Genomic DNA, 56,756 nt, shown 5'->3' on the forward strand with positions numbered 1-56,756 from the left:
GCATGGCGGCAGCGTAACGGTCACAGCTTGCGCAGGCTCAGGCGCTGCACCTTGTGATCGGGGCCCTTGCGCACGACGAGCGTGGCGCGGCCGCGGGTGGGGGCGATGTTCTCCACCAGGTTCGGCCGGTTGATCGTGCGCCACATCGTGCGGGCGTAGTCGAGGGCCTCCTCCTCGGAGACCTGGGTGTACTTGCGGAAGTACGAGGACGGGTTCTGGAAGGCGGTCGCGCGCAGTTTGCGGAAGCGGCTGAGGTACCAGTGCTCGATGTCCTCGACGCGGGCGTCGACGTAGACGCTGAAGTCGAAGTAGTCGGCGAGGCCGACGCGGGTGCGGCCGTCCTTGCCGGGCAGGGCGGGCTGCAGGACGTTCAGGCCCTCGACGATCAGGATGTCGGGCCGGCGGACCGTGAGGCGCTCGTCCGGGACGATGTCGTAGATCAGGTGGGAGTAGACCGGGGCCGTGACCTCGTCCTTGCCGGCCTTGATGTCGGCGACGAACCGGGTCAGGGCGCGGCGGTCGTAGGACTCCGGGAAGCCCTTGCGGGACATCAGGCCGCGGGCCTGGAGCTCCCGGGTGGGCAGCAGGAAGCCGTCGGTGGTGACCAGCTCGACGCGCGGGTGCTCGGGCCAGCGGGAGAGCAGGGCCTGCAGCAGGCGGGCGACCGTCGACTTGCCGACGGCGACCGACCCGGCGACCCCTATGACGAACGGGGTGCCGGACTGGGAGCCCTGCTCGCCGAGGAACGTGTTGAGCGCCCCCCTGAGGCCGTCCGTGGCGCCGACGTAGAGGTTGAGGAGCCGGGAGAGCGGGAGGTAGATGTCCCGCACCTCGTCCAGGTCGATCACGTCGCCGAGACCGCGCAGCTTCTCGACCTCCTCGGCCGTCAGGGGCAGCGGCGTCTTGTCACGCAGCGCGCTCCATTCGGCTCGGGTGAGGTCGACGTAGGGAGTCGCCTCCGGGCGGGGCCGGTGGGCGCTCCGGGGCATCGAGGAGGCCGGAGAGATCACGGTCCATTGTTACGGGCGTACGAACGGACGGTGAGGTGGGATCCGTCACGCGGGTCTTTCGGGCCGCTTCCAGGGGAGAAATCCGGCCAACGGGAGGAATGTCAGTGGCGTGCGTCACAGTTGTGGGAAGGGTGGGCCCGGCCCCGGGTCCACGGACCCCGAGGGGTGACCCATGACATATGCGATAGAGGCGGAAGGTCTGGTCAAACGGTTCCGGGAGACCGAGGCGCTGGCGGGGGTCGACCTCGCGGCCCGCAAGGGCACGGTCCTCGGGCTGCTGGGTCCCAACGGCGCCGGGAAGACGACCGCGGTGCGGATCTTCGCCACGCTGCTGCGGCCCGACGGGGGCCGGGCCCGGGTGGCCGGGCACGACGTGGTGCGCGAGGCCGGGGTGGTGCGCTCCCTGGTCGGCCTGACCGGGCAGTACGCGGCGGTCGACGAGAACCTCACCGGCACGGAGAACCTGCTGCTCATCGGCCGGCTGCTCGGGCTGCCGCGGCGGGAGGCGAAGGCGCGGGCGGGTGAGCTGCTGGAGCGCTTCCAGCTGACGCACGCGGCGGGCCGGGCCGCGAAGACGTACTCGGGCGGTATGCGCCGGCGGCTGGACCTCGCGGCCAGCCTGGTCGGCCGGCCCAGCATCCTCTTCCTGGACGAGCCCACCACCGGCCTGGACCCGCACAGCCGCGGCGAGTTGTGGGACCTGCTGCGCGGCCTGGTCGCGGACGGGGCGACCGCCCTGCTGACCACGCAGTACCTGAACGAGGCCGATGTGCTCGCCGACGAGATCGTGGTGATCGACCAGGGCCGGGTGATCGCCGAGGGCACGCCTGACCGGCTGAAGGCGCAGGTCGGCGGGCAGGTGCTGGAGCTGCGGCCGATCCTCGGGCAGGACCTCGCACGGGCGCACGCGCTGGTGGCCGGGGCCGCCGGGCCCGAGGCGCGGATCGAGGGCGAGACGGTCACCGCGCCCGTGAAGGACCCCGAGCTGATGCCGGCCGTGGTGCGCGCGCTCGACCGGGAGGGCATCGCGGTGGGGGAGCTGGCCCTGCGCCGCTCCTCGCTCGACGAGGTGTTCCTCTCCCTGACCGGGCACCGCGCGGAACCGGGCGGGTCCCGGCAGGACGGCGACGCGGACGCCCGGGGCGAGGACGAGCTGGAGAAGGCGGTGAGCCGGTCATGACGGCCACCACCGTCACCGCGCCGCTCACCTCGTCGGGCCGGGTGCCGCCCCTCGCCGGGGTGCGGCAGACCTTCACGATGGCCTGGCGGAGCCTGGTCGCCGTCAAGCACAACCCGCTCGAACTGGTCGACTACAGCATCACGCCGATCATGTTCGTGTTCCTGTTCACCTATGTGCTGGGCGGGCAGATGGCCGGGTCGCCGGAGGCGTACCTGAAGTACGCGCTGCCCGGGATCATCGTGCAGAACACCCTGTTCATGACGATGTACACGGCGATGGCCCTCAACACCGACCTCACCAAGGGCGTCTTCGACCGGCTGCGCAGCCTGCCCATCGCCCGCTCGGCCCCGCTCGTCGGGCGCATCACCGCCGACCTCGCCAAGCACGTGTGGGCGATGGTGCTGATGATCGTCCTCGGGCTGGCGCTCGGCTTCCGGGTCACCGGCGGCTTCGGCGGGTTCCTGCTCGGGGTGCTGCTGGTGGTGGTGTTCGCGGCGGCCGTCTCCTGGAGCGCGGTGCTGATCGGGATGCTGGCCGGTGACGCCGAGAAGGTGCAGGCGTTCGCCTTCACCCTGATCTTCCCGATCACGTTCACCAGCAGCGCGTTCGTCGTCGTCGACACCATGCCGGGCTGGCTCCAGGCGTGGAGCGACGTCAATCCGGTCACACACCTGTCCGACGCGTTCCGCGGGCTGCTGCTGGGCGGGCCGGTGGCGGAGCCGGTGCTGTGGTCGCTGGTGTGGGCGGCGGGGATCGCCCTCGTCTTCTATCCGCTGGCCATGAGGGCGTACCGCGCCAAGGTCTGACAGCAGGGGGAGGCAAGCGGTTCGTACCCCGGTGGGAATTTCCGATTTCGGGCACGCAACGGCCGGTTCGGCGCGGGAATCGACCCTAAGCTGCCGCCCATGTGTGGAATCGTGGGATACGTGGGGCCGCAGTCGGCGCTCGAGGTCGTGATGGCCGGGCTGAAGCGGCTGGAGTACCGGGGCTACGACTCGGCGGGTGTCGCCGTCCTGGCGGACGGCGGGCTCGCGACGGCCAAGAAGGCCGGCAAGCTCCTCAACCTGGAGAAGGAACTGGACGGCAGGCCGCTGCCGACGGGCGCCACGGGCATCGGCCACACCCGGTGGGCCACCCACGGCGGACCGACCGACGCCAACGCCCACCCGCACATCGACAACGCGGGCCGGGTCGCGGTCGTCCACAACGGCATCATCGAGAACTTCGCCGCGCTGCGGGACGAACTCCAGGAGCGCGGCCACGAGCTGTCCTCCGAGACCGACACCGAGGTCGTCGCGCATCTGCTCGCCGAGGAGTTCTCCTCCTGCGCGGACCTGGCCGAGGCGATGCGGCTGGTGTGCCGGCGGCTGGAGGGGGCCTTCACCCTGGTCGCGGTGCACGCCGACGAGCCCGACGTGGTGGTGGGCGCCCGGCGGAACTCGCCGCTGGTGGTGGGCGTCGGCGAGGGCGAGGCGTTCCTGGCCTCGGACGTCGCCGCGTTCATCGAGCACACCCGGTCCGCGATCGAGCTGGGCCAGGACCAGGTGGTGGAGCTGCGCCGCGACGGTGTGACGGTGACGGGCTTCGACGGCCGCCCGGCCGAGGTGCGCTCCTACCACGTGGACTGGGACGCCTCCGCCGCAGAGAAGGGCGGTTACGACTACTTCATGCTCAAGGAGATCGCCGAGCAGCCCAAGGCGGTCGCCGACACCCTGCTGGGCCGGATCGACGGCTCGGGGTCGCTGACCCTGGACGAGGTGCGGATCCCGCCGCGGGTGCTGCGCGAGGTCGACAAGGTCGTCATCGTCGCCTGCGGCACGGCCTTCCACGCCGGGATGATCGCCAAGTACGCCATCGAGCACTGGACGCGCGTGCCGTGCGAGGTGGAGTTGGCCAGCGAGTTCCGCTACCGGGACCCGATCCTGGACGCGCAGACGCTGGTCATCGCCATCTCCCAGTCCGGCGAGACCATGGACACGCTGATGGCGCTGCGGCACGCCCGCGAGCAGGGCTCCAAGGTGCTGGCGATCTGCAACACCAACGGCTCGACGATTCCGCGCGAGTCCGACGCCGTGCTGTACACGCACGCCGGGCCGGAGGTCGCCGTGGCCTCAACGAAGGCGTTCCTGACGCAGCTCGTCGCCTGTTACCTGGTCGCCCTGTACCTCGGTCAGGTCCGGGGCACCAAGTGGGGCGACGAGATCCGGGCGGTGATCCGCGACCTGTCGTCCATCTCCGGCGCGGTGGAGCGGGTGCTGGGGACGATGGAGCCGGTGCGGGAGCTGGCGCGCACGCTGGCCTCGAAGGACACGGTGCTGTTCCTCGGCCGGCACGTGGGCTACCCGGTGGCGCTGGAGGGCGCGCTGAAGCTGAAGGAACTCGCCTACATGCACGCCGAGGGGTTCGCGGCGGGCGAGCTGAAGCACGGCCCGATCGCGCTGATCGAGGAGGACCTGCCGGTCGTGGTGGTCGTGCCGTCGCCGCGCGGGCGGTCGGTGCTGCACGACAAGATCGTGTCCAACATCCAGGAGATCAGGGCGCGGGGCGCGCGGACGATCGTCATCGCCGAGGAGGGCGACGAGGCGGTCGTGCCCTACGCGGACCATCTGATCCGGGTCCCGGTCACGCCGACCCTGCTGCAGCCGCTGGTGACCACGGTGCCGCTGCAGGTGTTCGCCTGTGAGCTGGCGACGGCCCGCGGCAACGAGGTGGACCAGCCGCGCAACCTCGCGAAGTCGGTGACCGTGGAGTGAGCAGCGGGGGCGGCCGGCCGCTGCCGTCCGCCCCCGCCGCGGCCGGCCGGGCCGGTGACTACCAGTTGATGCAGGTCTTGGGGACCCAGCCGTTGACCTTGTCGCCGCCGTAGTACCACAGGTTGCTCTTCTTGCCGCAGGCCTTGTACGAGCCGCCCTTGTAGGCCTTGCCGTCGTTGCAGATGCCGCCGCGCTTGCCCTTGCCCCAGATGCCGAGGGCCGTGGCGGAGGTCTTCGGCGCGGTGCGGACCTTGACGGTCTCGTTGGCCTTGACGTTCACGATCGCCTTGCTGCAGTCCTTCGGCGGCGCCGCGGCAGCGGTGCCGGCGGTGGCCACGGTGCCCGTCAGGGCGGTGGCGAAGAGAGCTATCGAAGTGGCCGCGGTCCCCAGCGACTTGACCTTCATGGTGGTGCGTTCCTCCCGTTGTGCGCGATGCCGTGTGCACATCGCGGTCATCGCGAACTGTACAAGGGGCAGGGGGAGTTCGAGGTCGGGAGTGCGGCGCGGGCCGGGGCTGCGGGGGAGCGGTGCGGCCGTCCCGTCGCGTGCCGACCGGGTCGGGTGGCCGGGGTGGCGCCGGTGCCGGCGGGGAACGGCCCGGCAGGACCGTAGGGTGCTGGGCATGAGCATCATCGGGGTCGGGATCGACGTCGCCGAGATCGATCGGTTCGCGGCGTCACTGGAACGCACGCCCGCGCTGGCCGAGCGGCTGTTCGTGGAGCGGGAGTTGCTGCTGCCCAGCGGGGAACGCCGGGGTGTCGCCTCCCTGGCCGCCCGGTTCGCCGCCAAGGAGGCCCTGGCCAAGGCGCTCGGGGCCCCGGCGGGGCTGCTGTGGACCGACGCCGAGGTGTACGTCGAGGACGGCGGGCGGCCCCGGCTGCGGGTGACCGGGACGGTGGCCGCGCGGGCCGCCGAACTGGGCGTGCGGTCCTGGCACGTGTCCCTGAGCCATGACGCCGGGGTGGCCTCGGCCGTCGTCATCGCCGAGGCGTGAGGCGTGAGCCGGTCCGGCGGCTGAGAAGCCCATAGGGCCGAAGGTGACGGACCGTGCCTCGTACGGGCGAGTGCCGTCCTGTCCGGCCTCGCGCGCATCGAACACGCGGGTCCTGGAGGCGTCGCGCCGCCCGGGCGCGTGAAGCCCCCGCCCGGTGCGGGGCGAGGGCTCCGGGGCGCGCCGGGGCGTCAGCAGATCGTCTGACTGCTGTTCACCCGCGTGATGTTGCGGAACGTGGTGTTCTCGCCGCACGGGCTCTCCCTGATGGCCGCGTTGGTGACCGTCAGGTTCTGGATGGTGATGTCCTTGTTGTTGGGGAACTCCGAGCGCGCTGCCAGGCGCAGCTCGCCGCCACCGGTGATCGTGCCGCTCTGGGCGGCCAGGCTGACGTTGTAGCAGTTCTCGATCAGGACCGAGTTGTTGCCGGTGCCGGAGAGCGTCACCCGGTCGATGACGGCCCCGCCGCTCTCCGAGACGCAGAACACGCCGCGCCCGCCGCCGCGCGCGACCACCTCGCCGACGCGGATGTTGGTGGGGTAGCCGCTGCCGATCCGGCCGTTGCGGTTGGCCATGCGGAAGGCGGCGTAGCCGGTGCCCGTGCCCGCGTTCTCCGCGTCCACCTTGCCGACGGTGGCGTTGACGGTCTGGTTGAGCAGCAGGCCCGACTCGCCGACGTTGCGGGCCGTCACCGTGCCGACGGTGAGGCCGTCCACGCCGTAGGTCTCGACCGCGTGGCTGGAGGCGCCGGAGACGTAGACGTTGTCGATGCGGACGTTGCGGGTCCACTGGCTGGTGTCGCCGCGGTTGTCGATGCGCACGCCCAGCCCGGCGGACAGGCGCATGTCGATCTGGCCGAGCACGACGTTCTGCACGTTGCGCAGGAAGATGCCGTACAGCGGGGTGCCGGTGAGCTTGAGGTTCTGCACCTCCACGTCCCGTGTGCCGCGCGAGTAGACCGGCGCCTGGTCGCCGGAGCCGCTGCCGGTGACGTTGATGGTGCCGCAGACGTCGAGGACGGTGTAGCTCGGCAGCGAGATGCGGGAGCCCGCCGGGACGGAGCCCGAGCCGCGGACCACGACCCGCTCCTTCGCGGTGCGGCCCGGGGTGAGGCTGTTGACGGCCGCCTGCACGGCGGCGCGCATGTCGGTGCCGGTGTGGACCGTGCTGCCGCCGCGCCGGGCGGTCCAGGTGCTGCCGCTCTGCACGGCCTCGGCCTGGAAGGAGCCGTCTCCGCAGGCCAGGGCGCGGGTGGGGGCGGCGTTGGCGGGGGCGTTCAGGGTGCCGGCGGCGGTGAGGAGGGCGGTGGCGCCGGCGGCGGCCAGTAAGGCGGCTCTGCGTCGCATGGGGGGCCTCGGTTTCGTCGAACGTGGGGGGTGTGCAAGCGCTTTCTGTGCGGCCGGGAGTCTGGCAAAGCCGCGGCGGAGCGTCAATGGATGCGACACGGGAAGGAGGTGCGCCCGGGGCGCGTGAGTGGCCCGGCGGTCGTACGGGAAACTCGACCTCCATGCGGAATGCGTACAGCGTGGACACGGTCAGGACCGCCGAACGGGAGCTGATGGCCCGGCTGCCGGAGGGGGCGCTGATGCAACGCGCCGCCGCCGGGCTCGCCGCGGCCTGCGCCGACCTGCTCGGGCGGGTGTACGGCAGGCGGGTGGTGCTGCTGGTCGGCAGCGGGGACAACGGCGGTGACGCGCTGTACGCCGGGGCGCGGCTGGCCCGGCGCGGGGCCGGGGTCACGGCGGTGCTGCTCGCGCCGGAGCGGGTGCACACGGCGGGGCTGGCGGCGCTGCGGCGGGCCGGGGGGCGGGCGGTCGGTGCCGGTGGGGCCGCCGGGGGCGCCGGAGGTGCCGAGGAACTGGTCGAGCGGGCCGATCTCGTCGTCGACGGCATCGTCGGGATCGGCGGGCAGGGCGGGTTGCGGCCGGAGGCGGTGCCGCTGGCCGCCGCAGCCGGGCGGTCGCGGGGAGCTGTGGTCGCCGTCGACCTGCCGAGCGGGGTGGACGCCGGCACCGGGGAGGTGCGCGGCGTCGCGATCCGGGCCGATCTGACGGTGACGTTCGGGACGCACAAGCCGGGCCTGCTGATCGACCCGGCGCGGGAGTACGCCGGGTCGGTGCGGCTGGTCGACATCGGCCTGGAGCTGCCGGCGGAACCGGAGCTGGAGGCGCTGCAGCACGTGGACGTGGCCCGGCTGCTGCCGGTGCCGGGGGCGGAGAGCGACAAGTACCGGCGGGGCGTGGTCGGGATCGCCGCCGGGTCGGCCCGGTACCCCGGGGCCGCGGTGCTCGCGGTCGCGGGGGCGCTGCGGGGCGGGGCCGGAGCCGTGCGGTACGTCGGGCCGGCCGCTGACGCGGTGCTCGCGCGGTTCCCCGAGACGCTCGTGTCGGACCAGGGGCCGAAGCACGCGGGGCGGGTGCAGGCGTGGGTCGTCGGGCCGGGGGCGGGCGACGACGCGGCGACGGTGGGGGAGGTGCTGGCGGCGGACGTGCCCGTGCTCGTCGACGCGGACGGACTGCGGCTGGCGGACGTGGAGGTCGTGCGGGGGCGCCGGGCGCCGACGCTGCTGACACCGCACGCCGGGGAGGCCGCGGCGCTGCTCGGGGTGGACCGCCGGGAGGTCGAGGAGGGGCGGCTGGCCGCGGTGCGGGAGCTGGCGGCGCGGTACGGGGCGACCGTGCTGCTGAAGGGCTCGACGACGGTGGTGGCCGACGCGGGGGGCGGAGCGGTGCGGGTGAACGCGACGGGCACGTCGTGGCTGGCCACGGCGGGCAGCGGGGACGTGCTGTCGGGCCTGGCGGGGTCGCTGCTGGCGGCGGGGCTGCGCGCGGTGGACGCGGGCAGCGTGGGCGCGTATCTGCACGGGCTGGCCGGACGGCTGGCGGCGGAGGGGGCGCCGGTGGGGGCGCACGACGTGGCGGCGGCGATTCCCGCGGCCTGGCGGAACGTCCTGGGGTGAGCGCCGCGGGGCGGCCGTCCCCGCGTCGCCGGGCGAGGCGGGGACGGGCTGATGCCTCCGGGTGAGCGGTTGCGCGCGGCGTTGCCCCGGGGCTCGGTTCCCGCGTTTCCCTGAGGCCATGAACCGCAGACGTACCGCCGGCCGTGCCCTCGCCGTGCTGTTCGCCGTGGCCGCCGTGCTGCCCGGTGAGGTGGCGGCGGCCGCTCCCGCGCCGCCCCGCCCCGGGCCCCTCGGGGAGCTCGTTTCGGGGGTGGCGCCGGCGGCCGCGCGGTCCTGGGCGCTCGACACGCCCGGCCGGGCGCTGCCGCCCGCGGGGTACGCGCCGTCCGCCGAGGAGGACGCCGCCGAGCCGCGCGGCGCCGCGGCCGGGACGTACGCGCTCGTCGAGTACGCGCCGTCGGGGGAGGCGGGCGCGCGGGCCGGCTGTACACGGAAGGCGGGGCCCCACCAGCGGCAGGTCGAGCGGTGGCTGGGGCTGCCGGTGGACGGGAGGCAGTCGGCGGCCGACTGCCGGGCCGTCCGGGCGTTCCAGGTGCGCCAGGGGATCGAGCCGGCCATCGGGTTCGCCGGGCCGGTGACCTGGGCGCGGATGCGGTACCTGTCGGCGCGCGCGAACCCGAATGCCGCCGGCAGATGCCCGGTGCGCGGCCACCCCGTGGCGTGCGTGGACCTCGACCGGCAGCTGATGTGGGTGCAGAAGGGCCGGACGGTCGTCTTCGGAGTGGTGCCCATCCGCAGCGGCCGGGCCGGCTACCGGACGCGGGCCGGCTGGCACACCGTCTACTGGCGGCACAGGAACCACTGGTCGACGCTGTACGACACCCCGATGCCCTACTCCCAGTTCTTCAGCGGCGGGCAGGCCTTCCACGGCGTCCACGGCAGTCTGCACACCCCCGTCGGCTCGATGGGCTGCGTGAACCTCACCGCGGGCGACGCGCGGCGGCTGTGGGGCGTGCTGCGGAAGGGCGACCGGGTGTACGTGTGGGGGCGGCGGCCCGGGACGTAGCAGGCTGCCGCCGGGGCCGGTGCCCCGGGCGGGTCGGGGCCCTCTGAGACACTGGGCGCGATGAGCGAGAGAACAGCCCCGCGGACCGCGCCCCTGCGGGCCCGCGCCGAGATCGACCTGGCCGCCCTGCGGGCCAACGTGCGGGCCCTGCGTGCCCATGCCCCGGGCGCGGCCGTGATGGCCGTGGTGAAGTCCGAGGCGTACGGTCACGGGGCTGTGCCGTGTGCCCGTGCCGCCGTCGAGGCGGGCGCGAGCTGGCTGGGCACGGCCACCCCCGAGGAGGCCCTCGCCCTGCGGGCCGCCGGCCTGCCGGGCCGCATCATGTGCTGGCTGTGGACGCCCGGCGGGCCCTGGCGCGAGGCGATCGAGGCCGACCTGGACGTCTCCGTCAGCGGCCTGTGGGCCCTGCGGGAGGTCACCGAGGCGGCCCGGGCGGCCGGCCGGCCCGCGCGCGTGCAGCTCAAGGCCGACACCGGGCTCGGGCGCAACGGCTGCCAGCCGGGCGAGGACTGGGCCGCCCTGGTCGGCGAGGCCCGGCGCGCCGAGGCCGAGGGACTGCTGCGCGTCACCGGCCTGTGGTCGCACTTCGCCTGCGCCGACGAGCCCGGGCATCCCTCCATCGCCGCCCAGCTCGGCCTGTTCCGGGAGATGGTCGCGTACGCCGAGGGGCAGGGCGTCCGGCCCGAGGTCCGGCACATCGCCAACTCGCCGGCCACGCTCACGGTGCCCGAGAGCCACTTCGACCTGGTCCGCACCGGCATCGCCACCTACGGCATCTCGCCCAGCCCCGAGCTGGGCACCCCGGCCGACTTCGGACTGCGCCCGGTGATGACGCTGGCCGCCTCCCTCGCCCTGGTCAAGCAGGTCCCGGGCGGGCACGGCGTCAGCTACGGCCACCGGTACGTGACGCCCGGCGAGACCACCCTCGGCCTCGTCCCGCTCGGCTACGCGGACGGCATTCCGCGGCACGCCTCGTCGGCCGGCCCGGTGCTGGTCGAGGGCAAGTGGCGGACGATCGCCGGACGGGTCGCGATGGACCAGTTCGTCGTCGACCTGGGCGGCGACACGCCCGCACCGGGCGCCGAGGCCGTCCTCTTCGGGCCCGGGGACCGCGGCGAGCCCACCGCCGAGGACTGGGCGCAGGCGGCCGGAACCATCGCCTACGAGATCGTGACCCGGATCGGAACGCGCGTTCCCCGCGTCTATGTGAATGAGGAACAGGACGGGTAACTCGCACCCGTAGGACTGTCACGCGAGGCACGAAAGGCACCCTGGTCACACGGGCAACACCAGGCACAGGGCATCATCCGGCCCGGAGGGTCACCCGACCGGCAGCCCGGCGAAGAGGAGCGGTACGTGAGCGAGAGCAGTGCGGAGGTCGTCGCGGACGTCGCCTCCGCGGCCGTCGCGGCCTCCACCGCGGGGGCGGCGGGAGGCTGGCGCCGGGCGACGGGTCTCGCCGGCGTCGCGATAGGCGTGGTGGCCGCGGGCGCGGCCGCCGGGGTCGCGCTGGAGCGGATGACGGTCGGCCGCGGCATGCGCCAGAAGGCCCGGCTCGCCCTCGACTCGGCGGGCCCGTACGGCTCGCTGCGCGGCATGCCAGGCAAGGCGTTCGCCGACGACGGCACCGAGCTGTACTACGAGGTCGACGACCTCGACCCGGACGCCGCCCCGGCCATGGGGCCGCGCCGCCGCAGGCTCTTCGGCCGCAAGGCGCCCGCACCGGTCACCGTCGTCTTCAGCCACGGCTACTGCCTCAGCCAGGACTCCTGGCACTTCCAGCGGGCGGCCCTGCGCGGGGTCGTCCGGACCGTGCACTGGGACCAGCGCAGCCACGGCCGCTCCGGGCGGGGCGCCGCGCAGGCGCGGGGCGAGGCGGTCACCATCGAGCAGCTGGGCCGCGACCTCAGGGCCGTCATCGACGCGGCCGTGCCCGAAGGGCCGATCGTGCTGGTCGGGCACTCCATGGGCGGCATGACGGTGATGGCCCTGGCCGACCAGTACCCCGAGCTGATCCGCGAGCGGGTCGTCGGGGTCGCGTTCGTGGGCACGTCCTCGGGCCGTCTCGGCGAGGTCAACTACGGGCTGCCCGTCGCGGGCGTCAACGCGGTGCGGCGGGTGCTGCCGGGGGTGCTGAAGGCGCTGGGGCAGCGGGCCGAGCTGGTGGAGAAGGGACGCCGGGCCACGGCGGAGCTGTTCGCCGGGGTCATCAAGCGGTACTCGTTCGCCTCCCGGGACGTCGACCCGGCCGTGGCGCGGTTCGCCGAGCGGATGATCGAGAGCACGCCGATCGACGTGGTCGCCGAGTTCTACCCGGCGTTCAACGACCACGACAAGACCGAGGCCCTCGCGTACTTCGCCGACCTGCCGGTCCTGGTCCTGGCCGGGGTGCAGGACCTGGTCACTCCCAGTGAGCACAGCGAGGCCATCGCGGATCTGCTGCCGGACGCCGAGCTGGTGCTGGTGCCGGACGCGGGGCACCTGGTGATGCTGGAACACCCGGAAGTGGTCACCGACCGCCTCGCCGACCTGCTCACCCGCACGGGTGCCGTGCCCACAGGGGCTACCGTGAAGGGCTATGGAAGCACCAGCAGCACCGCACAACCCGGCTGAGTCCGGATCCGTCCAGATCGTCGTCACGTCCCCCGAGCAGATGCGGGAGCTGGGCCGCCGGCTCGCGAAACTGCTGCGCGCGGGCGACCTGGTGATGCTGAGCGGGGAGCTCGGCGCGGGCAAGACGACGCTGACCCGTGGGCTGGGCGAGGGGCTCGGCGTGCGCGGGGCCGTCACCTCGCCGACGTTCGTCATCGCCCGGGTGCACCCCTCCCTGGGCGACGGGCCGTCCCTGGTCCACGTCGACGCCTACCGCCTCTCCGGCGGTCTGGACGAGATGGAGGACCTCGACCTCGACGTCTCCCTGCCGGAGTCCGTGGTCGTCGTGGAGTGGGGCGAGGGCAAGGTCGAGGACCTCACCGAGGACCGGCTGCAGGTCGTCATCCACCGGGCCGTGGGCGACACGACCGACGAGGTCCGCCACATGACCCTCACCGGCCTGGGCGAACGCTGGACCTCGGCGGACCTGAGCGTGCTGACGGCCTGAGGTTGCGGGCGTTCGGTGCACGTTCCGACAAGGCGTCGGCAAGATGTTGCATTCGGCGTCTTGTCCGTGGTCACATGGTATCCAGTCCGTGGTTAGGTCTACCTAACCACGTCCGCCCCCGGCCTTCAGGAGGCGTCCATGCCGGCTACAGAGAGCAAGGGGCAGTCGCTGCCGTTCGCGGTCGCCGGGGTGTCCATGCGCGATCTGCTGGCGGCGGGCGAGGCCGCGGCGCTGATCTCCACACCCCCGCGCGCCCCCGAGCCGGAGCTGTCCGGCCCCGTGGAGGAGCACCGCGAGGCGGCCTGAGCGGGGGCGGAAGGCCTAGCGGACCACGACCACCGGGCGGCCGATCGTCGCGAACGTCCACATCGCGTTGCCGTCCGCCCGCGACTCGCGGATGCCGCCGGTGCGGACCCTCGGATCGGGCGCGGCCTCCGCCGCGTCCACGGCCGAGCTGAAACCGACCACGACACCGTCCACGCTGGTGAAGCGCACGACGTGCTCGACGGGCACGCCGTCGGAGCCGGTCACCGAGTTCGAGCGGGACGTGACCGCGTACCTGCCCGGCGCCGGATCCACCGCGCTCGGGTCGACCTCGAACGTACGCGCCACCCTGCCGTTCGCGCCGACCAGCCACACCCGGTCCCGCCGCAGCGAGTACACCACCCGCGCGCCCTCGCCCGACCCGTCGGGCAGCGCGGCCGGGTCCTTTCCGGCCCGCGGTGCCTGGGAGGTGCCGGGCGCCGCGGTGGCGCCCGCCTGCACCCGGCCGGCTCCCGCGGGGAGGCTCGTGGACGCCTGGTGGGCGAGGTAGCCGACCGTCGCGAGGGCCGCGGCGGTGAGCCCGGCCACGATGGATGAGCTGCTGAGTGCCACCGGCGGCCACCTCCGGGTCGTACGCCTCTGTGTACATGTCTCGTGACGGAAGGTGACGGTAGCAGCAGGCGGTGACCCGGCGGGCGCGGCCGTGCCGGGCCCCGGGGAGCCGTAGGCTGTTTGCGTGCTCTTGCTCGCTCTGGATACCGCCACACCCGCCGTCACCGTCGCGCTGCACGACGGACGCGACGTCATCGCCTCGTCGAGCCAGGTGGACGCCCGGCGGCACGGGGAACTGCTGCTGCCGGCGATCGACCGGGTGCTCGCCGAGGCCGGTCTGCGGCTCGACGCCGTCACGGGCATCGTCGCCGGGATCGGCCCGGGCCCGTACACCGGGCTGCGCGTCGGACTGATGACCGCGGACACCTTCGGGCTCGCGCTCGGCGTCCCCGTGCACGGCGTGTGCACGCTGGACGGCCTCGCCTACGCCGCCGACCTGGAGGGCCCGTTCGTCGTCGCGACCGACGCCCGCCGCAAGGAGGTCTACTGGGCGCGCTACGCCGACTCCCGCACCCGCCTCACCGATCCGGCCGTCGACCGGCCCGCCGACATCGCCGAGCAGGTCGCGGGCCTGCCCGCGGTGGGCGCCGGCGCGCTGCTCTACCCGGACACCTTCCCCAAGGCGCACGAGCCGGAGCACGTGTCCGCCGCCGCCCTGGCCGGGCTCGCCGCCGAGAGACTGGCGGCCGGCCAGGAGCTGCCCGCACCGCGGCCGCTCTACCTGCGCCGCCCCGACGCCCAGGTCCCCAAGAACTACAAGGTGGTCACCCCGAAGTGACCGATGCCGTGACGTGTGCGCTGCGCGAGATGCGCTGGTGGGACATCGACCCCGTGCTGGAGCTGGAGCGGGATCTGTTCCCCGACGACGCCTGGTCGCGGGGCATGTTCTGGTCCGAGCTGGCCCACGCCCGCGGGCCCGAGGCCAACCGGCGGTACGTGGTCGCCGAGGCCGGCACCCGGATCGTCGGGTACGCCGGTCTGGTCTCCTCCGGTGAGCAGGCCGATGTCCAGACCATCGCCGTCGCCCGCGACCTGTGGGGCACCGGCCTCGGCGGCCGGCTGCTGGCCGAACTGCTGCGCGCGGCCACCGCCTTCGAGTGCGCCGAGGTGATGCTGGAGTGCCGCGTGGACAACGTGCGCGCGCAGAAGCTGTACGAGCGGTTCGGCTTCCAGCCCATCGGTGTCCGGCGCGGTTACTACCAGCCGGGCAACGTGGACGCCCTGGTCATGCGCCTGACCGCCCCCGAGAACTCCGTACAAGGAACCGAGATCCATGGCTGACGAACCCCTCGTTCTGGGGATCGAGACCTCCTGCGACGAGACCGGCGTCGGCATCGTCCGGGGCACCACCCTGCTGGCCGACGCCGTCGCCTCCAGCGTCGACGAGCACGCCCGCTTCGGCGGCGTCGTCCCGGAGGTCGCGAGCCGCGCCCACCTGGAGGCGATGGTCCCCACCATCGACCGCGCGCTGAAGGAGGCGGGCGTCAGCGCCCGCGACCTCGACGGCGTCGCCGTCACGGCCGGTCCCGGCCTCGCCGGCGCCCTGCTGGTCGGCGTCTCCGCGGCGAAGGCGTACGCGTACGCGCTGGGCAAGCCCCTCTACGGCGTGAACCACCTCGCCTCGCACATCTGCGTGGACCAGCTGGAGCACGGCCCGCTGCCCGAGCCGACGATGGCGCTGCTGGTCTCCGGCGGCCACTCCTCGCTGCTGCTGTCCTCCGACATCACCTCCGACGTCCGCCCGATGGGCGCCACCATCGACGACGCGGCCGGCGAGGCCTTCGACAAGATCGCCCGGGTGCTGAACCTCGGCTTCCCCGGCGGCCCGGTCATCGACCGGTACGCCAGGGAGGGCGACCCGGACGCGATCGCGTTCCCGCGCGGCCTGACCGGCCCGCGCGACCCGGCCTACGACTTCTCCTTCTCCGGGCTGAAGACGGCCGTGGCCCGCTGGATCGAGGCCAGGCGGGCGGCGGGCGAGGAGGTGCCGGTGCGGGACGTGGCGGCCTCCTTCCAGGAGGCGGTCGTGGACGTGCTGACCCGCAAGGCCGTCCGGGCCTGCAAGGACGAGGGCGTCGACCACCTGATGATCGGCGGCGGCGTGGCCGCCAACTCCCGGCTGCGGGCCCTGGCCCAGGAGCGCTGCGAGGCCGCCGGGATCCGGCTGCGGGTGCCGCGGCCCAAGCTGTGCACGGACAACGGCGCGATGGTCGCCGCGCTCGGCGCCGAGATGGTCGCGCGCAACCGCGTCGCCTCGGACTGGGACCTGTCCGCGGACTCCTCGCTGCCGGTGACGGAGCCGCACGTGCCGGGCCAGGGCCACGACCACGTGCACGCGGCCGGCGAGGAGAACCTCTACTCGTGACGGTCGCCCTGATGTGGGAGGCGCGGGCCGTGCCCGGGCGGGGCGAGGACCTGCTCGCCTGGGCCCGCGCCCAGCAGCTGTCCCGCGAGCCGCTGCGCCGCGAGATCCTGCGCGCCCCGCAGGACCGCGTCCTCGTCATCACCTGGTGGGAGGCGCCCTACGACGCCGAGCTGCCGGAACTGCCCGAGCCGGACTCCGGGCTGGTCACCCGGGCCGTGCACCGCTGGCGGTTCGAGTCGCTGGGCGACGGCTGACCGGGAGCGCCCCGGGCGGCCCGCCACGGCAGCGCCCACGGCTCCCGGAGCCCGGGGCCGTCCCGTGCCCCCGGGCGCTCATCCCACCTGCGCCACCTCCGTCTCGCACCGCAGCCGCCGCCCGGTCCCGGTGACCCGGACCGGCCCGGTGAGCGTGAGGTGCGCCGTGTGCCGTACGTCCGCGCTGGACGCCGCCAGCCGCAGTTCCAGGGCGCCGGGTTCGACCACCCTGCGGCCCGTGCGGTCGGTGAACGCGGAGAGGTCGGTGTGGAAGCGGAAGGTCACCCGGGCCGCTTCCCCCGGGGCCAGGGCCACCCGCTGGTAGCCGATGAGACGGACGTCGGGGCGGGTCACCGAGGCCACCGGGTCGTGCAGGTACAGCTGGACCACCTCCGCACCCGCCCGGTCGCCCGTGTTGCGGACCGTCACGGCGACGTCGTACGCCCCGTCCGTGCCGATCTCCGCGCGCTCCCCACCGGTGACGTCCTCCCAGGTGAACGCCGTGTACGAGCGGCCGTGGCCGAAGGCGTACAGGGGCGTCGGGTCGAGGTTGCTGACCTCGCCCGCGAGGCCGAGGGGCGGCTGCAGATAGGTCCAGGGCTGGCCGCCGGGATCCCGCGGGACACTCACCGGCAGGCGGCCCGAGGGGTTCACACGGCCCGACAGCACTCCCGCCACCGCCGGGCCGCCCTCCTCCCCCGGGAAGAAGGCCTGGACGACCGCGCCCAGGCGCCCGCGCCAGCGGCCGAGGGCGTAGGGGCGGCCGGTCAGCAGGACCAGCACCACCGGCACGCCCGTGGCGACCAGCGCGTCCAGCAGGTCGCCCTGGACGCCCGGCAGGCCGAGGTCGCTGGCGTCGCAGCCCTCGCCCGAGGTGCCGCGGCCGAACAGGCCGGCCCGGTCGCCGAGCACGGCCACGCACACGTCCGCCTCGGCGGTGCGGGCGATGGCCTCCTCGAAGCCCGCGGTGTCCGGGTCCGACACGTCGCAGCCCTGCGCGAACGTCACCTTCGCGTCGGGCAGTTCGGTGCGCAGCGCGTCCAGCACGGTCGGGATCTCGATGCCGGCCGGCACCCCGGGGTGGTGGGTGAGGACGTGGGACGGGAAGGAGTAGCAGCCCAGCATGGCCAGGGCGTCGGCGGCCCGGGGGCCGACCACCGCGATCCGGGTGTCGGGCGCCAGCGGGAGCAGGCCGTCGGGGTTGTCCAGCAGGACCACCGACTCCTCGGCCAGGCGGCGGGCCAGGATCCGGTTGCCCGTCGAGTCCAGGGCGACCGGGGCGGCGGGCTCGGGGGTCCAGTCCTCGTCGAGCAGGCCCAGTTCGCACTTCTGGAGCAGCACGCGGCGGGCCGCGCGGTCCACCAGTTCCTCGGGGACCTGCCCGGCGCGGACCCCGTCCAGCAGCGGCTGCCCGTAGCACTTGACGCTGGGCAGTTCGACGTCGATGCCGGCGGCCAGGGCCGCGTGGGCCGCCTCGGCCGGGGTGCCGGCGACACGGTGCAGGGTCTCCAGGAAGCCGATGCCGAAGTAGTCGGCGACGACCGTGCCGGTGAAGCCCCACTCCTCGCGCAGCAGCCGGGTCAGCAGCTCGGGGTCGGCGGAGGCCGGGACACCGTCGGTCTCGTTGTAGGCGGCCATCACCGAACGGGCGCCGCCCTCGCGCACCGCCATCTCGAACGGCGGCAGGGTGACGTCCGCGAACTCGCGGATCCCCGCCCGCACGGGGGCGAGGTTGCGGGCACCGGCCGAGGAGGCGTACCCGGCGAAGTGCTTGAGCGTGGCGATCACCCCGGCCGCCTCCAGGCCCCGCACATAGGCCGTGCCGATCGTGCCGACCAGGTACGGGTCCTCGCCGATCGTCTCCTCCACCCGGCCCCAGCGCGGATCGCGCACGACGTCCAGGACGGGCGCGAGACCCTGGTGGACGCCGACCGAGCGCAGGTCCTCGCCGATGCGCCGGGCCATCTCCTCCACCAACGGGGGGTCCCAGGCCGCTCCCCAGGCCAGCGGGACCGGGTAGGCCGTGGCCTGCCAGGCGGTGAATCCGGCCAGGCACTCCTCGTGGGCCACCGCCGGGATGCCGAAGCGGCCGGCCGCGGCGATGCGGCGCTGGGCCCGGGCCAGGGCCTGCGCGCCGACGGCCGGGTCCACGGGGGCGGTGCCGAAGGAGCGGGTGAGCTGGCCCAGACCGCGGGTGATCAGCTCGGCCCACTCCTCGTAGGAGTAGTCGACGCTCATGTCGTGCTGGTGCGGGGCCACCCCCTCGCCGTCCGTCGCGGCGCCCACCCACACGCCGTACAACTGGGCGGTCTTCTCCTCCAGGGTCATCCGGGAGAGCAGGTCGTCGACGCGGGCGGCGGCGGGCAGGGCGGGGTCACGCCAGGGCGCGGTGGTCATGAAGCTCCTGTCGGGTGGACGGGACGGCCCTCACGAATGGTGCCGACGAGCGCGTGAACAACGGTGTCCCGCGCCCCCTACTACGAATGTTTCGATAGAGATGTCGAATGTTCCGGGAACCTATGGCGCCCGGGGGACTTCGTCAAGGGGGCCCGCAGGGATACGATCGCCGCCATGACATCCCCGGAGCCCGTTGAAAGCCGGACGCAAATCCGGACGCAGGGGCGCACCGCGCAGACCGCCACGCTCGCCGAGATCGCCCGCGAGGCCGGCGTGTCGGCACCGACTGTTTCGAAGGTGCTCAACGGCCGCGCCGACGTCGCCCCCGCCACCCGGGCCCGCGTCGAGGGCCTGCTGCGCGCCCACGGCTACCGGCGCCGGCGGGCCGAGGCGACCCGCTCGCCCCTGATCGACCTGGTCTTCCACGAGCTGGAGAGCGCCTGGGCGATGGAGGTCATCCGGGGCGTGGAGAACGTGGCCCGGGACGCGGGGCTCAGTGTGGTGCTGTCGGAGAGCGCGGGGCGGCTCACCCCCGGGCGGACCTGGGCCGACCAGGTCGCCGCGCGCCGCCCGCACGGCGTCGTGCTCGTGCTGTCGGGACTGGACCAGTCGCAGCGGGCGCTGCTCACCAGCCGCTCCATCCCGTTCGTGGTGATGGACCCGGCCGGCGACCCCGGTGCCGATGTGCCCTCGATCGGCGCGACCAACTGGCAGGGCGGGCTCGCGGCCACCCGGCACCTGGTCGAGCTGGGGCACCGCCGGATCGGCGCGATCAGCGGGCCCACGCAGATGATGTGCAGCCGCGCCCGCGTCGACGGCTACCGGGCCGCGCTGGAGACCGCCGGGCTGCCGGTGGATCCCTCGCTGATCGTGACCGGCGACTTCCACCACGAGGCCGGCTACCGGCGGGGCCTGGAACTGCTGCGCCGCCCGGACCGGCCCACCGCCGTCTTCGCCGGCAACGACCTCCAGGCGCTCGGGCTGTACGAGGCGGCGCGCGAGCTGGGGCTGCGCATCCCCGAGGGCCTGAGCGTGGTCGGCTTCGACGACCTGCCGGTGGCCCCCCTGGTCGGGCCGCCGCTGACGACCGTGCGGCAGCCGCTCACGGAGATGGCCGAGGCGGCGGCGAAGCTGGTCCTCGACCTCGGGCGGGACGAGGACACCCCGGCGGCGACCCGGGTGGAACTGGCCACCAGCCTGGTGGTGCGCAGCAGCACGGCCTCTCCCGCGTGAGACGCCGAAGCCAGTCGGTTGCCGTATCGAAACTTTCGAACGGTCGTGGTCGGGCCTGCGGGTGACCCGCCGCCGACCCCCGCGTGCGGTCCAACACCTCGGGGAGCGGGAGCACTTCGGTGCCCGAGGTGCTCCTGAGGCGAGTCCAGGCCGCGAAGTCTGAGAATTTCCGAAGAAAACGCGTCCTGAATCCCCTGCCCGTAATAATTCGGACTTATGTTCCTGTCTGTGACGGGAGACGACGCGAACGGGGACGATGGCACACGGACGGGCCGGCGGTCGATCGCCCTGCGGACCGCCGGCCTCACTCTGGCGGGACTGCTGGTGCTCGCCGCCGGAGCCGCGGGCTGGGCCTACTGGCATCTCGACAGCAACATCACCAGTGTCGACATCGACCACGCCCTGGGCGACAACCGCCCGCCGAAGCCGGTGACCACGCCGGCGTCCGCCGCGCCGGTGCTGCCCGGCGAGGCGCTCAACATCCTGGTGCTGGGCTCGGACACGCGCAGCGGCGAGGAGAACCGCAGGCTCGGCGGCGGCGACAGTGGCGGTGCCCGTTCCGACACGGCGATGGTCGTCCACCTCGACGCCGGGCGGACCAGCGCGACGGTGGTCAGCATCCCGCGCGACACCCTGGTCACCCGCCCGTCCTGCCCGCGCCCCGACGGCGACGGTTCGACGGCGGCCGCCTCCTTCTCCATGTTCAACAACGCCTACGCGGTCGGTGGTCCGGTCTGCGCGGTGAAGACGGTCGAGTCGATGACCGGCGTGCGGATGGACCACTACATCGAGATCGACTTCTCCGGCTTCGCCAGGCTCGTCGACGCGCTCGGCGGCGTCACCGTCACCACGGAGGAGGACATAGCCGACGACGACAGCCATCTGCACCTGGAGGCCGGCACCCACCACCTGGACGGCACGCAGGCCCTCGGCCTGGCCCGCACCCGGCACGGGATCGGCGACGGCAGCGACCTCGGCCGCATCGGCCTGCAGCAGAAACTCGTGAAGGCCCTGCTGGACCGCATCGCCGCCCAGAACCTGCTCACCGACCCGGCCAAGCTGTACCGGGTCGCGGACGCGGTGACGGCCGGCCTCACCACCGACACCGGCCTGGACTCCCTGAGCGAGCTGACCCGCCTCGGCCAGAGCCTGCAGGGCCTGTCGTCGAGCCGGGTCCGGACGCTGACGATGCCGGTGGTGCGAGCGCCGTCCGACCCCAACCGGGTGGTGGCCGACGAGCCCGAGGCGCGCGAGCTGTGGGAGTCGCTGCGCTGACCCGGGACGATGCCCCCGCGAAGAGCCTCGGGAAAAAACCGTCGAGAAAAATCCGCGCGGGTGTCGATCCGGCGGTCTCCCGTTCGACGCAGGGGTGAGAGCGGGCCGAGGTCCCGCTCCGCAGACCGAGGAGTCACCATGCCGCGCTTTCTCACCCTGATCCGCATCGACGAGAAGAACGCCCCCGCCGACGGCCCGAGCCCCGAGCTCCAGGAGCGGATGGGCAAGCTCCTGGAGGAGATCACCAAGGCCGGGGTCATGCTCGACACGGCCGGGCTCACCCCCACCTCCGACGGCGCCCGGGTGACCTGGGAAGGCGGGCGGCTGTCCGTCACCGACGGGCCGTTCACCGAGTCCAAGGAGGTCATCGGGGGCTACTCGCTGAGCCAGTGCAAGGACAGGGCCGAGGCGATCGAGTGGACCAAGCGGTTCCTGTCGCTGCACGAGGACTACTGGACGATCACCGCGGAGGTCCGGCAGATCGACGAGGGCTGACCGGCCCGCCTTGGCGGGGAGGTGCCCCGGGTGTCTGATGGTGGGTTGTGACACCGCAGCCCACCGCCGGACCCGGCACCTCCCGGACCGCCCAGGCGATCGAGACCGTCTTCCGCATGGAGTCGCCCCGGATCATCGCCGGCGTCACCCGGGTCGTCCGGGACGTCGGCATCGCCGAGGAGCTCGCGCAGGACGCCCTCGTCGCCGCGCTGGAGCAGTGGCCGCGCGACGGCGTGCCCGACAACCCGGGCGCCTGGCTCATGGCCACCGCCCGCCACCGCGCCGTCGACCTGGTCCGCCGCCGGGAGAACTACGCCCGCAAGCTCGCCGAGATCGGCCGCGAGCTGCCGGCCGCGGCCGCCCCGCAGGAGCCCGCCGACCCCGACGACATCGACGACGACCTGCTCCGCCTGGTCTTCACCGCCTGCCACCCGGTGCTGTCCACCGAGGCCCGCACCGCCCTCACCCTGCGCCTGCTCGGCGGTCTGACCACGGCCGAGATCGCCCGCGCCTTCCTCGTCCCGGAGGCGACGGTGGCGCAGCGCATCGTGCGCGCCAAACGCACCCTGGCGACACGGAACGTCGCCTTCGAGGTGCCCGGCGGCCCCGACCGCGAGGCCCGCCTCGGCTCGGTCCTCGACGTCATCTACCTCATCTTCAACGAGGGATACGCCGCCACGGCCGGCGACGACTGGCTCCGCCCGGCCCTGTGCGAGGACGCCCTGCGCCTGGCGCGGGTGCTCGGCGCGCTCATGCCGAAGGAGCCCGAGGTCCACGGCCTGACCGCGCTCCTGGAGTTCCAGGCGTCCCGTACGGCGGCCCGCACCGGGCCCTCCGGCGAGCCGGTCCTCCTCAAGGACCAGCAGCGCGCCCGCTGGAACCGCATGCTCATCGCCCGCGGCATCGACGCGCTGGGCAGGGCCGAGGCGGCCTCCTCGGGCGGCCCGGGCCCGTACGTCCTCCAGGCCGCCATCGCCGCCTGCCACGCGCACGCGCACACCTACGAGGACACCGACTGGTCCCGCATCGCCACCCTCTACGGCCTGCTGGCCGCCCGCTCCCCGTCCCCGGTCGTGGAGCTGAACCGCGCGGTGGCGGTCTCCATGGCCACCGGCCCGCAGGCCGCCCTGCCGCTCGTGGAGGCCCTGGCCGGCGACCCGGCCCTGCGCGACTACCACCTGCTGCCCAGCGTCCGCGGCGACCTCCTCGCCCGGCTCGGCCGTCACGCGGAGGCCCGGGCGGAGTTCGAGCGGGCGGCCTCCCTGACCCGCAACGAACGGGAACGGACCCTGTTGCTGCGCCGGGCGGCGGAGCAGCTCTGAGCGTCAGGCGGGGTGCCCGATCAGCATCGCCGGCGCTCCCGCGACCCGGGTCAGGAACACCGTCGCCGCGTGCGGCCCCTGCGGCTTGACCTTCCGGCGCAGTTCCTCCGGCTCGACCGCCGAGCCCCGCTTCTTCACCGTCAGCGTGCCGACCCCGCGCTCCCGCAGCAGCGCCTTCAGCTTCTTGACGTTGAAGGGCAGGTGGTCGGTGATCTCGTAGGCGGTGGCGTACGGCGTCGGGCGCAGGGCGTCGGCCGTGACGTAGGCGATGGTCGCGTCGAGGAGCCCGCCGCCGACCTGGTCGGCGACCTCCGCGACCAGGTGCGCGCGGATGACGGCGCCGTCGGGCTCGTACAGGAAGCGGCCGGGCGGGCGGACCGCGGGGTCGGGCAGGCCGCGCGAGAGCAGGGTGCGCGGGCCCGGCAGCAGGGTGGCCCGGACCGCGCCCGGCTCGGTGCCGAACCACAGCACCGCCTCCTTCACGTCCCCGCCGTCGGAGATCCACTCGGCCTCGGCCCGCGCGGGGACGGCCTCGTGCGGGATGCCCGGGGCGATCTTCAGCGCGGCGCGCGGGGCGCGGAGGGCGGCCGACACCGCCCAGGACAGCGGGGGCGAGTAGGCCTCGGGGTCGAAGATCCGGCCCCGGCCGCCGCGCCGGGCGGGGTCGACGAAGACGGCGTCGAAGCCGGCCGTGTCCACCTCCGTGACGTCCGCCTCCCGGACCTCGATCAGGTCCGCCAGCCCGAGCGCGTCGGCGTTCGCCCGGGCCGCCGCGGCCGTGAGCGGGTCCCGGTCCACGGCCAGCACCCGGATCCCGGCCCGGGCCAGCGCGATCGCGTCACCGCCGATGCCGCAGCACAGGTCGGCGACCGAGGTCACGCCCCACTCGGCCATGCGCCGCGCCCGGTAGGCCGCCACGCTCGCCCGGGTCGACTGCTCCACCCCGTTCGGCGTGAAGAACATCCGGCCCGCGTCCTCGGCGCCGAACTTCACCGCCGCCCGCTGCCGCAGCCGCGCCTGCCCGAGCGCGGCCGACACCAGCTCCGCGGGGTGCTCGCGGCGCAGCCGGGTCGCGACGGCCAGCTCCCGCGCCGGGTCGGTGTCGCGCACCTCGTCGAGGAGGGCGCGGCCTTCGGGGGTGAGGAGGAGGGCGAGGTCGTTCACCCGGTCATTGTCGGCCACGGCGGGCCGGGTGACGCGTGTGGGCCAGTCGGTGGACGCGGGCCCGCCGGTCGCTGTGTCGGGCCGGGTTCGCCGGGGCGGGCTGCGAGGATCCGGCACCATGCGAGCAGTCGTACAAAATGACAAAAGCCGGGCCTCGGGCGGTGCACGGATCGGCCTGGCCGTGCTCGCCCTCGCCGCCATCGCCTCGGGCTGCGCGCAGGGCGGCGGCAGCGACCAGGTCACCCCGGCCGGCGGACAGCAGCCCCTCGACGCGCCACCGGCCCGCGCGCTCGACTCCTACGCCTCCAAGCTGCGCGCCGCGCACGCCGCCCGGGTCGCCGCCGCGCACCGCTGGGAGCTGAAGAGGGTCCCGCTGCCCGCCCCGCCGGCCCCCGAACACAAGCCGAGGATCAAGACCCGCAAGGGCTTCCAGGTGGCCGGGCACCGCGAGTCGAACCTCCCGCCGGTCTTCACGCGCATCCCCACCCGGGACAAGGTCGTCTTCCTCACCATCGACGACGGCGCCGAGAAGGACCGCACCTTCCTGCGGATGATGAGCGACCTGGACGTCCCCTACACCGCGTTCCTCAGCGGCTACCTGGTCAAGGACGACCCCCGCTACTTCAAGAAGATGCAGGCCAGGGGCGTGGTCCTGAACAACCACACCCTGCGCCACCGCTACATGCCGGGCCTGTCCTACCGCGCGCAGAAGCGCGAGATCTGCGGCATGCAGCGCTACATGGAGAAGCGCTTCGGCAAGCGCCCCGCCCTCTTCCGCCCGCCCTACGGCAGCTACAACCGGGCCACCCTGCGCGCCGCCAAGGCCTGCGGCATCACCCACGTCCCGCTGTGGAACGAGGAGGTCTTCGCCGACCGCTGGGAGTACCGCGAGGCCGACCGCGAGCTGCGCCCCGGCGACATCGTCCTCACGCACTTCCGGGGCCCTGCCGAGTGGAAGGGCACGATGCCGGACATGATCCGCCGCTTCCTGAACAAGGTCACGGCCGAGGGGTACGCGGTGGGGCGGCTGGAGGACTACCTGTGAGGCGGCCGGCCGCGGCCGTGCTCTGCGCGCTGCTGGTCCTGCTGGCCGGCTGCGCGGACAGGGCGGGGGAGCGGCCGGGCACCGCCGACGGCCGGGCCCGGGACCCGGCCCCCGCGGCCCGCCGCCTCCCCCCCCGTCGTCGACCGCGTCGCCACCCGCGACCCGGTCGTCTTCCTCACCTACGACGACGGCGCCGAACGCGACCCCCGCTTCGTCGGCCTCGTGCGCGAACGGCGCCTGCCGGTCAGCATGTTCCTCACCGACAGCGTCGTGGGACCCGGCTACGGCCATTTCGCCCGGCTGCGCGCGGTCGGCGCGTCGCTGCAGAACCACACCCTCGACCACCCGGCCCTGCGCGGCCTGCCCTACGCCGGGCAGCGCGCCGAGATCTGCGGCCAGCAGCACAAGCTCCACTCCCGCTTCGGCGTCCGCCCCCGCCTCTTCCGCCCGCCCTACGGCACCTACGACACCACGACCCTGCGCGCCGCCGCCGACTGCGGCATCGCGGCGGTCGTGCTGTGGCGCGTGTCCCTGGGCGCCGACGGCGCCCTCACGTACACCCGCGGCCGGCCCGGGCTGCGCGCCGGCGACATCGTCTCGGTGCCGTCGGGGGACGCGTCCCTGACCCTGGCGCAGCGCACGGTGGGGTTGCTGCGGCAGATCGAGGCGAAGGGCCTACGAGTGGGCCGGCTGGAGGACTACCTGTAGGGGGTCCGCGGCCCCTGGGAGGGAAGTCGCCTGGCCGACGCGCCGCGGGCAATTAGCAGTCCGCTTGACCGAGTGCTAATCGCGGTCATAGTCTCGGCTCTGGCACTCGCCACAGGAGAGTGCCAACACAGCGACGGGCAGGTCCGGCACCCGCGACGACGGATCCACCTGGTCGCCACCTCAGACAGTTAACCCCGTGAGATCTCCGAAGGGGGAGGTCGGATCGTGACGACCACCAGCTCCAAGGTTGCCATCAAGCCGCTCGAGGACCGCATCGTGGTCCAGCCGCTCGACGCCGAGCAGACCACCGCCTCTGGCCTGGTCATCCCGGACACCGCCAAGGAGAAGCCCCAGGAGGGCGTCGTCCTGGCCGTGGGCCCGGGCCGCTTCGAGGACGGAAAGCGTCTTCCGCTCGACGTCTCCGTCGGCGACGTCGTGCTCTACAGCAAGTACGGCGGCACCGAGGTGAAGTACAACGGCGAGGAGTACCTCGTCCTCTCGGCCCGCGACGTGCTCGCGATCATCGAGAAGTAATTCACCCGAAGCACCTTGCTTTGAACTGCGCCCCTGGCCCCCGCTATCGCCAATAAGCCGGGCGCCCGGGGCGCAGTTGCCGTTATCCCAGATTCCGGAAGAGGGCTCACGCTCCCATGGCGAAGATCCTGAAGTTCGACGAGGACGCCCGTCGCGCCCTCGAGCGCGGCGTCAACAAGCTTGCCGACACGGTCAAGGTGACGATCGGCCCCAAGGGCCGCAACGTCGTCATCGACAAGAAGTTCGGCGCCCCCACCATCACCAACGACGGTGTGACCATCGCCCGCGAGGTCGAGGTCGAGGACCCGTACGAGAACCTCGGTGCCCAGCTGGTCAAGGAGGTGGCGACCAAGACCAACGACATCGCGGGTGACGGTACGACCACCGCGACCGTGCTCGCCCAGGCGCTCGTGCGCGAGGGCCTGAAGAACGTCGCCGCCGGTGCCTCCCCGGCCGCCCTGAAGAAGGGCATCGACGCCGCCGTCGCCGCGGTCTCCGAGGAACTCCTCGCGACCGCCCGCCCGATCGACGAGAAGTCCGACATCGCCGCCGTCGCCGGTCTGTCCGCCCAGGACAGCCAGGTCGGCGAGCTCATCGCCGAGGCGATGGACAAGGTCGGCAAGGACGGTGTCATCACCGTCGAGGAGTCCAACACCTTCGGCCTGGAGCTGGACTTCACCGAGGGCATGGCCTTCGACAAGGGCTACCTGTCGCCGTACTTCGTGACGGACCAGGAGCGCATGGAAGCCGTCCTGGACGACCCGTACATCCTCATCACGCAGGGCAAGATCTCCGCCATCGCGGACCTGCTGCCGCTGCTGGAGAAGGTCATCCAGGCCAACGCCTCCAAGCCGCTGCTGATCATCGCCGAGGACGTCGAGGGCGAGGCCCTGTCGACCCTGGTCGTGAACAAGATCCGCGGCACCTTCAACGCCGTCGCCGTGAAGGCCCCCGGCTTCGGCGACCGCCGCAAGGCGATGCTGCAGGACATGGCCGTCCTCACCGGCGCCACGGTCGTCTCCGAGGAGGTCGGCCTCAAGCTCGACCAGGTCGGCCTGGACGTCCTCGGCTCCGCCCGCCGCGTCACCGTCACCAAGGACGACACCACGATCGTCGACGGCGCCGGCAACAAGGACGACGTGCAGGGCCGCGTCGCCCAGATCAAGGCCGAGATCGAGACCACGGACTCCGACTGGGACCGCGAGAAGCTCCAGGAGCGCCTCGCGAAGCTGGCCGGCGGCGTGTGCGTCATCCGCGTGGGTGCCGCCACCGAGGTCGAGCTCAAGGAGCGCAAGCACCGTCTGGAGGACGCCATCTCCGCGACCCGCGCCGCGGTCGAGGAGGGCATCGTCTCCGGTGGTGGCTCCGCGCTGGTCCACGCCGTCAAGGTCCTCGAGGGCAACCTCGGCAAGACCGGCGACGAGGCCACCGGTGTCTCCGTGGTCCGCAAGGCCGCCGTCGAGCCGCTGCGCTGGATCGCCGAGAACGCCGGCCTGGAGGGCTACGTCATCACCTCCAAGGTCGCCGAGCTCGACAAGGGCCAGGGCTTCAACGCCGCGACCGGCGAGTACGGCGACCTGGTCAAGGCCGGTGTCATCGACCCGGTCAAGGTCACCCGCTCCGCCCTGGAGAACGCCGCCTCCATCGCCTCCCTTCTCCTCACGACCGAGACCCTGGTCGTCGAGAAGAAGGAAGAGGAGGAGCCGGCCGCCGCGGGCCACAGCCACGGCCACGCCCACTGAGGCACGGCCCACTGAGGCATGACGGCACAAGGCTGACGGCCATGGGCTGACGGCCCGGGGCTGAGGCCGAGGGCTGACGTCGTCGGCCCGCCGAGCCCGAGCGAAGGCCCGGCACCCCGCAGAAGGGGTGCCGGGCCTTCGCCGTGCAGCCGCCCGGTCTTCGCGGTGCAGCCGTCGTGCCGTCCGCCCTGCCTCAGCCGGCCGGGAACGGGAACCGCGCCGGGGCGCAGCGGGTCTATGACTGGGGCAGTCGGATCATGAGGGGGCAGGGATGGACCAGGTGCTCTACGCGGAGCGGTCCCGCAACCCGTTGGCGCGGACGGTGCGGCTCACCGAGCACGGACTGCGCCGGGGCGGCAGGACGACCCCGCTGGACGAACTGAACCTCGAAGCCATGGCGGAGGCGTTCCTGCGGGGCTGCTGGCTCGGCGGCGGGGGCACCGAACGCCCCCTCGGGGCGCTGCCGCAGGGCCCCGGCCTCGTCCCGGTCACCCGCGTGACCGGCACCACCACTCCCCTGAGGACCCGGCACGCCGCCGACTTCGCCCGCGCGTTGGGCGAGCTGGCGGTACGCCGGTGCGGCGGGCCGGACCACGTGGCCGCCGTCGCCGCACGGGCGCAGGCGGAGGGCGTGCCGCTGTGGATCGCGCGCCGCCATGCGCCCGGTCCCGCCGGACCGGTGACCGTCGCCGTGGACCGGCGCTCGGTGCGCGTGGACGTCTGGGGCCCGCACGCCCCCGCCGTGCGTCTGCGAGCCCCCTACGGCTACCGCCCCGAGAGTGCCGACCGCGCCCACGGCCTGGTCATGTACGTCGGCGACCTCACCGCCGTGCTCGAACTGCGCAAGAAGGTGCGCAAGTCCAAGAGCAAGGTCGAGATCCGCCTGGCCGACCGGCTGTGGACGCTGCGCCGCGAGAACGCCGAGAGCTCCTGGCTCCTGCGCGGCGAGCAGCGCATCGCGCTGCTGACCCGCCCCGCACGGTGGCCCGGCCCCCCGCCCGGCTCGGTGCTGCTGCCGCTGGCCGACGTGCGGTACGAGAGCCCCGACCCCCTGGACGCCGTCATGGCCCACGCGGTCGCCGTCTCCTTCGGCCTCGGCGACACCACGGGCCTGGCCAGGTTCCGCGCCGTCAAGCGCCGCTGGGAGACGGACGAGGACACCTGGGACAGCCCGTGGTTCAGCAACCTCGGCAGGGACCGCCACGACAACGAACCCGGTGGCGGCGACGGCTGGGGCAGCGACGGCGGTGACGGGGGCGACGGCGGCGGCGGTGACGGCGGTGGTGGCGGGGACGGCGGAGGCGGTGGCGGAGGAGGCGACTAGCCCTCCGACCGGCGGACGCCTGCCCCGGCCACCGCGGCCGGGGCGGGGCCCGGCCCGCCGCGTCGAGTCCGTCCGCCGTCCCGCCGTCCCGCCGGCCCGTCGCGGTCAGAGCTCGGTGGGCTCCAGCGCCCCCAGCTGCTGCATCAGCCCGAGCCGGTCGTACTGCCACCACCCCTCGGCGATCTTGCCGTCGGGTGTGCAGCGGTGGACGGTCGTCCCGGTCATGGTGACGTCCTCGCCGGTCGGCGGGATGCCGAGGAACTCGCCGGTGTGGCGCCCGTGGAAGGTCCACCGGGTGCACACCCGGTCGCCCTGCGCCATCTGGTCCTCGACGGTGAACGAGAAGTCGAACCCGCCCCGCCAGACCTCCACCTCGCGCCGCACCGCGTCCAGCCCGATGACGTCCTGCACATTGCCCGGGTCGTGGTCGTGGTAGTCCTCGGCGAACACGTCGTTGAACGCGGGCGCGTCACCCCGCCCCGGCGCCAGCTCGAAGAACCTGCGCGCGGTGGCCGCGTTGAGCTGCTCGTCCCGCACCACGTCGAGGTCCGTGAACCTCGGCGTCTCGTCACAGAGCGCCAGCATGTCCTGGAAGATCCGGTCGGTCTCCGGCAGCCCGGAGTTGCGCATGGCGTCCTCGTAGGACGGGAACTCCACGATCTCCACGATGTGCGAGGAGTCGGCCCGGTCCTTCGCCACCACACTGTGCGTGGCGGTCCGTTTGCCCTTGGTCTGCTCGACCCAGCGGTCCATCAGCCGGTTCATCTCGTCGAGCCGGCTGGTCCTGCATTCGATGAGCTGAACGAAGGTCATACTCGCCCCACCTCCGGCCCCCCTGGGGTCCGGCTGAACAGCACCGGCTGAACAGCACCATTGTCCCCACGGGAACCGCGCGTCGCCTCCCGGCGCCCGGGCACGGCAAGGGGGTGAGGGATGGGGCCGGGGGATGGCAGGGGCGGGACGGCCGGAGCGGCGGAGCACCTGTCCGGCCGCGCCCCGCGGCGCCTACTGCGGCCCGTACTTCCGCCCGGTCCTGGAGGACACGGCCCCCAGCATCCCGCGCGGCACCAGCTTCGCCGCCCCCATCAGCGCCTTGTACCGGGGGTCCGGGATGGACAGCGTCCTGCCCCGGGCCAGGTCGTGCAGGGCCGCCGCGACCAGCTTGTCCGCGTCGAGCCACATCCAGCCCGGGATGTTGTCCGTGCCCATGCCGGCCCGCTCGTGGAACTCGGTGCGGACGAAGCCGGGGCACAGCGCCATCAGGCGTACGCCGCTGCCGGCCAGGTCGCGGGCCACGCCCTGGGTGAACTGCACGACCCAGGCCTTGGACGCGCCGTAGGTGCCGCGCGGCACGAACGCGGCCACCGAGGCGACGTTGACGACACCGCCGCGGCCCCGCTCGCGCATGGCCTCCGTCGCCGCCGACGTCAGTCGCAGCACCGCCTCGCAGTGCACCTTCAGCATCCGCAGCTCGTCGGCCATGGGGACGTCGAGGTAGCGGCCCTTGTTGGCGAAGCCGGCGTTGTTGATCAAGAGGTCGACGGGGTTCCTGCGGTCGCCCAGGCGGTCGGCGACCGCCTCGATGCCCTTGTCCTCGGCGAGGTCGGCCGTCAGCACCTCCGCCTCGATGCCGTGCCGGTCGTGCAGCTCGGTCGCCTGTTCGCGCAGCCGCTTGGTGTCGCGTGCGACCAGCACCAGGTTGTGCCCGTCGGCCGCCAGTCGCCGCGCGAACGCGGCCCCGATGCCTGCCGTCGATCCCGTAATCAGAGCCGTTGTCATGGCAGAAGGGTAGTGACCTGGACCGCGTGCATCCGCGTGCCCGCGGGCCCTTCCCCGGTGAAGGCTCGGTGGAGAAGGACCCGGTGAACGGCTGTCAGCCGCCGTGCTTCTCCGCGTACTCCCGCGCCGCCCGCAGCGACTCCGGGTGCAGCGCCTCACCCGCCGCCAGCAGCCGCGGCAGCAGTGTCCGCTCGGTCGTCACCGCCCGGAACTGCAGGGCCACCGTCACGTCGTGGTCCGGCCGGTGCAGCACCTCGATCGCGTCGCCCGCCCGGATCTCGCCCGGCTCGATCACCCGCAGGTAGGCCCCCGGCGCCCCCCGCTGCGTGAACCGCTTCACCCAGCCCTTTTCCCCCAGATGGCCCTGGAACGTGCGGCACGGTATGCGGCCGCAGGTGACCTCCAGCACCACCTCGGGCCCGATGCGCCAGCGCTCGCCGATCCGCGCGCCGGAGACGTCGAGACCCACCGTCGTGAGGTTCTCGCCGAACGCGCCGTCGGCCAGGGTCCGGCCCAGCTCGCCCTCCCACGCGTCCAGGTCCTCGCGCGCCATCGCGTACACCGCCTGGTCGTCGCCGCCGTGGTGCTGCAGCTTGCACACGGCGTCCCCGGCGAGCCCGCTCCCGCCGATGCCCTTGGGGCCCGGCGCGGCCACCCGCACCGGCCCCGCCACCGGCCGCTTGTCGATTCCCGTGACCCCCTCGGGGTGGTCCGTGTACGGCACGGCCTCGGCGCGCCCCAGATTCACAGACAGAAGCTTCATGCCCGCACGGTAGGGGACCGGCTCCCAAAGCGTCGACGTATTTTCGCTGCGAGATCCAAAGCCCGGCTTATCGTCGCTTATCCTCGAAGAGTGATCGAAGCTCGTCATCTCCGCGTCCTGCGCGCCGTCGCGGCCACCGGCTCCTTCTCCGCAGCGGGGCGGGAACTGGGCTGCACCCAGCCCGCCGTCAGCCAGCAGATGAAGGCCCTGGAGGCGTCCGTCGGCACCCCGCTGCTGATCCGCACCGGGCGGGAGATGCGCCTGACCCAGGCCGGTGAGGCCCTGGTGCGGCACGCGGCCGGGATCCTCGCGGGGCTGACGGCAGCGGAGGAGGAGGTCGCCGCCATCGCCGGGCTGCGCGCCGGACGGGTCCGGCTCGTCTCCTTCCCCAGCGGCAGCTCCACGCTCGTCCCCACCGCCCTCGCCGCCCTGCGCGAGGCCCACCCCGGCACCCGCGTCTCCCTGGAGGAGGCCGAGCCCCCGGCCTCCGTCGGCCTGCTGCGCGAGGGAGACTGCGACGTGGCGCTGGCCTTCCGCTACGAGGGCGCCGCGGGCGCCGAGGAGTGGGACGACCTCGTCGTGCGGCCGCTGCTGTCGGACCGGCTCGTCGCGCTCGTGCCGGAACGGCACCGGCTCGCTGACGCGCAGTCCGTCGCCATCGGCGAGCTCGCCGGGGAACCGTGGATCGCGGGCTGCCCACGCTGCCGCGGCCAGCTGGTCGAGGTGTGCACGACAGCCGGCTTCACCCCGCGCATCGACTTCGCCACCGACGACTACCCGGCGGTGGTCGGCCTGGTCGGCGCCGGCCTGGGCGTGGCGGTGCTGCCGCAGCTGGCGGTGGAGTCCGTACGGCCCCGGGGCGTGCGCACCGTGACGCTGGAGCCGGCGGTGCGCCGGGAGATCGTCGCCCTGACCCTGCCCGACCTCGCGCAGGTCCCCGCGGTGGCGGCCACACTCGACCAGCTGACCCGGGCCGCCCGCCGCTAGCGCCGCCCACGCGCACCCCTCCCGGGGCGCGCACGCACGCCGAAAACCAACGGCAGGCACGCCAAAACCAACGGCAGGCACGCCAAAAACCAACGGCACGCATGCGCGTGCCTTGAGAAGAAACGTTCCTTCAGTTGTTCGAGGCGTCGTGCCCGCCGGATGTCGTCGCCGACACCAGCCGGTTGCGCGCCCGCCCCATCAGCTCTTCACGCTCGTCCTCGGTCAGACCGCCCCACACGCCGTACGGCTCTCGTACCGCCAGCGCGTGGGCCGCGCACTCGGCGCGCACGGGGCACCTCATGCAGACCTCTTTGGCCGAGTTCTCGCGAGCACTCCGAGCCGCACCGCGTTCGCCCTCCGGATGGAAGAAGAGCGAGCTGTCCACCCCGCGACAGGCAGCCAGCAGCTGCCAGTCCCACAGGTCCGCGTTCGGTCCGGGAAGGCGGGAGAAATCTGCCATTACGTGACCCCTTGTTGCCGTTCTTGGCGGATCCGGTGTCCACGACCGTACAACTACGATCTAAGGAGATGAAAATATGACTCATTGCGAATCTAGCTCCAGACACCGCCAAAGCGGAAGAAATGGGTCTGAATGGGGCATAGGTTGTGATGAAAGTTCGAGGGTCTGTGGCGCATATCTGCACCGTGTCCGAGCCCTCACGTAGAGTGCCGAAGATGGCAGCCGGCCCCGTAACTCTTTCGAGTGACCGTCGTTGAGAGTGCGAGGCGGTTGAAGGAACAAGCGCTCGGGCAGGCGTCCGAGACGGTCGACCGCACAGGTGACGATTTCGTACCAGCCTGGAGGCTCAAGGTGACGCGCATCAGCTGCGGAGGGCGGCCATGACTTCCGTCCTCGTCTGCGACGACTCCCCGCTTGCCCGAGAGGCGCTCCGCCGCGCGGTCGCGACCGTGCCCGGCGTCGAGCGCGTGACGACGGCGGCCAACGGCGAGGAAGTCCTCCGCCGCTGGGGGGCCGACCGCTCGGACCTGATTCTGATGGACGTACGCATGCCCGGACTGGGCGGCGTCGAGACGGTCCGGCGGCTGCTGTCCGCCGACCCCGGTGCGCGCATCATCATGCTCACCGTCGCCGAGGACCTGGACGGCGTGGCCCTCGCGGTCGCCGCCGGGGCCCGCGGCTACCTGCACAAGGACGCTTCCCGCGCGGAGCTGCGCGCCACGGTCACGCAGGCCCTGGCCGACCCGACGTGGCGGCTCGCGCCACGCCGGCTGCGCTCGGCCGAGATGGGTGCGGCGCCCACGCTCACCGCGCGTGAGATCCAGGTGCTCGAAGGCATGAGCCACGGCCGTTCGAACGCCGAGATCGGCCGCGAGCTGTTCCTCTCCGAGGACACCGTCAAGACGCACGCCCGGCGCCTGTTCAAGAAGCTGGGCGCCTCGGACCGGGCGCACGCCGTGGCACTCGGCTTCCGGTGGGGACTGGTGCGCTAGGGCCTGTCGTTCGGACCGGGCCGGCTTCGACACGCGGCCTCCGGCGCGGGCCGGAGAGCGGGGGCACGCGGATGCCCCCGCGGCAGCCGCACCCGCGCGTGCGGGAGCCGGCGGCCGACGGCAGCGCCGGCGAGGCCCACCTCCTCCGGCCCGGGCGGCGTCGACGGCCCGGGCGGGCGCGGCCCCACCTCCCCGGGACGATCCGAACGGCAGGTCCCGGCAGCGGTCCCGCAGGCCGCAGCGGTCGCAGTGAGGGCGCGGAACGCCAGGTGGGCGGGGGTGGACCAGGGGTCCGCCCGATGCCCGCTGCTGGTTTCGCCGCGGATGCCGCATCCTTGAGGGTGTGGAGTTCCTCGGGGACGAGTCGGTCGAGCGGAAGGGGAGGGCGCAAGGGATGACTTCCGGCGCACCTGCTCATAACGCTTCGGTGCACAACAACGGGCGCGGTGCCGCGGACCCGGCGGCCGCAGGGCACCATGGACCGATGCGTGACGACGAGGCGGTGCATGCCCAGGGGGCGATCGGCGCGCTCGTCCACCGAGCCGTCGACGGAGACGAGCAGGCCACGCACGACCTGCTCGCCCATGTCCACCCTCTGGCCCTGCGCTACTGCCGCACCCGGCTGTCCCGCCTCCCGGGCGACGCCCGGCACTTCGTGGAGGACCTCGCCCAGGAGGTCTGCGTGGCCGTGCTCCTCGCCCTGCCGCGCTACCGGGACACCGGGCGCCCCTTCGAGGCGTTCGTCTTCGCGATCGCCGCCCACAAGGTCGCCGACCTGCAGCGCGCCGCGATGCGCCACCCCGGCTCGACGGCGGTCCCCTCCGACGAGATGCCCGAGCGGCCCGACGACTCCCTGGGACCGGAGGAGCGCGCCCTGCTCAGCAGCGACGCGGAATGGGCCAAGAAACTCCTGGCCAACCTGCCCGAGAACCAGCGGGAGCTGCTGCTGCTGCGGATCGCGGTGGGACTCACGGCCGAGGAGACCGGCCAGATGTTGGGAATGTCACCCGGCGCCGTCCGGGTGGCGCAGCACAGGGCGCTGAGCCGGCTGCGGGCGCTGGCCGAGCAGTAGGCCCTCAGCGGCCCTTCGTTGAACAGGCGGTGCGCCGCTTCCGTACGAACATACGAAGCCCGGTGCGGTCCGGAACCGTGGAATGAGACAGCTCTCCTTCCCGTTAGCATGGACATCCGCACCGATCAAGGCCATTTGGGGAAGGTGTCATGACTGCCAACGTCGACGGAGTGCCCGGTAAATTCGCGACACTCGGGCTGACCTACGACGACGTGCTGCTGCTGCCGGGTGCATCGGAAGTGCTCCCCAACGCGGTCGACACCTCGTCCCGCATCTCCCGCAACGTCCGGGTCAACATCCCGCTGCTGTCCGCCGCCATGGACAAGGTCACCGAGTCGCGCATGGCGATCGCGATGGCCCGCCAGGGCGGCGTCGGCGTGCTGCACCGCAACCTGTCCATCGAGGACCAGGTCAACCAGGTCGACCTGGTGAAGCGGTCCGAGTCGGGCATGGTCACCGACCCGATCACGGTGCACCCGGACGCCACGCTCGGCGAGGCCGACGCGCTGTGCGCCAAGTTCCGCATCAGCGGCGTCCCCGTCACCGACGGCAACGGCAAGCTGCTCGGCATCGTCACCAACCGCGACATGGCCTTCGAGTCCGACCGCACCCGTCAGGTGCGCGAGGTCATGACGCCCATGCCCCTGGTGACCGGCAAGGTCGGCATCTCCGGCCCCGACGCCATGGAGCTGCTGCGCCGCCACAAGATCGAGAAGCTGCCGCTGGTCGACGACGCGGGCGTCCTCAAGGGCCTGATCACGGTCAAGGACTTCGTCAAGGCCGAGCAGTACCCCAACGCGGCCAAGGACGCCGAGGGCCGGCTGATCGTCGGCGCCGCCGTGGGCGCCAGCCCCGAGGCGCTGGAGCGCGCCCAGGCGCTCGCCGCCGCCGGTGTGGACTTCCTGGTCGTCGACACCTCGCACGGCCACAACAGCAACGCCCTCAGCTGGATGTCGAAGATCAAGTCCAGCGTGAACGTCGACGTGATCGGCGGCAACGTCGCCACGCGTGACGGCGCCCAGGCGCTGATCGACGCCGGTGTCGACGGCATCAAGGTCGGTGTCGGCCCCGGCTCCATCTGCACCACCCGCGTGGTCGCCGGTATCGGCGTCCCGCAGGTCACCGCCATCTACGAGGCGTCCCTGGCGGCTCGCCCGGCCGGCATCCCGCTGATCGGCGACGGCGGTCTGCAGTACTCCGGCGACATCGGCAAGGCCCTGGCCGCCGGTGCCGACACGGTGATGCTGGGCAGCCTCCTCGCCGGCTGCGAGGAGTCGCCCGGCGAGCTGCAGTTCATCAACGGCAAGCAGTTCAAGTCGTACCGCGGCATGGGTTCGCTCGGCGCGATGCAGTCCCGCGGCCAGGGCCGGTCCTACTCGAAGGACCGCTACTTCCAGGCCGAGGTCGCCTCCGACGACAAGCTCGTGCCCGAGGGCATCGAGGGCCAGGTGCCCTACCGCGGCCCGCTGGCCAACGTGCTGCACCAGCTCGTCGGCGGTCTGCGCCAGACCATGGGCTACGTGGGCGCGGCCACCATCGAGGAGATGGAGTCCAAGGGCCGCTTCGTCCGCATCACGTCGGCGGGCCTCAAGGAGAGCCACCCGCACGACATCCAGATGACGGTCGAGGCGCCGAACTACAGCCGCAAGTAGCGGCCAGGCCTTCCGAGGGCGGCCCCGGGGCATCCGGGGCCGCCCTCGGCGTGCCCGTCGGCGATACTGGAAGACGCTGAAACGCATCAGGGAAAGGCCACCAACGTGACTGAGATCGAGATCGGGCGCGGCAAGCGCGGCCGCCGGGCGTACGCCTTCGACGACATCGCCGTCGTCCCCAGCCGCCGTACGCGGGACCCGAAGGAGGTCTCGATCGCCTGGCAGATCGACGCCTACCGCTTCGAGCTGCCGTTCCTGGCCGCTCCCATGGACTCGGTCGTCTCCCCGGCCACCGCCATCCGCATCGGCGAGCTCGGCGGCCTCGGCGTCCTCAACCTCGAAGGCCTGTGGACCCGCTACGAGGACCCGCAGCCGCTGCTCGACGAGATCGCCGAGCTGGACTCGGAGACCGCGACCCGCCGTCTGCAGGAGATCTACGCCGCTCCCATCAAGGAGGAGCTGATCGGGCAGCGCATCAAGGAGGTGCGCGACTCCGGCGTCGTCACCGCCGCCGCGCTCTCCCCGCAGCGCACCGCCCAGTTCTCCAAGGCGGTCGTGGACGCGGGCGTGGACATCTTCGTCATCCGCGGTACGACGGTCTCGGCGGAGCACGTCTCCGGTTCGCACGAGCCGCTGAACCTGAAGCAGTTCATCTACGAGCTGGACGTCCCGGTGATCGTCGGCGGCTGCGCCACGTACACCGCCGCCCTGCACCTGATGCGCACGGGCGCGGCCGGTGTGCTGGTCGGCTTCGGCGGCGGCGCCGCGCACACCACGCGCAACGTGCTCGGCATCCAGGTCCCCATGGCGACGGCGGTCGCCGACGTGGCCGCGGCCCGCCGTGACTACATGGACGAGTCCGGCGGCCGGTACGTGCACGTGATCGCGGACGGCGGTGTCGGCTGGTCCGGCGACCTGCCCAAGGCGATCGCCTGCGGCGCGGACGCGGTCATGATGGGCTCCCCGCTGGCCCGTGCGACGGACGGCCCGGGCAAGGGCCACCACTGGGGCATGGAGGCGGTGAACGAGGAGCTGCCGCGCGGCAAGAAGGTCGCCCTCGGCACGGTCGGCACGCTGGAGGAGATCCTCACGGGCCCGTCCCACACGCCGGACGGCTCGATGAACCTCTTCGGCGCCCTGCGCCGCGCCATGTCCACGACGGGCTACAGCGAGCTCAAGGAGTTCCAGCGCGTCGAGGTGACGGTGGCGGACTCGCAGCACCGGCGCTAACCCGCTCCGCACGCAAAAGGGCCCGGCCACTCAGGGAGTGGCCGGGCCTTTCGCATGCCCAAGTGGCTTGGCCGGGGCGCTTGTTGGCGGCAGGGGGGCGCACGGTTGCCTTCGGGCCGTTCGGGTCGGTGAGGGGCGGTGGTGAGCCGCTAGTGTCCGTGATCGGCGCCCCGGTTCTTCTGGGTGCCCCCTTCCAAGGACACGGTCCGGACCCCGCCCTCGGGGCCCGGCCCGACACCGACGAGCCGTTCACCGGGCCACTGGGCGGCGTCGTGGAAGGGGGCGCCCATGGGTCGCCACCGCAAGCCCACCCGCTGGGACCGACTCCGTCTTCGGATGGTGCGGTGCCGGAGGAGGTGGATCTTGCGGATTTTCGGATGGTGAGCGGCCGCCCCCACAAGAACTAGGGGCGGACACTCCGTGATCCATCCAGGAGCCTGCCGCAGCAGCCCCTGCGGTGGGCTCCACCCTTTTCGGATGGTGAGCGGCCGCCCCCAAGAAAACTAGGGGCGGACACTCCGTGATCCATCCAGGAGCCTGCCGCAGTGGCCGCTGCGGTGGGCTCCGTCTGTTCTCGTAAGGTACCGGGGCCGGGTGCCGCGTGCCAGCAGTCCCCAGGCTTCCGCACCTCGCGCGCCCCCCTTCACAACCGGTGCGCCGCCCCCGTAGGGGTCGCCCCTCGCGTGTCCAGCAGGAGCGGGGCCTTCACCGACAGGCCCTGCAGGTCGTACGTGCGGTGCTGCTGGAGCAGGATCGTCAGGTCCGCGTCGGCCGCCGCCTCGTAGAGGGAGTCCGCGCGGGGGACGGGGCGGTCCAGGACGCTCCAGGCGGGGACGTGCGGGTCGTGGTAGCTGACCGAGGCGCCCAGTTCCATCAGGCGCTGGGCGATCTCCTGTGCCGGGGTGCCCTGGAGGTCGGCGAGGTCCGGCTTGTAGGTGACGCCGAGGAGGAGCACGCGCGCGCCCCGGGCCGACTTGCCGTGTTCGTTGAGGAGCGTGGCGGCGCGCTGGACGACGTAGCCGGGCATGCGGCTGTTGACCTGCTGGGCCAGTTCCACCATGCGCAGGCCGCGGCCGGCCCGTCCGGTCAGGTCCTGGGGGACCGAGTGGCCGCCCACGCCAGGGCCGGGGCGGAAGGCCTGGAAGCCGTACGGCTTGGTCTCCGCGCAGCGGATGACGTCCCACAGGTCGACGCCCAGGTCGTGGCAGAGGACGGCCATCTCGTTGACCAGGGCGATGTTCACGTGCCGGTAGTTCGTCTCGAGCAGCTGCACGGTCTCCGCTTCGCGGGGTCCACGCGCGCGTACCACCTTGTCCGTCAGCCTGCCGTAGAACGCGGCGGCCGACTCCGTGCAGGCCGGGGTGAGGCCGCCGATGACCTTCGGGGTGGTGGCGGTCGTGACGTCACGGTTGCCGGGGTCGGCGCGACTGGGGGAGTACGCCAGGTGGAAGTCGCGGCCCGCGCGCAGGCCCGAACCCTCTTCGAGCAGCGGCCGCAGGAACTCCTCCGTCGTCCCCGGGCGCACGGGCGACTCCAGGATCACCGTGGTGTGCGGGCGCAGGCGCGCCGCCAGGGTGCGGGCGGCGGCCTCCAGCTGGCCGAGGTCGAGCGTGCCGTCCGCGCCCGGCGGGGTCGGCGGGCAGAGCACCGCGGTGCGGACCCGGCCCAGCTCGGCCGGGTCGGTGGCGGGCCGGAAGCCCCCCGAGAGCATCCGGCGCAGTTCGGCGGGGCTCAGTGAACCGGCCTCCGGGCCGGTCCGGTAGCCCAGGGTGGGGATGCCTGCGGCGACGGCGGCTTGGGCCAGGGGCAGGCCGTACGGGCCGAGTCCGATGACGGCGAGATCTGCGGGCATGGCGTGGCCGTCCTTCCCGATAACCGAAGTGGGACAGGTGCGCAAGCCCTGTGGACAGGACGGGCGAGCGCAATGTCAGACTAGGAGTAAATATGACCGATTTGCGGGATTGGCTGGCCGAGTTTCGGTGAGTGTTCCGTGACGGTTGTCCACAGGCTGGGGGGCCGTGGTGGCTGAAGTCGGGCAACCCGGTCAGAATCTGGGCAGGGGGATACGGACGGGGCTGCGCCCGACGGGTGCGGTCGGCGCGACCGATGAGCGGGAGGCAGCGGTGAGGACAGCGACACTCGGACCGGCGCAGCGCGCCGAGTCACTCGCATCGATGGCCGAGCGCGAGCTGGACGTGCTGGTCGTGGGCGCAGGCGTGGTCGGCGCGGGCACCGCCCTCGACGCCGTCACCAGAGGTCTCTCCACGGGCCTGGTCGAGGCGCGGGACTGGGCGTCCGGGACCTCCAGCCGGTCCAGCAAGCTGATCCACGGCGGCCTGCGCTATCTGGAGATGCTCGACTTCGCCCTGGTCAGGGAGGCCCTCAAGGAACGCGGACTGCTCCTGGAGCGGCTCGCCCCGCACCTGGTGAAGCCGGTGCCGTTCCTGTATCCGCTGCAGCACAAGGGCTGGGAGCGGCTGTACGCCGGGTCGGGCGTCGCGATGTACGACGCCATGTCCATGGCGCGCGGACACGGCCGGGGCCTGCCCATGCACCGGCATCTGACCCGCTCCCACGCGCTGCGCGTGGCGCCCTGCCTGAAGAAGGACGCCCTGGTCGGGGCGCTGCAGTACTACGACGCCCAGATGGACGACGCCCGCTACGTCGCGACGCTGGTGCGCACGGCGGTGGCCTACGGCGCGAAGGCCGCCAACCGCGCGCGGGTGACGGGTTTCCTGCGCGAGGGCGAGCGGGTGGTCGGCGCCAGGGTGCAGGACGTCGAAGGCGGCGGCGAGTACGAGATCCGGGCCAAGCAGGTCGTCAACGCCACCGGCGTGTGGACGGACGACACCCAGGCCATGGTCGGTGAGCGCGGCCAGTTCCACGTCCGGGCGTCCAAGGGCATCCACCTGGTCGTGCCGCGCGACCGGATCCACTCCACGACCGGGCTCATCCTGCGGACCGAGAAGTCCGTGCTGTTCGTCATCCCCTGGGGCCGGCACTGGATCGTCGGCACCACGGACACCGACTGGGACCTCGACAAGGCCCACCCGGCCGCCTCCAGCGCGGACATCGACTACCTGCTGGAGCACGTCAACTCGGTGCTGGCGGTGCCCCTCACCCGTGACGACGTCCAGGGCGTTTACGCGGGGCTGCGGCCCCTGCTCGCGGGCGAGTCGGACGCCACGAGCAAGCTGTCGCGCGAGCACACGGTGGCCCATCCGGTGCCCGGGCTGGTCGTCGTGGCGGGCGGCAAGTACACGACCTACCGGGTCATGGCCAAGGACGCGGTGGACGCGGCGGTGCACGGCCTCGACATGCGGGTCGCCGAGTGCGTCACCGAGGAGGTGCCGCTGCTGGGCGCCGAGGGTTACCGGGCCCTGTGGAACGCGCGGGCGCGGATCGCCGCCCGGACCGGACTGCACGTGGTGCGCGTGGAGCACCTGCTGAACCGGTACGGGGCGATGACGGAGGAGATCCTCGAACTCATCGCGCAGGACCCGACCCTGGGGGAGCCGCTGCCGGCGGCCGACGACTATCTGCGCGCCGAGATCGTCTACGCCGCCTCGCACGAGGGGGCGCGGCATCTGGACGACGTGCTCACCCGGCGGACGCGGATCTCGATCGAGACCTTCGACCGGGGCGCGCGCAGCGCGCGGGCCGCCGCCGAGCTGATGGCGCCGGTGCTGGGCTGGGACAAGGACCAGATCGAGCGCGAGGTGCAGCACTACGAGAAGCGGGTGGAGGCCGAGCGGGAGTCGCAGCGGCAGCCGGACGACCTGACGGCGGACGCGGCGCGGCTGGGGGCGCCGGACATCGTGCCGCTGTAGGAGCGCACGCCCGACCTGCGTCCGGTACCCGACCTGCGTCCGGTACCCGACCTGCGTCCGGTACCCGACCTGCGTCCGGTACCCGACCTGCGTCCCGTACCCGCGCGTGACCCCGCGTCCCGTACCCGCGCGTGACCCCGCGGCCGCGCTGCCTCGTGCCCGCGCTGCCCCCCGCTTCCGTCTTTCACTCGAACGAGTGTCAGGACGCGGGATCTTCGTTCGGAACCGGGTCGTTCTACCAGGTGCGGGGGCAGAACTCGGCCGCGAGCACCGCGGGTTCGAGGCCGGGATCCGCTATCGCGTCCGTGTTCACGCGGAAGGTGAGGACATGCCGGCCGCCGACGGTGGCGACGCTGCGCACGTAGCTGCCGGATATGTGGCCGTTGTGTCCCCACACCGTCGTGCCGCACGGGAGCTTCTCGGGGAACAGCCCCATGCCGTACGCGCCGTGTGCGGCACGGGTGTCGAGCATCTCGCGCAGCCGGTGCGGGGGCAGCAGCCGGCCGCCCAGCAGGGCCGCGTAGAAGCGGTCCAGATCGGCCAGCGTGGTCACCATCTCGCCCGCGGCTCCGGCCGCCCGCGGGTCGAGATCGGTGACGTCGGTGCCGTCGGCGGCGTAGGAGCGGCCGTGCGGGGAGGGCAGCGTGGAGCGGGAGCCGGGAAAGGAGGTGCCGGTCAGGCGCAGGGGAGTGATGATGCGTCGCTCGGCCTCGGCGGCGTACGAGTCGCCGGTGACCTGCTCGATGACCAGGCCGAGCAGGACGTAGTTGGTGTTCGAGTAGGAGAAACGGCCGCGGAGTGCGGGAGGGCGGGTGAGAGCTATGCGCACGGCCTGACGGGGTGTGACGGGTATGGTTCCGGCGGTGGCCGAGGTGAAGTCGCGCAGGCCGCTGGTGTGGGTGAGCAGGGAGCGCAGGGTCAGCGCGCGGCCGTCGTTCCCGGCGCCCCGCACCAGACCGGGCAGGTGCTGCTCCACCGTGTCGGACAGGGACAGCCGTTGCTCGGCGGCCAGTTGCAGCACGACGGTCGCGATGAACGTCTTCGTGACGCTCCCGGCGCGAAAGTGGTCCGACCGGGCGATCCCCTGCCCGGCTCCGGCATAACGGATGGTGGTGCCCTCCCGGGCGAGCAGGGCCGCGGCGGGCGCCCCGCCCCGGGTCACCAGCAGCGGAAGCACGGTGTCCGTCGTCGGCACCGACAGGGCCGAGGAGTCGGCGGGCGGCAACCCCAGCAGGGCCACGGCGACGGGCAGGGCCAGCAGACTCCGGAGCGACGGCATGCGGGCACCTCCTCCTGGGGGCGACGGGCCTCGGGCGCCGGGCCGGGCCGGGGGACGGGAGACCGGGCGGGGCCGGTTTTGGGGGCCCATCATGCAGGGCGGTACCGGGCGCGCCGCAGCCGGGTTCCGGTGCTGCGGGCCGGTTGCGTGCTTGAGCGGGGGCCCCCTGGGCACTGGGCACTTGTGCGGTGAGAGACAATGGAGGCTCTGTCAGGGCGGGTTGTATGAGGGGACGCATGTCGGAGGCGGAGCGGGCGGGCACATCTCGTCAGGACACTCGTCAGGACAACAAGGAGCGTCTCCTCGCGGGGCGCTACCGGCTCGGCAAAGTGCTGGGCCGCGGGGGCATGGGCACGGTCTGGCGGGCTCAGGACGAGACCCTGGGCCGGACGGTCGCCGTCAAGGAGCTGCGGTTCCCGTCGAACATCGACGAGGACGAGAAGCGGCGGCTGATCACGCGGACGCTGCGCGAGGCCAAGGCGATCGCGCGGATCCGCAACAACAGCGCCGTGACGGTGTACGACGTCGTCCAGGAGGACGACCGGCCCTGGATCGTCATGGAGCTCGTCGAGGGCAAGTCGCTCGCCGAGGTCATCCGGGAGGACGGCCTCCTCGAACCGAAGCGCGCGGCGGAGGTCGGCCTCGCCGTCCTGGACGTGCTGCGCTCGGCGCACCGCGAGGGCATCCTGCACCGTGACGTGAAGCCGTCCAACGTGCTGATCGCCGAGGACGGCCGGGTCGTGCTCACCGACTTCGGCATCGCCCAGGTCGAGGGCGACCCGTCCATCACCTCGACCGGCATGCTCGTCGGCGCTCCCTCCTACATCTCCCCCGAGCGGGCGCGCGGGCACAAGCCGGGCCCGGCGGCCGACCTGTGGTCGCTCGGCGGGCTGCTGTACGCGGCGGTGGAGGGCGCGCCGCCGTACGACAAGGGCTCGGCCATAGCGACGCTGACGGCCGTGATGACCGAGCCGCTGGAGGAGCCGAAGAACGCCGGTCCGCTGACGGACGTCATCCACGGGCTGCTCACCAAGGACCCCGCCCAGCGGCTCGACGACGCGGGCGCCCGGGCGATGCTGAACGCGGTCATCCACGCGCCCGCGAAGGCCGAGGCGGAGCCGCTGGACGCGACGAAGGTGGTGCCGCTGCCGGCGCAGCCGGACAGGTCCTCGGACAGGGGGAGTTCGGCCGGGTCCGGTGGCAAGCGGGGCGAGGAGGCCGGGGAGCGGCTGCGCGGTGCCCTGCGTTCGGTGCGCAAGGCCGCGGCGGGACCGGCTGCCGCGGCGGCCACGTCCCGGAGCGCCGAGGCCGCCTCCTCCGAATCCGGCGGCCGGGCGGAGCGGGCCGGGACGGCGGGCGCGTCCGCCGGGGCGGCGTCGGCATCGGAGCCGGCCGCGAAGCCGGACGCCGGGGCCGGTGAGAAGGAGACCAAGGCAGGTTCGGCGGCCCGGAGTTCGGGCTGGCCCGTCGTGCCGCCGCCGGACCTGCCGCCGAGGCCCGCGCCCCGGGCGCCGCTCACCGACGTGGTGCCGCGGCGGACGATGGTGATCATCGCGGTGGTCGTGGTGCTCGCGGTGATCGGCACCGTGCTCGCCATCGTGCTCAGCGGGGACGACAAGGGCGCGCAGGGTTCGGGCGAGGGCGGCGGCAAGCCCGTGGCGTCCGCGCCGGGCACCGCCGACACCAAGGGTGACGAGAGCAAGGGCACGAGCACGGACGGCGCCCGGAGCCCCGCGCCCTCCGGTTCGGCCTCCGGCAGCACGCCGAGCGGCGGGTCCGGCACGTCGGACGGCGGCGGTTCCTCCTCCGGCGGGGACGGCACGGCGGCCGAGTCGACGCACCAGGGCAGCCAGGGGTACTCGATCGGTCTGCCGAAGGGCTGGAAGTACCAGACCGCGAGCGCGGCCGGTGACCGGTTCAGCGGCCCCGACGGGCAGAAGCTGCTCATCGCCTGGACGTCGACGCCCAAGGGCGACCCGGTCGCCGACTGGGAGAGCCAGGAGCAGTACATGCGGCGCGCGCAGTACCAGAAGATCCGCATAGAGAAGGTGGACTACCGCGGCTGGAACGCCGCCGACTGGGAGTTCACCTACACGGACGGCGGCACCAAGTACCGGACGATCGACCGCGGTTTCGTGGTGAACGACCGGCAGGGGTACGCGCTGATGTACACGGCGAAGGCGGCCGGCTGGGACGGCGAACTGCGCAAGGAGACCTGGCGGACGCTGACGAAGACCTTCGAACCCAAGTCCTGAGCATGAGGGGCCCCGGGTTTGGGGAGGCAGATCTGGCATCCCCGCATTGCGGGTTGCCCGCGGCACGTATCGTAAATGTTTGCGGACCGTGCGCAGTCGGAACGGACCGTAGGGCGAACGGATGCGACCGACCGGGCCGACGGGGGAGGCAACGTGGACGACTATGCGGGACGGGTTCTCGCCGACCGCTACCGCCTGCCGCTGCCGCCGTCCGACGAGTACGAACTCACGGAGACCCGGGCCTTCGACACCTACAGCGGCCAGGAAGTCCTGGTCCGGCAGGTGCCGTTGCCGGAGGTGGTCGAGGCGGAGGTCCTCGACGCGGAAGGGCTGCCGGACGGTTTCACGGCACGTGACGGGGGAGTGCGGCGGCCCGGTGCGCGCGCGGGCGTGCGGCGGCCCGCGGACCCGGTGGTGCGGCGCGCGGTGGAGGCCGCGCAGGCCGCGGCGGCCATCCCCGACCATCCGCGGCTCGACCAGGTCTTCGACGTGTTCGCCGAGGGCGGTTCGCTGTGGATCGTCAGTGAGCTGGTGGCCGCGCGTCCGCTGGCGGCCCTGATGGCGGAGAAGCCGCTGACGCCGTACCGGGCGGCCGAGGTGGCCTCCGACGTGCTCATGGCGCTGCGGGTGCTGCACGCCCACGGGTGGGTGCACCGCAACATCACCGCCCGGACGGTGCTCGTCTGCGACGACGGCCGGGTGATGCTGACCGGTCTCGCGGTGGGCGCGGCGGAGGAAGCACTGTGCGGGTACGACCCGGTGCCGCCGCCGGCCTTCGAGGAGTCCGTGCCCGGGCAGGGACCGGAGGGGGGTCCCGGGACCGGGCGGCCCGACGGCGTGAACGGCCCCGGCGGACCGGGCGGTCAGGGTGGATTCGGCGGTCCGGGTGGTGCCGCGGTGCCGGGGGGCGTCGCCGGCGCGGGCGATCCCGAGGCCGCGCGGCGTGCCGCCATAGAGGCGCGGGAGGCCAGGGGGCTGCCGGCGGCCGGGAGGGACACGGCGGGCGGTGGCCCGGCCGTGCCGGCGCGGCGCAGCCCGGACGACAGCGACCCGCGCGCCGCGCGCGCCGGGGCCATCGCGGCCTACCGGGCGGGTGCCCGGGCGGCCGCACGCGTCCAGGAGGCCCAGCAGGACACCCGGGCGCTGCCCGGCGCCCGGCCCGCCCCGGACGGCGGGCCGGGGCCCCACACGAACGGTTCGGCGCACGCCCCGTACGTCGTCCCCGGGCAGGGCACGGCGCCCGACGCGTCCCCGCCCGGCCGGATAGCCGACCCCTACGGCGTGGGCGGCAAGCACCGCACCACCGCCTGGCACGGCGCCGCACCACGCGGCGGCACGGGCGGCGCCCCCTCGGCGCAGGGCCAGGAACAGGCGGCCCTGCCCCCGGCCCAGGACCCCTCCGCGCCGGCCCGGTGGGACGACCTGGTCGACCACAGCCCCGCACCCCGCCGCGGCCCGGCCACGGCCCTGGCCGCCGAGCGGGCGCGGCAGGCGCGCATGGCCGTCGTCGGGCCCGTCACCGAGCGCTGGGCGCCGGAGCAGGCCGGACCCGTGCACGAGAACTGGCAGCTGGCGGCGCCCATCGGCCCCTCCACCGACCTGTGGGCGCTGGGCGCGTTGCTCTTCCGGGCCGTGCAGGGCCACGCGCCCTACCCGGAGGAGTCGACGGCCGAGCTGGTGCAGATGGTGTGCGCGGAACCGCCCGCGTACGCCGAGGAGTGCGGGCCGCTGCGGCCGGTCGTGGAGTCGCTGCTGCGGCAGGACCCCACCGAGCGCCTCGACTTCGAGGAACTGCGCGGCTGGCTGCGCTCCCTGGTGCGTTCGGCGCCGGAGCCGGAGGCCGGGCTGCACGTGGTCGCGGCGCCCCCGGCCGACGCCAGCCGGCTGCCCGTCGTACGCCGCCGGGGTGAGCTCGTGCGCAGGCGGCGGGCGGGGCTGCCCGCGCACCACGGACGACACAAGCGGGCCAAGGAGTCCCGTTCGCCGCACCGCCTCGGCCGGACCCTGCTCGTGCTGGTGCTGCTCGCGATGGCCGCGGCGATCGCCTACGCCATGCTCTTCATGCCCAAGTCGGACACCGGTGGCGCGGAGGGCGCGGACCGCACGGGTGCCGCCGGGGAGGTCAGCCAGGCACCCGAGCCGGACGCCAGCAGCGAGCCGCGGCCCGACCAGACCTCGCCCGCGCCGGAGCAGAGCCCGTCCACGTCAGCCGGTTCCTCCGAGACGCAGACCACCGGCCCCGACGTCGCCGACGGCTTCACGCTGCGCAAGGACTCGGCCGGCTTCCAGGTCGCCGTCGCCAAGGGCTGGGACCGCACCGCGCGGGGCGTGGGCGGCCAGGTCGTCTACACGAAGGGCGACTTCGAGCTCATCGTCGTACCGGGCCGGGACAAGGCGTCGGAGTACGGCAGCGATCCCATGGCCTACCAGCGCGAGCGGGAGCGGGAGTTGCAGCCGTACCGCGACTCCAGCTGGGCCACCTCCACCGGTCTGAAGACGATCGAGGTGGGCGGACGGACCATGGCCGAGGGGCAGTTCACCTGGACGGGCGCCGACGGGGGCGAGCTGTACGTGCGCAACCTGGCGATGCTGGTCGACGGGCGTTACCACGTCCTGCAGGTGCGCGGCCCGGAGTCCGACCGGGACGAGGTGACGCGGTTCTACGAACAGGCGGCGGCGACCTACCGGGTGACGGGATGAGCGGCGGGCCGCCCGCCGGCCGACCCTGGTCCTCCCTCTGACCGCCTCGGTTCTCCCTCTGGTCGCCTGCCGTCCCGGCAGGCGACAACCGTCACAGTGCGGTCACCGTGGCACCCCGCTTGTTCCCTGGCGCGGGGCGGGTCCTTACGCTGACCCTGTCAAGACCATTGCGGGGCAACGTGAATCAGATGCAGGGCCAGCTCGTCGCGGGCCGTTACCGGCTGGCCGACGCCATCGGCAGCGGCGGGATGGGCCGGGTGTGGCGTGCGCATGACGAGGTGCTGCACCGGTCGGTGGCCATCAAGGAGTTGACGGCCGCCCTCTACGTCTCCGAGAGCGAGCAGGCCGTCCTGCTGGCCCGCACCCGGGCCGAGGCCAGGGCCGCCGCCCGGATCAACCACTCGGCGGTCGTCACCGTGCACGACGTGCTGGAGCACGACGGGCGCCCCTGGATCGTGATGGAGCTGGTCGAAGGCCGCTCACTGGCCGACGCGGTCAAGGAGGAGGGGCGCGTCGAGCCGCGCGAGGCGGCGCGCATCGGCCTGTGGGTGCTGCGGGCCCTGCGCGCCGCGCACACCGCCGGTGTCCTGCACCGCGACATCAAGCCGGGCAACGTCCTGCTCGGGCGCGACGGACGGGTCCTGCTCACCGACTTCGGCATCGCCCAGATCGAGGGTGACACGACCATCACGCGGACCGGTGAGGTCGTCGGCTCGGTCGACTACCTGGCACCCGAGCGGGTCCGCGGCCACGACCCGGGCCCGTCCTCCGACCTGTGGGCACTCGGCGCGACGCTCTACACGGCCGTGGAGGGGCGCTCGCCGTTCCGCCGCACCACACCGCTGACCACCATGCAGGCCGTGGTCGAGGAGGAGGCCGCCGAGACCCGGTACGCCGGTCCGCTCGCGCCCGTCATCAGCGCCCTGCTGCGCAAGGACCCCGCCACCCGGCCCGACCCGTCCGAGGCCGAGCAGATGCTGGCCGAGGCGGCGGAAGGGCGCCGGCCGAGCGGGGCGCAGGCGTATGTGCCGACGCAGTACGGGGGGACGCCGCAGCCGTACCGGGAGGGTGACAGCGGCACGGGCACGGCAGCCGGCGGCACGGCAGCCGGCGGTGCGGCCGGCACCGGTTCGAACGGCATCGGCCGGGCGGGTTCCGGTCCGGCCGGATCGGGTTCGCACACCCGGGCGCCCCTGCCGCCGCTGGCCGGTACCCCGGCGACCGGAACGCCGAACTCCGGCACCCCCGTGGCCGGTACGCCGACGACCGGACCCGCCGCGGCCGGGCCGAGGACCACGGGCCCGATGCCGACCGGCCCGCACGCGTACGGCCCGCATCAGCAGCAGACCGCGGGCCGGCCGCACGGCGGGGCACCGGCCCACGGCGGGGCACCGGCTCACGGCGGGACACCGGTGTACGGCGCGGCCACGGCGTACGGCGCGCCGCGGCCCTACGCCACGGGGCAGCACGGCGCGGGACGGCACGGCGGCGGAGGGCAGCCCGGCCCGGGGCGGCCGGCCCCGTCGGGACGGCGCCGCAGGCTACGCACCGTCGCCCTCGTCGTCGCGCTCGCGGCCGTCATCGGCGGGGGCACGGCCGTCGTCCTGCAACAGTGGGACGACAGCCGGCGCACGCCGGGCGCCGCGTCCGGCTCCGTGGGTCCCACGGGCACGCAGAAGGCCGGGAGTTCGGTCCCGGACGGCTGGACCCGCCGCGACGACCCCGCGGGTTTCAGCCTCTACCTGCCCAAGGGCTGGCAGCGCAAGCCCTTCGGCCCCCAGGGCGAGCTCCGGCAGATCGACTACACGCCGGACGGCGGACGGCAGTTCGTCAGGATCGCCGTCGACACCTCCCCGGACTTCGCCGACCCCTACGCCCACCAGCTGGACCTGGAACAGCAGTTGCAGGGGCTGGCCGACTACCGGCGGGTCACGCTGGAGCGCAACGTCTACCGCGACCGGGAAGGTGCCCTGTGGGAGTACACCTGGACCGCGCGGGCGAAGGACACCCCCTTCCCGGGGCCGCGCCGGGCCATCGAGGAGACGTACGTCGCCCGCGACGGTACCGAGTACGCCCTCTACATGTCGGCTCCCGCGGCGGACTGGGCGACGGCGCGCAAGCAGTTCACCGCGCTGTTGCAGGGGTGGCAGGAGAAGACCTCCTGAGGCGGTGCGGCCTCTGACCCGGGGCCGTCTGTTTCGGCCACGCGCGAGACACGGCCCCGGAGCGGTCCGGTCCGGTGGGGCATGATGGCCGCATGGGGACCGAGGGGCACAACATGCGTGTCGTCGCGGGCCGTTACCGGCTCGAGGAGAGGCTCGGGCGCGGGGGCATGGGCGTGGTCTGGCGGGCGACGGACCAGCTGCTCGGCCGGGGCGTGGCCGTCAAGGAGCTCCCCCACGACGAGTCGCTCTCGGCCGCGGAGGCGCGCCGCCAGCGGGACCGCACACTGCGCGAGGCCCGGGCGGTGGCCCAGCTGAGCCACCCGCACATCATCGTGGTCCACGACGTCGTCGTGGACGACGAACGCCCCTACATCGTCATGGAGTTGATCGAGGGCGGCTCGCTCGCCGACCGGCTCGCGGGCCGGGGCCCGGTCGACGCCGCCGAGGCCGCGCGCATCGGCATCGACCTGCTCGGCGCCCTGCGCGCCGCGCACGCGGCCGGGGTCCTGCACCGGGACCTCAAGCCCGAGAACGTGCTGCTGGAGGAGGGCACCGACCGGGTCGTCCTCACGGACTTCGGCATCGCCCAGGTCCAGGGCGCTCCCACGCTCACCGAGAGCGGTTCCTTCGTCGGCTCGCCCGAGTACACCGCGCCCGAGCGGATGTCGGGGGTCAGGACCGGGCCCGAGTCGGATCTGTGGTCGCTGGGCGCGCTGCTGTGCGCGGCCCTCAGCGGGGAGTCGCCGTTCCACCGCGACTCGCTGGGCGGGATCCTGCACGCGGTCGTCGTCGGCGACATCCAGCCACCGCCGCAGGCCGGGCCGCTCCTGCCCGTCGTCCAGGGCCTGCTGGAACGTGACCCGGACCGGCGGCTGGACGCGGACCGGGCGGAGCGGATGCTGCGGGCCTACCGCGCGACGGGCCGGACGCCGCTGTCACCACCGCCCGGGTACGCGCCGACGGTGCGGGACGCGCCGCCCGGACAGCCGCGGGCCGCCGCCGACGGGCAGTCGCCGGGGCCACCGGCGGGTCCGGCCGGCCCGCGGCAGCGGGAGGAGCCCTTCATGCGGCAGCCCACCCGGCGTGTGCTGGTGGCCGCGCTGCTGGTCGCCGCGGTGGCCGGGGCTGGGGTGTCCGCGGCGGCCCTGTTGCGCGACGAGAGCAACGGAGACGGCGTCACCCCGACCACCCCTTCGGCCTCTTCGGCCCGCGGGACGCCCACGGCCGAGTCCCCCGCCACCCGGAGTGCCCCCGCCCCGGCCCCCGCCCCCACGCTCACCGCGAGCCGGTCGACGGACCCCGAAGCACCGTAAAAGGGTCATAAGGCTCGGCGTGAAGTCACGGGTCTGTGACCGGCTCGCGTCCGTGGTGGATACGGGTGGGCCTGGCGCGATATGGATGAACCCATGAGCAGCGACGGGGGAGCCCGATCCGGGGCCGACGAGCCGACGAGTTTCGCACTGCAACCACCTCAGCCGCAGGCGCCGGTACCGGGCAACCCGTACGCGACGCCCACCCAGGTGGTGCCGCCCCGGGTGGCCGCCGCCGCGGTGACGGCTGAGGACCCCGGGGCCGGGCGCCTCATCGCCGGACGCTACCGGCTCATCGGCAGGCTCGGGCACGGCGGGATGGGCACGGTGTGGCGGGCCCAGGACGAGACGGTGGACCGGGAGGTCGCCGTCAAGGAGCCCCGCGTCCCGGACCATCTTCCCGAACGCGAACGTGCCAACGTCTTCGAGCGGATGCGCCGCGAGGCCCGGGCCGCCGCCCGGCTCGATCACCCGGCGGTCGTCGACGTCCACGACGTCGCGGTCGTGGACGGGCAGCCGTGGATCGTGATGGAGCTGGTCCAGGGCCGTTCGCTCGGCGACGCGCTCCAGGAGGGCACCCTGTCCGCGCGCGAGGCGGCCCGGATCGGCCTGGAGGTGCTCGGCGCGCTGGAGGCCGCGCACGCGGCGGGCATCCTGCACCGCGACGTGAAACCGGACAACGTGCTGCTCGGCCGGTACGACCGGGTGGTCCTCACCGACTTCGGCATCGCCCGGATCGAGGGCGAGACCAGCCTGACCGACACCGGCGGTTTCGTCGGCTCGCCCGAGTACATCGCGCCCGAGCGCGTGCTGGGCCAGCGCCCCGGCCCGGCAAGCGACCTGTGGTCCCTGGGCGTCGTGCTGTACGCGGCGACGGAGGGCGTCTCGCCGTTCCGCCGCAGCAACACCCCGGCCACCCTGCAGTCCGTCCTCAACGCCACGCCCGCACCGCCCGCCTCCGCCCCCGGCCCGCTCGCCGAAGCGATCAACGGCCTGCTGCACAAGGACCCGGCCCGGCGTCCGGACGCCGCACGGGTGCGGGCGCTGCTGGAGGCGGCCGCGCACCCGCCCGCCGCACAGCCCACGCGGATCGTGCAGGTCACGGGCGACGGCGGTGGCGGACGAAGAGGTATCCGGCTCGGCCGCACGGCCTGGATCGGCCTCGGCGCGGCGGCCCTGGCGGTGGCGGTGACGGCGTTCCTGGTGCTCGCGAACCCGTTCGCCGGGCCGCTGCCCGACGGCTGGCAGGTCCGCCAGGAGAAGGAACTCGGGGCCGCGCTGGCGGTTCCGGTCGACTACCGGCGGACCGTGCCGGACCCGGAGCCGAACCGGGGACCCCGGGTCGTGTACAGCGACTGGAGCGGCAGCGTCTGGATCGGCCTGTCCCTGGACAGGAAGGCGCAGGACACCGGGCGCACCATCGCCGGCTCGGCGGCCGCCGAGATGTACGACGACGACACCGGCTTCAAGGAGAGCGGCAGCTACGAGCTGGACATGCCGGAGAACCCCCGCACGCAGCCCGCGGAGACCACGTACCGGGGCGAGAAGGCGGCGGAGAACACCGTCAGGTACGACACCGACGACAACCAGAACCCGCTTCCCCGCGAACTCCGGATCTTCTACGTCCAGAAGCCCGGCGGCGACATGTACAAACTCACCGTCAGCTACCCGGGCAAGGGCGACTTCACCGACCGCGGGCGTGAGGTGGCGCGCACGGCGATCGCGCATCTGGACATCGAAGGGACCTGAACCGGCCCCGGTCCGCCCCGCGTCGACATAGTCGCGCCCCGCAGGGTACTGATGGGGCATGAGGAACGACGGGGGCGAGGCAGACGCCGACCAGGGCCGGCTGGTCGGCGGGCGGTACCGGCTCATGGAGCGCATCGGCTCCGGCGGCTCCGGTACGGTCTGGCGGGCCTTCGACGAGCTCGAACGGCGTGAAGTCGCCGTCAAACAGCCCCGGTTGCCCGGCGACCCGGAGGGTGAGGAGCACCGGCGGGCGGCCCACCGGCTGCATCGCGAGGCCCGTGCCGCCGCCCGGGTCGACCATCCCGCCGCGGTCACCATCCTCGACGTCGTCGTGGAGGCCGAGCAGCCGGACCAGCGCCCGCGCCCGCAAGGTCCCGACGAGCTCGACGCGACGGAGCTGCTCGACGGACTCCCCTGGATCGTCATGGAGTTGGTGCCGGGCGAGTCCCTGCGCGACACGCTCCGCCGCGGCCCGGTCGACCCGCCCGAAGCCGCCCGGATCGGCCTCGCCCTGCTCGGCGCCCTGCGCACGGCGCACTCCGTGGGCATCGTGCACCGGGACGTGAAACCGTCCAACGTGCTGATCGCCGAGGGCGGCCGGGTCGTGCTCACCGACTTCGGCACCTCGCCCGCCCAGGGCGACGAATCGCCCTCCTCCGGCGAGGAGTTCACCGAGCCGCCCGCATGGGTCGCACCCGAGCGGATGTCGGGCCGCATCGCCGGGCCCGCGTCCGACCTGTGGTCCCTGGGCGTGCTGCTGTACACCGCCGTGGAGGGCGCGTCCCCGTCCCGGCGGGCCATCTCGCAGGGCACGTCCTCCGCGCTCCTCACCGCCGAACGCGCCGAACGCGCCGAACGCGCCGGACGTGCCGCACCTGCCGAACCCGCCGGCTCCGCCGAGCCGCGACGCGCCGGACCGCTCGGGCCGCTCATCGGACGGCTGCTGGTGCCGGACCCCGAACAGCGGCCGGACGCCGAGGAGGTCGCGAAGGAACTGGAGGCGGTGGCGGGACCGGCCGCCGGGACCCACGAGCCGCCCGCACGCGAACGGGCGGTTCGGCAGGAGACCGAGGCGGCAGCGGCAGCTCGGCGGCAGCTGACACCGGCTGCGCGCCAGGAACCCGTACCTGCTGTGCGGCGGGAACCCGTCTCGGCTGCGGGGCAGGAACCCGTACCGGCCAAGCCGCAGACACCCGTACCGCCCGCGGAGCCGGAGGCGATACCGCCCCTGGCGCAGACGACGACACCGTCCGTCCGGGGGCGGCAGGCGACGACCGTGCCCCCAGGAGCGACCCTCACGGAGAGGGAAGCCGCGCCCCATCCCGGGGACCGGGAGCCCGCCTCCGCCCCCGCGCTCGCCAGACGCCGCACCCTCCTCCGCCCCGGCCCCCTCGCCCTGCTCGGCGCGCTGCTCGCCGGCGGCGCGGGCGCTGCCACCCATCTCGCCGGCACCAGCAGCGCCGAGACCACCGAGACCGCCGGAACCACCGGGTCCGCCGAACACGCCGCGGACGCAACCGACACCACCGGCAGCGCCGACACCCCCGCCACCACCGACGCCTGGACCCCGCACCCCGAGCCGGACCTGGCCGCCGTCCTGTACCTCCCGCGCCGTTTCCACCTCCTCGAGCGGACCGGCGACGGCACCGGCGGGCCCCGCACGGCGCTGTACGGCGACGACGACCGGGGCGGCTCGGTCCAGGTCCGTCTCCGGTTCTGGGAACGGGCGCCCGGCTCCCCGATGGCACAGGCCAGGAAGACACCCGAGGCCGGGGGAGAGACGCACTACTCCCGCACCGGCGTCCAGGGTCACGCAGCCGCCCTCGCCGACACCGCCTACCACCGGGGCGAGCAGCCCCGGCGGGCCCTGCGGGTGCTGATCCGCGCCGACGGCGACCGCATGTACGAACTGCGCGTCGACATGCCGGCGGGCACGCCCGAAGAGCGTGCGGGCGTCGCCCTGTTCGAGGGCGCCCGGGACCGGCTCGGGATCGTGAAGGGCTGAACCACTTCCCGAGCCATCGCACAACGCCCTGATCAGGGCGTTTGTTGCCAGCGATCACTGGCACCGTGTGTGCAGTCGGTGAAGCCGCATTACCGACGGGTACCCAAAGCCTCCGTCGAGGCATACTCTGCGGCTCATGACGGACGCGCAGGCCGCCGAGAAGACGGCAGAGACCGGCCCGGCACAGACCGGTACGAACCCCCTCGCCCCCGCACCGGAGGGCGCCCGCACCGCCGCCGACGTGGTGACGCCCGAGCTGGTGGCCCAGCTCACCAAGGGCGTGGTCGGCTCCGGCCGGACGGCCAACCACACGCCGTTCACCGGTGAGAAGCTGGCCGACCTCCCCGAGGCGACGCCCGAGGACGTGGCCGAGGCCTTCGCCCTGGCCCGGACCGCCCAGCCGGTCTGGGAGCGCACGCCCGTACGGCAGCGCGCCGCCGTCCTGCTCCGCTTCCACGACCTGCTGCTGGAGCGTCAGGGCGAGGTGCTGGACCTGATCCAGCTGGAGACCGGCAAGGCCCGTCTGCACGCCCACGAGGAGGTCCAGGCCGTCGCGGTCGCCGCCCGGCACTACGGCCGCAAGGCCCCGTCCTACCTCCGCCCCAAGCGGCACGCCGGCGCCGTCCCGGCCCTGACGAAGGTCGTCGAACGGCGGCACGCACGCGGTGTGGTGGGCCAGATCGCCCCCTGGAACTACCCCCTCGAACTCTCCGTCGGCGACGCGCTCCCGGCCTTCGTCGCGGGCAACGCGGTCGTCATGAAGCCCGACACGGAGACCTGCCTGACCGCCCTGT

48 protein-coding genes and 1 pseudogene (2 of these 49 running past the window's edge) are annotated in these 56,756 nt (G+C 73.6%); 36 read left to right on the forward strand and 13 right to left on the reverse strand.

Annotation, left to right across the window (positions count from 1 at the left end):
- Both ACPXCS_RS21535 and coaA read right to left on the reverse strand, forming a co-directional pair.
- On the reverse strand, positions 1 to 4 hold the 5' end (the start) of the coding sequence (locus ACPXCS_RS21535) for a DUF389 domain-containing protein (RefSeq protein ID WP_425948523.1). Its footprint begins 929 nt before the window's first position; the window shows 4 of its 933 coding nt (coding positions 1-4); it begins with the start codon at positions 2 to 4; the stop codon falls past the left edge of the window.
- A gap of 16 nt (positions 5 to 20) precedes the next feature.
- Positions 21 to 989, reverse strand: coding sequence for a type I pantothenate kinase (coaA, locus tag ACPXCS_RS21540; RefSeq protein ID WP_425948586.1), 969 nt, complete (start codon positions 987 to 989; stop codon positions 21 to 23).
- A gap of 193 nt (positions 990 to 1,182) precedes the next feature.
- On the opposite strand from coaA, the gene ACPXCS_RS21545 reads away from it, so the two are divergent.
- The 3 genes from ACPXCS_RS21545 to glmS all read left to right on the forward strand — a co-directional run bounded on the left by ACPXCS_RS21545 (position 1,183) and on the right by glmS (position 4,943).
- A complete protein-coding gene (locus ACPXCS_RS21545; RefSeq protein WP_425948521.1) occupies positions 1,183 to 2,190 on the forward strand; it encodes an ATP-binding cassette domain-containing protein in 1,008 nt (335 codons plus the stop codon).
- Positions 2,187 to 2,996, forward strand: coding sequence for an ABC transporter permease (locus ACPXCS_RS21550; RefSeq protein WP_425948519.1), 810 nt, complete (start codon positions 2,187 to 2,189; stop codon positions 2,994 to 2,996). The genes ACPXCS_RS21545 and ACPXCS_RS21550 overlap by 4 nt, the downstream gene beginning before the upstream one ends.
- A 99-nt stretch (positions 2,997 to 3,095) precedes the next feature.
- The gene (glmS, locus tag ACPXCS_RS21555) at positions 3,096 to 4,943 is read left to right on the forward strand and encodes a glutamine--fructose-6-phosphate transaminase (isomerizing) (RefSeq protein WP_425948517.1); all 1,848 of its coding nucleotides are present in this window, start codon (positions 3,096 to 3,098) and stop codon (positions 4,941 to 4,943) included.
- 58 nt (positions 4,944 to 5,001) lie between these two features.
- Here glmS and ACPXCS_RS21560 read toward each other — a convergent pair whose 3' ends face one another.
- On the reverse strand, positions 5,002 to 5,349 hold the full coding sequence (locus tag ACPXCS_RS21560; protein WP_425948515.1) for a hypothetical protein: 348 nt from the start codon (positions 5,347 to 5,349) through the stop codon (positions 5,002 to 5,004).
- A 217-nt stretch (positions 5,350 to 5,566) separates the two neighbouring features.
- On the opposite strand from ACPXCS_RS21560, the gene ACPXCS_RS21565 reads away from it, so the two are divergent.
- A complete protein-coding gene (locus ACPXCS_RS21565; protein ID WP_425948513.1) occupies positions 5,567 to 5,938 on the forward strand; it encodes a holo-ACP synthase in 372 nt (123 codons plus the stop codon).
- Positions 5,939 to 6,126: 188 nt separating this feature from the next.
- Here the strand turns inward: ACPXCS_RS21565 and ACPXCS_RS21570 are convergent, their stop codons facing one another.
- Entirely contained in the window at positions 6,127 to 7,281 is a 1,155-nt protein-coding gene (locus ACPXCS_RS21570) for a hypothetical protein (protein WP_425948511.1), read from the reverse strand.
- A gap of 161 nt (positions 7,282 to 7,442) precedes the next feature.
- Here ACPXCS_RS21570 and ACPXCS_RS21575 point away from each other — a divergent pair, with 161 nt between their 5' ends.
- The 6 genes from ACPXCS_RS21575 to ACPXCS_RS21600 all read left to right on the forward strand — a co-directional run bounded on the left by ACPXCS_RS21575 (position 7,443) and on the right by ACPXCS_RS21600 (position 13,306).
- Positions 7,443 to 8,894, forward strand: coding sequence for an NAD(P)H-hydrate dehydratase (locus ACPXCS_RS21575; protein WP_425948510.1), 1,452 nt, complete (start codon positions 7,443 to 7,445; stop codon positions 8,892 to 8,894).
- Between the two features lie 118 nt (positions 8,895 to 9,012).
- On the forward strand, positions 9,013 to 9,900 hold the full coding sequence (locus tag ACPXCS_RS21580; RefSeq protein WP_425948509.1) for a L,D-transpeptidase family protein: 888 nt from the start codon (positions 9,013 to 9,015) through the stop codon (positions 9,898 to 9,900).
- Positions 9,901 to 9,960: 60 nt separating this feature from the next.
- Positions 9,961 to 11,130, forward strand: coding sequence for an alanine racemase (gene alr / locus ACPXCS_RS21585; protein ID WP_425948508.1), 1,170 nt, complete (start codon positions 9,961 to 9,963; stop codon positions 11,128 to 11,130).
- A gap of 126 nt (positions 11,131 to 11,256) precedes the next feature.
- A complete protein-coding gene (locus ACPXCS_RS21590) occupies positions 11,257 to 12,513 on the forward strand; it encodes an alpha/beta fold hydrolase (protein WP_425971007.1) in 1,257 nt (418 codons plus the stop codon).
- Positions 12,479 to 13,000 carry a tRNA (adenosine(37)-N6)-threonylcarbamoyltransferase complex ATPase subunit type 1 TsaE gene (gene tsaE / locus ACPXCS_RS21595; protein WP_425948505.1) on the forward strand — a complete coding sequence of 174 codons (522 nt, stop codon included), beginning with the start codon at positions 12,479 to 12,481 and terminating at the stop codon, positions 12,998 to 13,000. The genes ACPXCS_RS21590 and tsaE overlap by 35 nt, the downstream gene beginning before the upstream one ends.
- A gap of 138 nt (positions 13,001 to 13,138) precedes the next feature.
- Positions 13,139 to 13,306 (forward strand): hypothetical protein, encoded by a 168-nt coding sequence (locus ACPXCS_RS21600; protein WP_425948504.1) that lies wholly within the window; start codon positions 13,139 to 13,141, stop codon positions 13,304 to 13,306.
- Between the two features lie 15 nt (positions 13,307 to 13,321).
- On the opposite strand, the gene ACPXCS_RS21605 is transcribed toward ACPXCS_RS21600, so the two are convergent.
- Entirely contained in the window at positions 13,322 to 13,876 is a 555-nt protein-coding gene (locus tag ACPXCS_RS21605) for a hypothetical protein (protein WP_425948502.1), read from the reverse strand.
- Positions 13,877 to 14,000: 124 nt separating this feature from the next.
- Here ACPXCS_RS21605 and tsaB point away from each other — a divergent pair, with 124 nt between their 5' ends.
- From tsaB to ACPXCS_RS21625, 4 genes are read left to right on the forward strand one after another with little or no spacing between them, the layout of a single operon-like run.
- Positions 14,001 to 14,654, forward strand: coding sequence for a tRNA (adenosine(37)-N6)-threonylcarbamoyltransferase complex dimerization subunit type 1 TsaB (gene tsaB, locus ACPXCS_RS21610; RefSeq protein ID WP_425948500.1), 654 nt, complete (start codon positions 14,001 to 14,003; stop codon positions 14,652 to 14,654).
- A 29-nt stretch (positions 14,655 to 14,683) separates the two neighbouring features.
- Positions 14,684 to 15,157 (forward strand): ribosomal protein S18-alanine N-acetyltransferase, encoded by a 474-nt coding sequence (rimI, locus tag ACPXCS_RS21615; protein WP_309097455.1) that lies wholly within the window; start codon positions 14,684 to 14,686, stop codon positions 15,155 to 15,157.
- The gene (gene tsaD, locus ACPXCS_RS21620; RefSeq protein ID WP_425948499.1) at positions 15,150 to 16,241 is read left to right on the forward strand and encodes a tRNA (adenosine(37)-N6)-threonylcarbamoyltransferase complex transferase subunit TsaD; all 1,092 of its coding nucleotides are present in this window, start codon (positions 15,150 to 15,152) and stop codon (positions 16,239 to 16,241) included. The genes rimI and tsaD overlap by 8 nt, the downstream gene beginning before the upstream one ends.
- The gene (locus tag ACPXCS_RS21625) at positions 16,238 to 16,495 is read left to right on the forward strand and encodes a hypothetical protein (RefSeq protein WP_425948497.1); all 258 of its coding nucleotides are present in this window, start codon (positions 16,238 to 16,240) and stop codon (positions 16,493 to 16,495) included. The genes tsaD and ACPXCS_RS21625 overlap by 4 nt, the downstream gene beginning before the upstream one ends.
- 78 nt (positions 16,496 to 16,573) lie before the next feature.
- Here ACPXCS_RS21625 and ACPXCS_RS21630 read toward each other — a convergent pair whose 3' ends face one another.
- Positions 16,574 to 18,892, reverse strand: coding sequence for a glycoside hydrolase family 3 N-terminal domain-containing protein (locus ACPXCS_RS21630; protein ID WP_425948495.1), 2,319 nt, complete (start codon positions 18,890 to 18,892; stop codon positions 16,574 to 16,576).
- Between the two features lie 174 nt (positions 18,893 to 19,066).
- Here ACPXCS_RS21630 and ACPXCS_RS21635 point away from each other — a divergent pair, with 174 nt between their 5' ends.
- The 4 genes from ACPXCS_RS21635 to ACPXCS_RS21650 all read left to right on the forward strand — a co-directional run bounded on the left by ACPXCS_RS21635 (position 19,067) and on the right by ACPXCS_RS21650 (position 23,217).
- Positions 19,067 to 20,125, forward strand: coding sequence for a LacI family DNA-binding transcriptional regulator (locus ACPXCS_RS21635; protein WP_425948494.1), 1,059 nt, complete (start codon positions 19,067 to 19,069; stop codon positions 20,123 to 20,125).
- 216 nt (positions 20,126 to 20,341) lie between these two features.
- Complete coding sequence (locus tag ACPXCS_RS21640; protein WP_425948492.1) at positions 20,342 to 21,400, forward strand: LCP family protein; 1,059 nt, start codon at positions 20,342 to 20,344, stop codon at positions 21,398 to 21,400.
- A 138-nt stretch (positions 21,401 to 21,538) separates the two neighbouring features.
- A complete protein-coding gene (locus ACPXCS_RS21645) occupies positions 21,539 to 21,895 on the forward strand; it encodes a YciI family protein (protein WP_425948490.1) in 357 nt (118 codons plus the stop codon).
- A 47-nt stretch (positions 21,896 to 21,942) separates the two neighbouring features.
- On the forward strand, positions 21,943 to 23,217 hold the full coding sequence (locus ACPXCS_RS21650; RefSeq protein WP_425948488.1) for an RNA polymerase sigma factor: 1,275 nt from the start codon (positions 21,943 to 21,945) through the stop codon (positions 23,215 to 23,217).
- A 3-nt stretch (positions 23,218 to 23,220) separates the two neighbouring features.
- Here ACPXCS_RS21650 and ACPXCS_RS21655 read toward each other — a convergent pair whose 3' ends face one another.
- On the reverse strand, positions 23,221 to 24,381 hold the full coding sequence (locus ACPXCS_RS21655; RefSeq protein WP_425948486.1) for a class I SAM-dependent methyltransferase: 1,161 nt from the start codon (positions 24,379 to 24,381) through the stop codon (positions 23,221 to 23,223).
- A 118-nt stretch (positions 24,382 to 24,499) separates the two neighbouring features.
- On the opposite strand from ACPXCS_RS21655, the gene ACPXCS_RS21660 reads away from it, so the two are divergent.
- The 5 genes and pseudogenes from ACPXCS_RS21660 to ACPXCS_RS21680 all read left to right on the forward strand — a co-directional run bounded on the left by ACPXCS_RS21660 (position 24,500) and on the right by ACPXCS_RS21680 (position 29,734).
- Positions 24,500 to 25,426 carry a polysaccharide deacetylase family protein gene (locus ACPXCS_RS21660; protein WP_425948485.1) on the forward strand — a complete coding sequence of 309 codons (927 nt, stop codon included), beginning with the start codon at positions 24,500 to 24,502 and terminating at the stop codon, positions 25,424 to 25,426.
- A 210-nt stretch (positions 25,427 to 25,636) separates the two neighbouring features.
- Positions 25,637 to 26,134: pseudogene (locus tag ACPXCS_RS21665) on the forward strand (polysaccharide deacetylase family protein); the annotation flags it as partial.
- A gap of 225 nt (positions 26,135 to 26,359) precedes the next feature.
- A complete protein-coding gene (gene groES, locus ACPXCS_RS21670; RefSeq protein ID WP_355856017.1) occupies positions 26,360 to 26,668 on the forward strand; it encodes a co-chaperone GroES in 309 nt (102 codons plus the stop codon).
- 116 nt (positions 26,669 to 26,784) lie between these two features.
- Positions 26,785 to 28,410, forward strand: a complete 1,626-nt coding sequence (groL, locus tag ACPXCS_RS21675) for a chaperonin GroEL (RefSeq protein ID WP_425948482.1) — start codon at positions 26,785 to 26,787, stop codon at positions 28,408 to 28,410.
- 271 nt (positions 28,411 to 28,681) lie between these two features.
- Positions 28,682 to 29,734, forward strand: coding sequence for a hypothetical protein (locus ACPXCS_RS21680; protein WP_425948481.1), 1,053 nt, complete (start codon positions 28,682 to 28,684; stop codon positions 29,732 to 29,734).
- 105 nt (positions 29,735 to 29,839) lie between these two features.
- Here ACPXCS_RS21680 and ACPXCS_RS21685 read toward each other — a convergent pair whose 3' ends face one another.
- From ACPXCS_RS21685 to ACPXCS_RS21695, 3 genes are all read right to left on the reverse strand, one after another.
- Positions 29,840 to 30,547: an ester cyclase gene (locus tag ACPXCS_RS21685; protein ID WP_425948480.1), complete on the reverse strand. Its 708-nt coding sequence runs from the start codon at positions 30,545 to 30,547 to the stop codon at positions 29,840 to 29,842.
- A gap of 192 nt (positions 30,548 to 30,739) precedes the next feature.
- On the reverse strand, positions 30,740 to 31,513 hold the full coding sequence (locus tag ACPXCS_RS21690; protein ID WP_425948478.1) for an SDR family NAD(P)-dependent oxidoreductase: 774 nt from the start codon (positions 31,511 to 31,513) through the stop codon (positions 30,740 to 30,742).
- A 94-nt stretch (positions 31,514 to 31,607) separates the two neighbouring features.
- Positions 31,608 to 32,276, reverse strand: a complete 669-nt coding sequence (locus ACPXCS_RS21695; RefSeq protein ID WP_425948476.1) for an MOSC domain-containing protein — start codon at positions 32,274 to 32,276, stop codon at positions 31,608 to 31,610.
- A 90-nt stretch (positions 32,277 to 32,366) separates the two neighbouring features.
- Between ACPXCS_RS21695 and ACPXCS_RS21700 the strand changes: the two genes are divergently transcribed.
- Complete coding sequence (locus ACPXCS_RS21700; RefSeq protein WP_425948475.1) at positions 32,367 to 33,263, forward strand: LysR family transcriptional regulator; 897 nt, start codon at positions 32,367 to 32,369, stop codon at positions 33,261 to 33,263.
- A gap of 130 nt (positions 33,264 to 33,393) precedes the next feature.
- On the opposite strand, the gene ACPXCS_RS21705 is transcribed toward ACPXCS_RS21700, so the two are convergent.
- Entirely contained in the window at positions 33,394 to 33,723 is a 330-nt protein-coding gene (locus tag ACPXCS_RS21705; RefSeq protein WP_425948473.1) for a WhiB family transcriptional regulator, read from the reverse strand.
- Between the two features lie 380 nt (positions 33,724 to 34,103).
- On the opposite strand from ACPXCS_RS21705, the gene ACPXCS_RS21710 reads away from it, so the two are divergent.
- From ACPXCS_RS21710 to ACPXCS_RS21725, 4 genes are all read left to right on the forward strand, one after another.
- Positions 34,104 to 34,715: a response regulator transcription factor gene (locus tag ACPXCS_RS21710; RefSeq protein ID WP_003948568.1), complete on the forward strand. Its 612-nt coding sequence runs from the start codon at positions 34,104 to 34,106 to the stop codon at positions 34,713 to 34,715.
- A 484-nt stretch (positions 34,716 to 35,199) separates the two neighbouring features.
- Positions 35,200 to 35,787: a sigma-70 family RNA polymerase sigma factor gene (locus ACPXCS_RS21715; protein WP_030233658.1), complete on the forward strand. Its 588-nt coding sequence runs from the start codon at positions 35,200 to 35,202 to the stop codon at positions 35,785 to 35,787.
- A 149-nt stretch (positions 35,788 to 35,936) separates the two neighbouring features.
- Positions 35,937 to 37,439: an IMP dehydrogenase gene (gene guaB / locus ACPXCS_RS21720; protein ID WP_383335064.1), complete on the forward strand. Its 1,503-nt coding sequence runs from the start codon at positions 35,937 to 35,939 to the stop codon at positions 37,437 to 37,439.
- A 105-nt stretch (positions 37,440 to 37,544) separates the two neighbouring features.
- Positions 37,545 to 38,669 (forward strand): GuaB3 family IMP dehydrogenase-related protein, encoded by a 1,125-nt coding sequence (locus tag ACPXCS_RS21725; protein WP_365093145.1) that lies wholly within the window; start codon positions 37,545 to 37,547, stop codon positions 38,667 to 38,669.
- 643 nt (positions 38,670 to 39,312) lie between these two features.
- Here ACPXCS_RS21725 and ACPXCS_RS21730 read toward each other — a convergent pair.
- Complete coding sequence (locus ACPXCS_RS21730) at positions 39,313 to 40,521, reverse strand: nucleotide sugar dehydrogenase (protein ID WP_425948471.1); 1,209 nt, start codon at positions 40,519 to 40,521, stop codon at positions 39,313 to 39,315.
- Between the two features lie 271 nt (positions 40,522 to 40,792).
- On the opposite strand from ACPXCS_RS21730, the gene ACPXCS_RS21735 reads away from it, so the two are divergent.
- The gene (locus tag ACPXCS_RS21735; protein WP_425948470.1) at positions 40,793 to 42,499 is read left to right on the forward strand and encodes a glycerol-3-phosphate dehydrogenase/oxidase; all 1,707 of its coding nucleotides are present in this window, start codon (positions 40,793 to 40,795) and stop codon (positions 42,497 to 42,499) included.
- Positions 42,500 to 42,734: 235 nt separating this feature from the next.
- Here the strand turns inward: ACPXCS_RS21735 and ACPXCS_RS21740 are convergent, their stop codons facing one another.
- Positions 42,735 to 43,778 carry a serine hydrolase domain-containing protein gene (locus tag ACPXCS_RS21740; protein ID WP_425948469.1) on the reverse strand — a complete coding sequence of 348 codons (1,044 nt, stop codon included), beginning with the start codon at positions 43,776 to 43,778 and terminating at the stop codon, positions 42,735 to 42,737.
- Positions 43,779 to 44,014: 236 nt separating this feature from the next.
- Between ACPXCS_RS21740 and ACPXCS_RS21745 the strand changes: the two genes are divergently transcribed.
- The 7 genes from ACPXCS_RS21745 to ACPXCS_RS21775 all read left to right on the forward strand — a co-directional run.
- Entirely contained in the window at positions 44,015 to 46,033 is a 2,019-nt protein-coding gene (locus tag ACPXCS_RS21745; RefSeq protein WP_425948467.1) for a serine/threonine-protein kinase, read from the forward strand.
- A gap of 153 nt (positions 46,034 to 46,186) precedes the next feature.
- Complete coding sequence (locus tag ACPXCS_RS21750) at positions 46,187 to 48,733, forward strand: protein kinase (protein WP_425948466.1); 2,547 nt, start codon at positions 46,187 to 46,189, stop codon at positions 48,731 to 48,733.
- 188 nt (positions 48,734 to 48,921) lie between these two features.
- Positions 48,922 to 50,898, forward strand: a complete 1,977-nt coding sequence (locus ACPXCS_RS21755) for a protein kinase domain-containing protein (protein ID WP_425948465.1) — start codon at positions 48,922 to 48,924, stop codon at positions 50,896 to 50,898.
- A gap of 92 nt (positions 50,899 to 50,990) precedes the next feature.
- The gene (locus ACPXCS_RS21760) at positions 50,991 to 52,211 is read left to right on the forward strand and encodes a serine/threonine-protein kinase (protein WP_425948463.1); all 1,221 of its coding nucleotides are present in this window, start codon (positions 50,991 to 50,993) and stop codon (positions 52,209 to 52,211) included.
- A gap of 93 nt (positions 52,212 to 52,304) precedes the next feature.
- Positions 52,305 to 53,957: a serine/threonine-protein kinase gene (locus ACPXCS_RS21765; protein ID WP_425948461.1), complete on the forward strand. Its 1,653-nt coding sequence runs from the start codon at positions 52,305 to 52,307 to the stop codon at positions 53,955 to 53,957.
- Positions 53,958 to 54,015: 58 nt separating this feature from the next.
- On the forward strand, positions 54,016 to 55,962 hold the full coding sequence (locus ACPXCS_RS21770; RefSeq protein WP_425948460.1) for a serine/threonine-protein kinase: 1,947 nt from the start codon (positions 54,016 to 54,018) through the stop codon (positions 55,960 to 55,962).
- Positions 55,963 to 56,098: 136 nt separating this feature from the next.
- A protein-coding gene (locus tag ACPXCS_RS21775; RefSeq protein ID WP_425948458.1) for a succinic semialdehyde dehydrogenase crosses the window boundary here: on the forward strand, positions 56,099 to 56,756 show its 5' portion. The gene runs 980 nt beyond the window's last position; only the first 658 of its 1,638 coding nucleotides appear in the window; it begins with the start codon at positions 56,099 to 56,101; the stop codon falls past the right edge of the window.

The sequence above is a fragment of the Streptomyces sp. DT190 genome (genome assembly GCF_049846985.1).
Lineage (GTDB): Bacteria > Actinomycetota > Actinomycetes > Streptomycetales > Streptomycetaceae > Streptomyces.

Coding starts and splice junctions, on each gene's coding strand:
- coaA (WP_425948586.1), bottom strand. CDS start 989: ATGCCCCGGAGCGCCCACCGGCCCCGCCCGGAGGCGACTCCCTACGTC.
- ACPXCS_RS21545 (WP_425948521.1), top strand. CDS start 1,183: ATGACATATGCGATAGAGGCGGAAGGTCTGGTCAAACGGTTCCGGGAG.
- ACPXCS_RS21550 (WP_425948519.1), top strand. CDS start 2,187: ATGACGGCCACCACCGTCACCGCGCCGCTCACCTCGTCGGGCCGGGTG.
- glmS (WP_425948517.1), top strand. CDS start 3,096: ATGTGTGGAATCGTGGGATACGTGGGGCCGCAGTCGGCGCTCGAGGTC.
- ACPXCS_RS21560 (WP_425948515.1), bottom strand. CDS start 5,349: ATGAAGGTCAAGTCGCTGGGGACCGCGGCCACTTCGATAGCTCTCTTC.
- ACPXCS_RS21565 (WP_425948513.1), top strand. CDS start 5,567: ATGAGCATCATCGGGGTCGGGATCGACGTCGCCGAGATCGATCGGTTC.
- ACPXCS_RS21570 (WP_425948511.1), bottom strand. CDS start 7,281: ATGCGACGCAGAGCCGCCTTACTGGCCGCCGCCGGCGCCACCGCCCTC.
- ACPXCS_RS21575 (WP_425948510.1), top strand. CDS start 7,443: ATGCGGAATGCGTACAGCGTGGACACGGTCAGGACCGCCGAACGGGAG.
- ACPXCS_RS21580 (WP_425948509.1), top strand. CDS start 9,013: ATGAACCGCAGACGTACCGCCGGCCGTGCCCTCGCCGTGCTGTTCGCC.
- alr (WP_425948508.1), top strand. CDS start 9,961: ATGAGCGAGAGAACAGCCCCGCGGACCGCGCCCCTGCGGGCCCGCGCC.
- tsaE (WP_425948505.1), top strand. CDS start 12,479: ATGGAAGCACCAGCAGCACCGCACAACCCGGCTGAGTCCGGATCCGTC.
- ACPXCS_RS21600 (WP_425948504.1), top strand. CDS start 13,139: ATGCCGGCTACAGAGAGCAAGGGGCAGTCGCTGCCGTTCGCGGTCGCC.
- rimI (WP_309097455.1), top strand. CDS start 14,684: ATGCGCTGGTGGGACATCGACCCCGTGCTGGAGCTGGAGCGGGATCTG.
- tsaD (WP_425948499.1), top strand. CDS start 15,150: ATGGCTGACGAACCCCTCGTTCTGGGGATCGAGACCTCCTGCGACGAG.
- ACPXCS_RS21630 (WP_425948495.1), bottom strand. CDS start 18,892: ATGACCACCGCGCCCTGGCGTGACCCCGCCCTGCCCGCCGCCGCCCGC.
- ACPXCS_RS21635 (WP_425948494.1), top strand. CDS start 19,067: ATGACATCCCCGGAGCCCGTTGAAAGCCGGACGCAAATCCGGACGCAG.
- ACPXCS_RS21640 (WP_425948492.1), top strand. CDS start 20,342: ATGTTCCTGTCTGTGACGGGAGACGACGCGAACGGGGACGATGGCACA.
- ACPXCS_RS21645 (WP_425948490.1), top strand. CDS start 21,539: ATGCCGCGCTTTCTCACCCTGATCCGCATCGACGAGAAGAACGCCCCC.
- ACPXCS_RS21660 (WP_425948485.1), top strand. CDS start 24,500: ATGCGAGCAGTCGTACAAAATGACAAAAGCCGGGCCTCGGGCGGTGCA.
- groL (WP_425948482.1), top strand. CDS start 26,785: ATGGCGAAGATCCTGAAGTTCGACGAGGACGCCCGTCGCGCCCTCGAG.
- ACPXCS_RS21680 (WP_425948481.1), top strand. CDS start 28,682: ATGGACCAGGTGCTCTACGCGGAGCGGTCCCGCAACCCGTTGGCGCGG.
- ACPXCS_RS21685 (WP_425948480.1), bottom strand. CDS start 30,547: ATGACCTTCGTTCAGCTCATCGAATGCAGGACCAGCCGGCTCGACGAG.
- ACPXCS_RS21690 (WP_425948478.1), bottom strand. CDS start 31,513: ATGACAACGGCTCTGATTACGGGATCGACGGCAGGCATCGGGGCCGCG.
- ACPXCS_RS21695 (WP_425948476.1), bottom strand. CDS start 32,276: ATGAAGCTTCTGTCTGTGAATCTGGGGCGCGCCGAGGCCGTGCCGTAC.
- ACPXCS_RS21705 (WP_425948473.1), bottom strand. CDS start 33,723: ATGGCAGATTTCTCCCGCCTTCCCGGACCGAACGCGGACCTGTGGGAC.
- ACPXCS_RS21710 (WP_003948568.1), top strand. CDS start 34,104: ATGACTTCCGTCCTCGTCTGCGACGACTCCCCGCTTGCCCGAGAGGCG.
- ACPXCS_RS21715 (WP_030233658.1), top strand. CDS start 35,200: ATGCGTGACGACGAGGCGGTGCATGCCCAGGGGGCGATCGGCGCGCTC.
- guaB (WP_383335064.1), top strand. CDS start 35,937: ATGACTGCCAACGTCGACGGAGTGCCCGGTAAATTCGCGACACTCGGG.
- ACPXCS_RS21730 (WP_425948471.1), bottom strand. CDS start 40,521: ATGCCCGCAGATCTCGCCGTCATCGGACTCGGCCCGTACGGCCTGCCC.
- ACPXCS_RS21740 (WP_425948469.1), bottom strand. CDS start 43,778: ATGCCGTCGCTCCGGAGTCTGCTGGCCCTGCCCGTCGCCGTGGCCCTG.
- ACPXCS_RS21745 (WP_425948467.1), top strand. CDS start 44,015: ATGTCGGAGGCGGAGCGGGCGGGCACATCTCGTCAGGACACTCGTCAG.
- ACPXCS_RS21755 (WP_425948465.1), top strand. CDS start 48,922: ATGCAGGGCCAGCTCGTCGCGGGCCGTTACCGGCTGGCCGACGCCATC.
- ACPXCS_RS21760 (WP_425948463.1), top strand. CDS start 50,991: ATGGGGACCGAGGGGCACAACATGCGTGTCGTCGCGGGCCGTTACCGG.
- ACPXCS_RS21765 (WP_425948461.1), top strand. CDS start 52,305: ATGAGCAGCGACGGGGGAGCCCGATCCGGGGCCGACGAGCCGACGAGT.
- ACPXCS_RS21770 (WP_425948460.1), top strand. CDS start 54,016: ATGAGGAACGACGGGGGCGAGGCAGACGCCGACCAGGGCCGGCTGGTC.